We start from the raw sequence: 57,671 nt of genomic DNA on the forward strand, positions 1-57,671 counted from the left end.
ACCAAAGAATCATCCCTACCTACGGAAAGCATGAAGGTGTTAAACTCTTAGGGACTCTCAACTATGAAACTGGTGAGATTTACTGTGAAGAACATGAAAAATATGATGCTGAGGTATTCCAAGGCTTTCTTAAAAACGTGCTTAAGATACATCTTGATGGGAAAATAGTTATGATTCTCGATAATTCAAGAGTTCATCATGCAAAATTATTGGAAGCATTTTTAAATGAAAATAATGAACGACTTACACTTGTGTTTCTTCCACCATATAGTCCTCAAATGAACATCATAGAAGGATTATGGGGATGGATGAAAGATGAGGTTATTAATAATGCTTTCTTTTCAAATGTACAGGAAATTAGACAAGCGGTACAATGGTTTATCAATTGGGCAAATCAAATACCAAAAACTGTAATCAATAGATTGTGCGTCCGCATGTAGTTTCATTTATACGATATATATAGTAAGTAAAAAAAGCTGAGGTAAAATACCTCAGCTTTCTTTATAATGCTTGATAATTTTTCTTACAATGCTGTAAACCTTCCTAGCACACTGATTAAGGTATTAATATAAATCAGCCCTAATGGATATTAAAAGTTGTTATTTTAAAAGATCATTCATAGTATAGAATCCATTTTTTTTATCAACAAGGAATTTGGCAGCTTTTATAGCGCCTAAGGCGAAAATATCCTTTGAGAGGGCTTTATGGGTTATTTCTACTACTTCATCTGCACCTGCAAATAATATGGTGTGTTCTCCCATGAATGTACCGCCACGAACGGAATGAATACCAATATCTGTATCTTTTCTGTCATCATTATTGCCATGTCTACCAAAAATAAAATGTGTTTGTTCTTTAAAGGTATCTTTTATGCCATTAGCAAGCATGAGTGTTGTGCCACTGGGAGAATCAACTTTTTTATTGTGATATTTTTCTACAATCTCTATATCAAAGGAATGTCCTAATGTTTCTGTAGCTTTTTTTACTAAATCTATTATAACATTCACCCCTAGGGACATATTAGGTGATTGGAGAATAGGAATAGCATGAGAGGCTGTTAGTAGCTGTTCCTTTTGGTCAGAAGCTATACCAGAAGTTGCTAAAACTAAAGGGGTCTTTGTGTGCACACAGTAGTTTAAAACATCTGAAATAAGGCTATGATGGGAAAAATCTATTAATACATCACCCTTTTCTAAGCATTTAGAGGGATGAGAATAGACAGGGAATGGATGATTTTGTTTATTTATATTCCGATCAATTCCTGCAACCACAATAACCTCTTCATCGTTGTTGACTGATTTTACTAAAATATTCCCCATTTTTCCATTACATCCATTTACAATTACTTTAATCAAAAAAACGCCTCCTTGTTTAATCAAGTTTTTTATTATAGTATAGCTGTTTATCCTAATAAAAAGATAATTATTCAACGGGTGTGTAAAATTTTATGTTACAGAAGAACTATGATTAATGATAATGGGCATATAAACTTTGAACGGTCTGGGTAATGTGATCTAATGGAAGAAGAATAGCTAGACGATCATCAGACCAAAATATATCTTGGGTAGCTAAGTTTGCATGAATGAGAAAATCCTGCAAATTTTTTTTTGTTTCATCCTCAGGGTTTTCATGAAAGATTATAGATATTTGTCCAATATGATCTTTTTTTTCAAAGTAGCTATTTTCTTCTATATCTAGTGGATAATCAATATGATCTTTATGATAATAGGCTTCTAAAAAATTTTCTGATTTCTTTAATAATATATCTGGATTTTTCAAAAAATCACTTTGTGATAAAACTTCTTTTTCAACTTTAATATATGAAAAATCTTTTTCTAGAGCTAGACCTACAATGTTATCATTGTAAGGTACATCTTTATCAGAAATAAGTGTTCCTAAATCATTGGAAAAAGTTGAACGTACACGCACGGGAATATTAAACTGTTTTGCTGTCATAACTGCCCTAGGATGTATAACCTTGGCGCCATGATAGGCAAGTTTATATATATCATCGTATGAAATAGATGATATATAAGGGGCTATAGAAACAACTCTTGGGTCTACCTTTGCAATTCCGGGAACATCCGTAAAAATATCTACCCTTTCGGCTTTTATATATCCACCTATGGCAACAGCGGCAGTATCACTACCCCCACGACCAAGTGTAGTGATTTGTCCACTAGCAGTGATTCCTTGAAAGCCAGCAATTACAACAACCTTTCCTTTTGCCAAGTTGTTTTTAATGGTAGTGGTGTCTATATGAATAATTTCACTATTATTAAAGTTATCATTGGTAATAATCCCTGCTTGAAATCCTGTTAGGGCTTCCGATGGAATATTGTTTGTATCAAGGAAGTGGGAAATCAATGTACAAGATATAATTTCTCCACAACTCATAAGTAAATCTTTCTTTTGGGGAATAATAGTAGGATTAATTTGCTCTAAAAGATTGATTAATGTATCCGTAGCATAAGGAGCGCCATTTCTTCCTATAGCGGAAACAACAACAATGACATCATTACCTTCATCTTTACATTTTTTCACATGATTTAAGAGTGCATGACGTGCTTCTGGAGTTGCTACAGAAGTGCCTCCAAATTTCTGAACGATAATACCCACTTTGTTATCCTCCTATAATAAATTTCGTTGAACTAGGGTTTCAGCAATTTGTACAGCGTTTAGCGCCGCACCTTTTCTAAGATTATCTGATACAACCCACATGTTTAAGCCATTTTCGATTGAAAAATCCTTCCTAATTCTTCCAATGAAAACGTCATCTTTTCCAGCTACATCAATAGCTAACGGGTAGGTATTCGTCTTAGGACAATCCTGCACTGTTATTCCAGCAGCGGAAGTCAATAATTTTATAACATTGTCTATGTCTATTTTCTTTTCTACTTCAATATTGATAGATTCAGAATGGCAACGAAAAACGGGTACACGTACAGTGGTAGCAGAAATTTTTATGTCTTCACAAAGTATTTTCTTCGTTTCATTGACCATTTTCATTTCTTCTTTTGTATATCCATTATCCATAAATATGTCTATATGCGGAAGGGCATTAAATGCAATCTGATATGGATAGACAGTGTGAACCATTTTTTTAGCAGAAGCATAATCCTTTGCTTGTTGATTAAGTTCATTAATGGCTTTTTGACCTGATCCAGATACTGCTTGATATGTAGAAACAACAATTCTTTTGATCGTATAGGCATCGTGTATAGGCTTTAGGGCTACCATCATTTGAATGGTCGAGCAGTTTGGATTAGAAATTAGGCCTTTATGACTATCTAAATCTTCAGGATTTACTTCAGGAACTACCAATGGAACAGTAGGGTCCATCCTCCAAGCGCTACTGTTATCAATGACAATGGTATTTTCTTCTACTGCAATAGGAGCAAGTAAGGTGCTTGCATCACCACCAGCTGAAAAAAGTGCAATATCTACATCTTCAAAAGCTCCTTTTTCTGCAGTTTCTACATAGACTTTCTCACCATTAAAAAACACTTCTTTTCCTTTGTTTGATGCAATATCCAATGGCTTCAGACGATGAACTGGAAAATTTCTTTGTTCAAGTGTTTTTATCATTTCTTGACCAACAGCACCTAAAGCACCAACTACTGCAACATTGTATTTTTTCATAAATGATCCCCCTTATAATTAATAGTATAGTTAATAACGTGGTTACTCATCTAGTGATGAGTAGTATGGTTTTATTATAATACCTCTAATTTGAAAATGTCAACCAAAATAAGAAAATTCAAAAAAATAATATAGAAAGTCTATTGTTTATATGAGTATAATACATTTAAATAAATAGTGATGAAAAAACATAATTGGATTTATGTTAATGCTTAAAAGGATTGTTAGTATATGCATACTAAATGATGTGTTTGATTATTATCCACTACAATATATTGTGCATCACTAACAAAACAACTGTCAAATTAGAGTTGGGAAATGGATTGTTTCTATAGAGGAACACAACAGCTAACATTCTCGTAATGAATAAATAGGTTGTAATATATTGCAAATAACTTAATAATCTAAAAATGATAAATTTTCTAATAATATTCAGAAAAGTAGTTGACAGACTTTGGGAAAAAGGAGTAATATAAAAAAAAGCTACTCATCAAATGATAAGGAACTATATATGAAGATGCAAAAGGGGGCGCACATACTATGAAAAAGATATATGATGTTGCAGTTATTGGAGGCGGAATCATTGGATTATCTACAGCTTATTATTTAGCAAAAGAAGGAAAAAAAGTTGTTTTAATAGAAAAAAATGAGATCGGCAGTGGTGCATCGGGTTCGTGTGATGATATGATCTTATTTCAGTCTAAAAAACCAGGAATTTTACTAGAACTTGCTTTTGAAAGCCTAGAGATGTATAAGCGTTTATCAAAGGAACTAGATGTAGATATACATTTTGAAAACCGTGGGGGCATGATACTGATAGAAGATCAGAGACATCTTGAAGTAATGGAAGAGTTTGTTCAAAAACAAAGAAATTGTGGATTAGAAGTAGAAATTATTGATAAAAAGGATGTATTGAAAAAGCAACCATATATAAAAAAAGGCGTTATTGCATCTACATACAGCTCTAAGGATGCTCAAGTAAATCCGCTGAATGTGATGCGTGGCTTTGTTTCTAGTGGTGTTTCATTGGGGTTAGAAATTAAGAAGCATGTTGTGATAAAAGATATTAAACAAAAAAAAGATTATTGGAAAATATTATTTGATGATGGCAGATGGATTGAATCTGAGAAAATTGTTAATGCTGCTGGCGCTTGGGCTTCGGACATTGGAAAAATGATTGGAATTGATATTCCGATTAAACCTAAAAAAGGGCAAATTGCTGTGACAGAACAAATACCTCGAATCGGAGAAACAAATGTATGGAGTGCTGAATATATCGTTGCAAAGCTGAGACCGGAATTAGCTAAAAATAAAGATGACTTACATAATAAATTAGGTATTGGATTTGCATTTTCACAGTGTTCAGATGGGAACTATCTGATTGGCAGTACAAGAGAGTATGTAGGGTTCGACAAAACAACGAATTATGAAGCATTAAAGATTATGATTAATCAAGCAATAAAATTTTTCCCCATTTTAAAACATGCGCACATAATTCGTTCATTTGGAGGGCTCAGACCTGCATCAGCTGATGGAAAGGCTATTATCAGTGAAGTCAAAAACAGGAAAGGTTTTTATATTGCTGCAGGACATGAAGGCGATGGAATTGCTTTAGCGCCTATTACAGGTAAATTAATTGCAGATATGATCAGTAATAGAAACATCTATTATGATATGAATGCGTTAAGTCTAAGGAGATTCGAGCAAAAAGAGGGGGCGAAAAATGCAAGTGCTTAGAATTTCAAATAAAAATAATAAGGGGGGGTTTAAATGAGTTTAGGTTCATTATTATGGATACTTACAATTCTAATGTGTGGTGCTTTCTTATTTATTTCATTGAAAGTAAAGGATCAGGCTCAATCAAGTTTCTCGAATTATGCAATTGGTGGTAAAAGTTTTCCTATGTATCTTATATTTTTTACTCAATTTGCGACAATCATGGGGGTGGGAAACTTTGTAGGTCATGCTGGTAAAGGGTATTCAATAGGATTACCTTGGATGGCATTTATTTTAGGGGAGCAAGGATCAAAAGTTATTTTCGCTCTAGTGTTTGCTGGGTTGGCAGGCAGATTCACTTATAATACTTTCCCAGAGATGATTGATGACTTAATTGCAAGGGATAAGGTTACACGGGCCCTTGGAGGAATATTGGCTTCAATGATTATGATTGCTTGGGTGGGTGGACAAGGAAAAGCATTTGGAAATATATTCAATATTGTTACTGGTGCAAACCCTATTCCAATTATTTTAATGTTCTCAGCCGTATTTATTGTGTATACTGCCCTTGGAGGAATATATTCAGTTGTATGGACCGACCTTTTACAAGGGATCATGGTGGTAATCTTCGGTACAGCATTTTATATTTATGCATTTTCTCCTGTAAGCTGGAGTATGGCAGAATTGGGATCCAGGCTAGCTGAAGTTGGAAAGGCTGAAATGTGGTCAATGGGAGATAATGATATTATTGCCCTTGCAACAAAATTTGTGACAGGTTGTGTGGGAATCTTAGCAGCGCAGATCTATTGGCAAAGATGTTTTTCAGCTAAGAATAGCAAAACGGCAAGAAATGGTATGCTGTATAGTGGTATCATTGCCATTTTTATGGTAATGCTGACAGCTTTAGTGGGAATGGTTATATTAACATTGAATCAAGGATTAAAGCCTGATGATGCTATGCCATGGTTTATGATGAATTATGTGCCAATCGGAATATCAGCCATGATTTTCGTATTGATTTTAGCAGCAGGTATGTCATCGGCTGATTCAAACTTAAACTCAGCATCTATTTTGATTGTAAATGACTTAATTAAACCTTTTAACAAAGAAGCTACAGATGCGCAACTTGTTAAGTATGCTAAGAGTCTGACAGTGCTCATTGGAATATTTTCAGCCGTAGCAGCAATTTATGCAAGCTCTATATTAGGTCTATTCTCTAAAGCCTATGCAATGGCAGGGGGTGGATTGGTACCTTTATTATTGGTTGGACTTTTATGGAAAGAGAGATCAGGGGAAGAATTTGAAATGGGTAAAAAGAACAGCAAAGTTACCCCTTGGGGTGCTAGGGTAGGGATTGTTGCTGGATCAGTTCTGACTCAGATCACTGCATTAGGTCCAAACCGAGTACTTACAGCCCTTGTTGTATCAGCCATCTTAATTGTCGTGGTATCCACTATGACACGGAATAAAAATGTAGAAAATGAAGGGAAAATGGTTTAAATAGATAATACTATAAAGTAGGGTATGGTTTCTTAATGAAATCATACCCATCACTAAAGAAATTAAGTAATTGGAGGGTATTATATGAAAAGAATTCTAGACGAGAAAGAACTAATAACTTTAGAATGTATAGCAGATTCCCAAGAACCCATTGGAGCATGGCTTTTAGGAGAGAGATTAGAAATTAATGGAATTACTATTAGTTCTGCTACCATCGGTAGAATTCTAAACCGTTTAGAAAAATTGGCATTTGTGGAAAAGGAAAGCTCTAAAGGACGAGTAATTACCGACAAGGGACTTGAAGCAATAGATAAAGCTAGAATGATAGATCATATTAATTTTCATAAAGATGAGTTAGATAAAATGGTTAATACAAAAGTGCTGGAAGATTATATTATGGTAATACAGGCTAGAAATGCAATTGAGCGAGAAACTGTAAGGCTAGCAGCTCGAAATATTACGGATGAAGAAATTGAAAATATTAAAGAAATATTAAAAAGGCAAGAAGAAAATCGCATAAAAAACCAAAGTATTGCAGAGGAGGATATTAATTTTCATAAAGCAATTGCTAGAGCGTCTAGGAATACTGTTTTAGAATCAATCTATACAATAATATCTACTTTCGGTCAACAAACAGAGCTATTCGAATATATAAGAGACCGTGTTAAATCTCCTTATAGAACTGCCCATAAAGAGATTTTCGAAGCTATAAAAAAACATGATGAAGAAGAGGCGGAGCAATGTATGATTCATCATTTTGAAAATCTAACAAAGGATGTTACTAAGTATTGGAATAAATATTATGACAATGGATGTAAAGACAAAAATGGAGGGGTTTGAAATGAGTGATGAAATTATTTGCAGGTGTGAAGAAATTACTGAAAGCGAAATCGTTGAGGCGATTCGTAATGGTGCAACTACTGTAAATGAAATTAAAAAATGGACTAGAGCGGGAATGGGTTTATGTCAAGGGAGAACATGTCGAAGGATGATAGAGCGCATATTAGCGCGAGAAACTGGGATTGAATTAAAGGATATAAAGCCATCTACATATAGGCAGCCGGTTAGACCCATCAAAATGGGTGCATTGGGAGAATGATATTTAAATTATAATATAAGGGATGGGGGAGAACATATATGAAAAATTGGGGAAGATTTATTACGGCTATGGTGACACCTTTTGACGATACACTGCATGTAGATTATGACAAAGCAGTAGAACTTGCTAATAAACTGATTAATGAGGGAAATACAGCGTTGGTAATATGTGGAACTACGGGGGAAGCACCTACTCTTACAAGGAAAGAGAAAATGGATCTTTATAAGATATTGAAAGAAAAGGTGAATGTTCCTATTATTGCGGGTATTGGAACAAACGCTACATCAGATACAATTGAGAATGGAAAGGATGCTATTTCCTGCGGGGTAGACGGGTTATTGGTTGTGGTACCTTATTATAATAAGCCAGATCAGGAATCTATGTATGAACATTTTAAAACGGTTGCAGAAGCACTGGATGGGGATATTATGCTGTATAATGTGCCTGGAAGAACGGGAATCAATATGCTGCCTAGTACGGTGGAAAAACTAGCACAGATAGATAATATAGTGGCTTTAAAAGAAGCCAGCGGAAATATTGTTCAGTTTTCAGAAATGGTCAAAAAAACACCAAAGGATTTTATGGTTTATACAGGAGATGATGTACTAACCCTACCAAGTATGGCAGTGGGAGGATATGGTGTGGTGAGTGTAGCAGCACATATTGTTAGCAGTAAAATGAAAGAAATGATAGATAGCTTTTTAGAAGGAAATGTTAAAAAGGCAGCAGAAATACACTTAGAATTACTTGATATCAATCAAAATCTCTTTATAGTGACAAATCCTATACCTGTTAAGGCAGCATTAAACATGATGGGATTAAATGTAGGCGGTTTAAGATTACCATTAACAACAGCTAAACCAGCTGTGAAAGCTGAAATTCAAAAAGACATGAGAAAACTTGGTTTAGTATAAAGAGGGTATGGAAGGAAGGCTGAAAAGTATGACGAGAATATTAAAACATCCGATATTGGGAGATATTTCGGAACAAAAAAAAGTAACAATCACTGTGGATGGAAAATCCTACCTTGCCTATGAAGGAGAAATGATTGCTGCAGCTTTGTTTAACAATGATATAAAGACTTTTAGATATACAAAGCATCATCACAAACCTCGTGGCATTTACTGTGGTATTGGAAGATGTACAGATTGTGTTATGATTGTAGATGGCATTCCAAATGTTCGTACTTGCGTTACGCCTGTAAAAGATGGCATGATCATTGAAACGCAACATGGGACAGGGGAATGGAAAAGAGGTGGGCAAGATGAATAAAGCATCTATTGTCATAATAGGAGGAGGTCCTGCAGGATTGTCAGCTGCCATTGAAGGGGCAAAAGCTGGGGCCAAAGTGTTAGTGATTGATGAAAACGGAAAACCTGGTGGACAACTTTTTAAGCAAATCCATAAGTTTTTTGGTTCAAAGGAACATAAGGCAGGTACCCGTGGTATAAATATTGGTGATCAGTTATTAGAAGAAGCTAAAAGATTAGATATTGAAGTATGGTTAAATACAGAGGTTTGTGGAATTGATAAAAATAAAAAAATATGGGGTATTCGGGACAAAAAACAATCTTTTAGCATAGTAGCTGATAAGATTATCTTGGCTACTGGAGCGATTGAAAATGCAGTGAAGTTTTCAGGATGGACATTGCCTGGGGTAATGGGTGCAGGAGCAGCCCAAACAATGATTAATTTAAATAGAACATTGCCTGGAAAGAAGATTTTAATGTTAGGATCAGGAAATGTTGGCGTTATTGTATCATATCAGCTTATGCAAGCAGGAGCTGAAGTGGTTGGAATTGTTGAAGCAGCGCCAAGACTAGGAGGATATGGTGTACATACTGCTAAGGTTCGCCGTGCTGGAGTAAATTTTTATACTTCGCATACAATTTCTAGAGCAATAGGAGAGAATTGTGTAGAAGCTGTTGAAATTGTTCAATTAGATTCCAATTGGAAACCTATAGAAGGAACAGAGAAGATTTTAGAGGTAGATACGATATGTATTGCTGCTGGATTAACACCTCTAACAGAGTTGGCTTGGATTGCAGGATCTAAATTTGTTTACATACAAGAGATGGGGGGACATGTGCCAGCGCACAATAAAACTATGGAAACTACGGTAGAGGGTATTTATGTTGCTGGAGATGTTTCAGGGATTGAAGAAGCGAGTACGGCTATGGAAGAAGGTCGGCTGGCTGGAATTAATGCCGCTGCCTCATTGGGATTTTATATTGAAAAGGAACAGGAAGAAAGAACAAAAATTGTGTGGAATGGGTTGAATGCACTAAGATGTGGTCCTTTTGGACATAAAAGAAAGAATGCAAAAGATAAGATTTTAGCTTCTAGGGAGGGATAATTTGAATGGATAATAAAAGTTTAAAAACAGTAGGATCACCTTCATTGGAAGAATTGAAAAATTCACCATCATTTCCTAGAGAAGAGGATTTTTTAAGAGGACCTATTGCAGTGATAGAGTGCATAGAAGAAATTCCATGTAACCCATGTCAAACGGCTTGTCCTAAAGGTGCTATTTTTGTGGGTAAGCCTATTACGAACTTGCCTAAAATTGATTTTAAAAAATGTATGGGCTGTGGTATCTGTGTAGCTGCTTGCCCAGGGTTGGCAATTTATATAAAGGATTTAACTTATTCAGAACAAGAAGTACGCATTTCTTTTCCTTTTGAGTATTTACCATTACCCAATATTGGGGATGTAGTGGATATGGTAGGGAGAAAAGGAGAAGAAATCTGTAAGGGTAGAGTGACGAGAATTAATAACGGAAAAGCCAATCATAATACAGTGGTGATTAGTGCCACTTATCCTAAAGAATATTTTCAAGAAGTAATATCTATGAAGCGATTATAGATAAAAGCCAATAGAACGGATCTATTGGCTTTTAAATTATCCTCTAAGATCATCCAATAATTGTGTCTTTTTAGCAGTTTTTTCATCTTTTTCTTTTATAATTTTTGCAGGTGAACCAGCAACCACACAGCCTGCAGGAACATCTTTTGTAACAATCGCTCCAGCAGCAACGACTGCGCCTTTGCCTACTCTAACACCTTCTAAAACAACAGCATTTGCACCAATTAATACTTCATCTTCTATGATTACAGGGGTTGCACTAGGTGGTTCTAATACGCCTGCAATTACAGCACCTGCACCTACGTGTGCATTTTTTCCGATGGTAGCACGCGCACCAAGAACAGCATTCATATCAATCATTGTGCCTTCGCCGATTTCAGAACCTATATTGATTACGGCACCCATCATGATGACAGCATTTTTTCCGATTGCTACCCGATCTCTTATGATGGCACCTGGTTCAATTCTTGCAGGGATATTTTTCATATCTAGCATAGGGATTGCTGAATTTCTACGATCGTTTTCAATAAAATAATCGGAAATTATGGCCTCGTGCGTTGATAAGTAATCTGAAATGTGTTCATGTTCTCCTACAAGTACCCAAAAATTTTCATGACCAAATTTTTTAATCGTGTCAGAAGGTGCATTTTCAAGATTTCCATCAACATATACTTTTACAGGTGTAGATTTTTTTGCCTCTTTAATAAATCGGGCAATAGCATAAGGATCTGTGAAATCTACATTTTCATTGGTTACTTTTCTTTCTGTAGTCATTAGTATAATCAATCCTTTCTTTTCTATTATTATATGATTGAACCACAAAGGGGAATCATTCATTTCCATTATACCCTTTGTGGTTGCAAGATTATAGGATGTTTATCAGAATATTTTTAAAATGCATAGGATATCATTCTTATTTTAGCATGTCATTCATATTATAGAAACCATTTGTTTGCTTCAATAAGAATTTTGAAGCTTCTATTGCACCTAAAGCAAATATATCTTTAGAAATAGCTGTGTGCTTAATTTCTATGATTTCATCAGGTCCTGCAAAGATAACCGTATGTTCCCCAACAATCGTACCGCCACGAATAGCATGTATACCAATATCTGTAGTTTTTCTTTTTTCAGCCCGACCGTATCTACCATACACAAAATCTTTTTTATTTTCTAAACCTTCATTGATACCATTCGCAATCAAATAAGCAGTACCGCTAGGGGAATCTACCTTTTGATTATGATGTTTTTCTATGATTTCAATGTCAAAGGGATCTCCCAGTACCTGTGCAGCTTTTTTTGCTAAATCGGTAATCACATTAACACCTAAAGACATATTTCCTGTTTGAAATATAGGTATTATTTTGGAAGCATCCATAAGACTTTCTGAATCTTTATCACTTAATCCTGTAGTTGCTGTAACTAAAGGAGTTTTTGTATCTACGCAGTATTTTAATATAGCATCAAGTGTGCTGTGATGGGAAAAGTCAATGACTACATCTGACGATTCCATACAGTCACAAGCGTTTTTATATACAGGGAATGGATTTTCATATCTATCTACATATCTATCGATTCCTGCTATAACTTCCATTTCTCTATTATTAGCAATGAACCTTGATAAAATCCTCCCCATTGTTCCATTACAGCCACTTATAATTACTGTTACCAAAAAAACCCCTCCTTATTTGAGTAAACCGTATACTGTCATTTCTGTTTTTAGTACATTTAGATTTTCTTCATTCATATCTACAAGCGGTAATCTTAAATTACCCATATCAAAGTTCATAAGATTCATGGCTGTTTTTACTGGAATAGGGTTTACCTCAATGAATAAGGAATCTATTAATGATTTCATGCCAAGCTGAAGATCACAAGAACCTTTTACGTCGCCATCGATGAATTTTTGCACCATTTCATGTGTATCTTTAGGAATAATATTTGCTACTACAGAGATTACCCCAGAGCCCCCTAAAGACATAAGGGGTACAACCATATCATCATTACCAGAATATATATAAAAATCTTTTGGCACAAGACGGGCAATTTCTGCAACTTGTGAAATGTCCCCACTTGCTTCTTTTATGCCTTGAATATTTGGGTGTTTACTTATTTTTTCTAAAGTGGCAGGGAGAATATTTACACCCGTTCTACCAGGAACATTATATACAATCATTGGAATATTCACGGCGTCAGCGATGGCATTAAAATGTGCAATTAATCCCTTTTGTGTCGTTTTATTATAGTAGGGCGTAATAATTAATAAACCATCTGCACCTATCTTTTGCGCATATTGACTCATCTCTATGGCATGAACGGTACAATTACTTCCAGTTCCTGCGATTACTGGAATTCTTCCGTTGATTATATCTACCGTGAATTTAATGGTTTTCTTTTGTTCTTCCTCTGTCATTGTAGAGGCTTCTCCAGTAGTACCACAAACTACAATGGCATCAGTTCCTTGTTCAACGTGCCAATTAAGCATTTCCTCTAGTTTTTTGAAGTTAACCTTACCTTCTTTAAAAGGAGTCACAATTGCAACGCCGGAACCTGTAAATAAACTCATAAAAAACCATCCTTTCATTATAATTTAACAGATCATAAAAAATAACTTACTAGAATTATTCTATGTGAATTAAGCGAGCGTAGGAACTAAAAGTTCTGCGATTTGAATTGCATTTGTTGCAGCACCTTTTCGAATATTATCTGCTACTACCCATAAATTTAGTCCATTTTCAACACTAAAGTCGCGTCTGATTCTTCCAACATAAACTTCATCTTTTCCAGCTATATCTCTAGCTAAAGGATATACATTGTTAGAAAGATAATCTTGAACAATGATGCCAGGTGCATTTTCTAAAACATTTCTTACTTGGTCTAATTCAAAGGAATTTTCAAATTCCAAATTGATCGATTCACTGTGACTATCCTTTACAGGAACTCTTACAGTCGTTGCCGTAATCTTTAAGTCATAATCATTGAATATCTTTTTGGTCTCTTCAATCATTTTCATTTCTTCTTTTGTATAACCATTTTCTAAAAATACATCAATATGAGGGATGCAATTTCCTGCAATCGGGTGAGGATAAGCAGTCAAAAGGTCATTGCCCTTCATTCCTTCTTCTAAATCACGAACCCCTTTTACACCAGAGCCTGATACAGCTTGGTAAGTAGAGTATACGATTCTTTTTATTTTATATGCCGTGTGTAGTGGTTTTAAAGCCACTACAGCTTGAATGGTAGAACAGTTTGGGTTTGCAATAATACCTTTGTTCCACTTAATATCATCAGGGTTTACTTCTGGAACAACCAAAGGAATGCTTTTATCCATTCTAAAGGCACTACTATTGTCTACAACAATGACACCTTTTGAAGCAGCAATCGGTGCAAAGTGTTTGCTTGTATCGCCACCTGCTGAGAATAGGGCAATATCAATATCCCTATCAAAAGAGTTTTCAGTTAATTCCTCTACTGTAAATTCCTTGCCTTTACAAGTTACGGTTTGACCCGCTGATTTTTTAGATGCAAATACATATAGGTTTTCAAATGGAAAATCTCTTTCCTCTAATACTTTTAAAAATGTTCTACCAACCATTCCTGTTGCACCTACTACTGCAATGTTTATTTTTTTCATGTGATTCCCTCCTGAATTCAATATGATTTATGATTCTATATTTAAATAGTACAAATTTCTACCTGAATGCCTCTTTTTTCTATTTTTGCCAGTTCTGATTTGTTGGCTTGATCATCAGTAATGAGTATATGGATTTGATCTAATGTACATACATTTGAAAAAGTGATTCTTCCAATTTTTCTGTAGTCAGTAATGACAATATTTTGTCTACTACACCCAATAAGGGTTTTTAAAAAATCGCTGCTATCAATTGTTGAAGTACTAATACCAAACTTTTCTTTAATGCCAGCACAAGGGATAAAGGCTTTGTCAAAATGATACGTTTTCAAATCATTGATCGCTCTAGAACCCAGTATATTACCTTTATAGTTTTTGATGCGACCACCAATTAAAATGGTTTCAATATTAGAAAATTGTGCTAATTCTTTTGCTACATCTAGAGAATTTGTAACGACTGTAATGGTTTTATCCTTGATTAACTGGATCATCAATAGACTGATCATACTACCCATAAGCATGATGGTATCTCCATCGTCAATAAATTGTGCTGCCCTTTGTGCGATCTTTCTTTTTGCATCAAGTGCTTCTGTTTTTCCTTGTTCAATAGATGGAATCCACTTTGATTTTTCCACTTTAACAGCGCCACCGTGTATTTTTTTAAGAAGACTTTTTTCTTCTAATGCTGAAAGATCTCTTCTTATCGTATAGATGGATACATTGAAAACTTCAGTTAATTGTTGTAGGTTTACGATGTCTTCTCTTTCGATGAGTTCTACTATTTTTTTCCTTCGGACTTCTGTAATCAATAGACCATCCTCCTAAGATTAACTCTTGCTAATATTATTATAATATATTTATTAATATTTGGTTACATTTATAATATAATATTATAAAAAGTATGTAAATCGTTTTTTGAAATATTTATGAAAATAATAGGAATTAGAAGGTATGAAAAAAATAGAATAAGGTGAGATACTTCAGAGAGATAAAGATGCGCCATTTTTTTAAAATAAAAAACGGCAAAAGAGTAAAAGGTTCTTTTAGCCGTTTATAAACGCTAGATAGAATACAACTTTCACCCCGTGTGAAGTAGCGCACCATTGATAGCTTGGGTAATCTACCAATGACAGTAAGATGCTTATTTAACATCATACCAGCAGTATATCCAAAGGGTTGGATATACGCTTCGGCGACGACACCTTTCATTTAAACATAAGAGCTCCCTTTGCCTAGTTTAAAATACTCATTGTCTATCGCAACCTCTAAAACACAACGCTTATTTCTAAATATTCATTTTAAGGTATCGTAACATAGGATTATATACATGTCAACCCAAAACTTTCTCTTTTCTAAGATGAAAAAAAAGGATACAATAACTTTATATATGATTTTTATTAATAACTTAAGAGGTGAACAGAATGATTCATATTGAGAAAGAAATATTAGATGTAAAAGAAGAAGTTGTGCTTATAAGGAGGACGCTACATCAGATTCCTGAAATTGGATTTGAAGAAGAAAAAACAAGTGCTTTTATCATACAAAAACTCGAGGCGTATGGGATTGAGGTTTATAAGCATATTGCTAAAACCGGTGTTGTAGGATATCTAAAAGGGACTATAGGAGATCGAACGATTGCTTTTCGTGCAGATATGGATGCCCTTAGTATGGAGGAAAAAACAGACGTTGATTATGCGTCAAAGCACAAAGGAATGATGCATGCCTGTGGACATGATGCACATATGAGCATTGTTTTAGGTCTTGCGAAGCTTTTATCTATGCATAAAGATAAAGTGAAAGATAATATTGTTTTTTTATTTCAGCCTGCTGAAGAAGGGCCTGGTGGAGCAGAACCAATGATTGAAGAGAGGGTCATTGAAAAATTTCATATTGATAAAATTATGGGACTCCATGTATTTCCAGAAGTAAAGGAAGGGAAAATTGGGTGTAAAAAGGGTCCTTTAATGGCTCAAACAGGTGAATTTGATATTAAAGTGTATGGTCAAAGCGGTCATGGTGCCATGCCACAAAAGGCAAATGATGCGATTATTATTGCATCAAATCTACTTTCTATCTATCAGACCATTATCAGTAGAAATATTAACCCGACGGAAGGCGCTGTACTTACAATTGGAAAGATGTGGGGAGGCGAGCGAAGAAATATTATTGCTGCAGAAGTTTGTTTAGAAGGAACATTAAGAGCTTTTAGTGAAGAAGTATATAAAAAGATGAAAAAAAGAATGATAGAAATAGCTAATGGGATTGAAAAAATGTATGATTGTAGGGTAGAGGTTATCTTTAGAGATATGTATCCTGCTGTAAACAATGATGAGAATATGGTAGAGGATCTGGTTGATGCGATTGGAGGGGAAAATATTGATCTTATTGAACCACAGATGATTGCTGAAGACTTTTCTTATTTTCAAAGAAAAATTCCCGGAATCTTCTTCTTCCTTGGCGTTAAAAATGAAGAAAAAGGGCATATATATCCGCTACATAATAGTCGATTTACCTTTAATGAAGAGGTGCTTCTTACAGGAATTCAAGTATATGTAACCTTTCTAAGGCATATAAAAGGGGTAGCGCAATAAAAAAGGCTTTATAAGGAGTGGATTTTTTGGAAAAAAGAAAAGAAATAGATATTTTAGGGGTAAATATACTATATTTTGTTACCGCGATGCTACTTTTAACAGTCGGTTATTATGTGCAAAATAAAGATTTGAAAATGGGACTTGTCATAACGGAATATGTTTTGGTTTTATTACCACCCCTTATCTATATCAAATTAAAAGGATATGGTTTTAAAAGGGTATTAAGATTAAATCCATTAAGCATAAAACATAGCCTTATTGTGATTGCCATTACGATACTCGTTTATCCAATCGCTTTATTCTTTAATCTGATTGTGATGACGTTTATTAGTACGATAGGAAAAATACAATCTCCGCCTATTCCAACTGCTAATAATATAACAGAATATTTTATTTTGATGGTGATTATTGCTATGTCCGCAGGAATCTGTGAAGAAATATTTTTTAGGGGATTGGTTTTACGGGGCTATGAAGAACTTGGTAGCATTCATGCGGTTGTGATATCGTCTCTTTTATTTGGTTTGTTTCATTTTAATATTCAAAATTTTGCAGGACCTGTAGTACTAGGACTTGTTTTTGGATACCTTGTATATAGAACAGGTTCTTTGTTTGCAGGTATGATTGGGCATATGACCAACAATGGGATTGCTGTAACCCTTGGGTTTCTTATGAATTTGGTAAAGGATCAATTGCCTCAATCAAATATGGATACAATGTCTCAGATACCAAACACGCTATCTTTAAGTGTAGCGACTATTTTCGTGGGCGTTATTGCAACAATTACAGGAATAGGGGCATATTTTTTACTAAGGATCATCATAAAAGATACAAAAAATAGGAAAGAGAATAGAGATATAGAGGACATAAGGTTAGAAAAAGAGGATGAAAGCATAGAAATATCTAACAAAACATCCATTTATGTATTTACACCTATACTGTTAACGGTTATTATATTTATATATGTTGCGTATTCACAACTAAAATATATGATGCTTCAATAAGGGATAAAAATAGAAGTTGGGGGTTTTTAAATGAAAAAAATTGCGATTGTCACAGACTCGACTTGTGATTTGCCGGATGCGTTATTGGAAAAATATGAAATTAAAATACTTCCCCTTAGAATTATTTATTCAAATAAAGAATTTAGAGATAGAATAGAAATATCTGGAAAAGAAGTTTATGAAAAATTAGATCATGAAATTCCTAAAACTTCACTTCCTTCACCAGAAGATGTGCATAATCTGTTTAAAAAATTACAAGAACAAAGATATACACATGTACTAGCAATACTTATTTCCGGGGCATTGAGTGGTACTTATAATATGGTCAAAAACTTTTCTGATAAATTTAATGAATTAAAAATTGAATTATTAGATTCTAAATCTTTAACCATGGGATTAGGATTTCCTGTACTTGAAGCAGCGCGTGAACTAAGAAAAACAAATGATTTTTCAAAAATTTGTGAAAGAGCCAAAGAAGCAATGAGCAAATCAAAAGTTTTTTATGTATTAAAGACGTTAGACTATTTGCGTAGGGGTGGAAGAATAGGTGTTCTTGAAGGTACGGTAGGAGAAATTTTAGGAATCAAGCCAATTATTTCTATAGACCAAGAAGGAAAATATTATGCTTACGCGAAAGTAAGAGGTCGAAAAAAATCCATAGAACAGTTGTACGAAATTATAAAAGAAAAATCAAAAGATAAAAAAGTAAATGTTGCAGTGATGCATGGAGATGCTGAAGAGGAAGCAAGAGATCTTTTAAAAAGGATTAAGGAATTTAGAAATGTAGATGAAACTTTCTTTGGTCCAATCAGTCCAGTTTTAGGCATACATACAGGACCTGGTTTGATTGGTCTAATAACGTATGAAGTGATAGAGGAATAAAAAAATTTAAACGAAAAAGGGGAGCTAAATAAATTTGGCTGAGAGGGAATGTGTTTGTTCCGACCCATAACCTGATCTGGATAATGCCAGCGGAGGGAAATGATTTAATCCGATGCTGCATTTTTGAGTGCAGTATTTTTTTATATACAAAAAAGGAGGAATGATCGTGAGAAAAATATCTACAAAAATGTTAGTGGAAGCGGGAATTATGATTGCAGTAGCCCAAATATTAAGCTATGTGAGAGTTTTTGAGTTGCCAAACGGAGGATCGGTTACAGCTGGAAGTATGGTGCCCATTCTATTTTATGCTATAAGATGGGGGGTAAAACCTGGTATGTTTGTAGGGGGGGTATATGGTATATTACAATTAATATTAGGAACGGTTTATTCTACCCATATTGTATCACTATTATTTGATTATAGCATGGCTTTTGGGTTGTTAGGATTAGCAGGGTTATTTAGAAAAAGTTTGGCAGGTGTATTTTTAGGGGTGTTTATAGGGATCTTTGGAAGGTTTGTATCCCATGTGATTTCCGGAGCGATTGTATTTGCATCTTATGCACCAGAAGGAACAAATCCATGGATTTACTCAGGTATGTATAATGCTTCTTATTTAGTACCAGAGTGTATTATATCTGTTGTTGTTGTTGGACTGTTATATAAAAGTTTTAAAAGATTACCAAATTTATAAAGAGCGTGTGAATCAAAAAATATTTTGCAAAATCATATAGAAACCTATTGATGATGGTATAAAATATATACCCCTTACCCATAATACTAAATAGGGGAGGGATATATATGTCAAAGAAAAATAGTGAGAAAAATAAGAAGAAAAAAATAGAGACGATTGAAGATCAGTGGAAGTATGAAATTGCGAAAGATTTAGGACTGCTAGAAAAAGTAGAAATATTGGGATGGGGCGGTCTTACTGCAAAAGAGACAGGAAGAATTGGTGGACTTATTACCGTCAAAAAAAAGCAATTAAAAAATAACAAAACAGTTGAGGGATAGAAGAATCTATCTCTTTTTCTTTTCTAAAGAACAAAAATTCATTATAATAGAATAAGGGATGCAAAATAAATAATGCACCTAAGTCACGAAGAAATTCGAATTATTTTTTAGAACATTCCTAAGTGAGGGATTTAGAAATAGATAAGGGAGAGATAAAATGGAGAGTTATAGTGCTTTTGCCTATGTATATGATCAGTTGATGGAAGATGTAGATTACAAAGGATGGGTTTTATATATTGAAGAAATATTTGAAAGATGCGGTATAAAACCCAAAAATATAGCAGAACTGGCTTGTGGTACTGGAAATGTTACGAACATTTTGGCAAAGCGGGGATATAATCTAATTGGTGTGGATATTTCTGCGGATATGCTCTTTATTGCGCAAGAAAAATCAAGGGCTATGGGTGTTGAGGTAATCTACTTAAACCATGATATGAGAGAATTATCCTTGCCTACTGAATTAGATGGAATTTTATGTGTTTGTGATGGGGTAAATTATATTGCAGATGAAAAAGATCTACGAAAAGTATTCAAGTCTGTCTACCATCATTTAAAGGATGGGGGATTATTTATATTTGATATTAGTACCTATTATAAACTAGCGAATATACTGGGCAACAATACTTATGCAGAAAATTTTGAAGAAGTATCGTATATATGGGAAAATTATTTTGAAGAAGCGCAAAAAATGTGTGATTTTGATTTGACTATTTTCGTAAAAGAAGAGGATACCTATAGAAAATATGAGGAAACACACAGCCAAAGAGCCTACGAAGAAAAGGAAATATTAGATCAACTAAAGGGGATTGGATTTAAGAAAATAGAGTGTTTTGAAGCCTTTACATTTTCTGACCCAAAAGAAGAAAGTGAACGTATTTATTTTGTGTGCCAAAAATAGTTGGAGGTAATGATTTTAATTGACACAAAAGAATACCTATGATAAAATCGATATGTAGTAAAAGATATTATTATACATATAATGTAAGTATGTATGAAATTGGTTAGGAGGATTATTTAAATGGAAAAAGGTACTGTAAAATGGTTTAATTCAGAAAAAGGTTTTGGATTTATTTCAAGAGAAGATGGAGACGATGTTTTCGTACATTTCTCAGCGATTACTATGGATGGATACAAAACTTTAGAAGAAGGTCAAGCTGTTGAATTCGAAGTAGTTCAAGGTGAAAAAGGACCTCAAGCTACAAATGTTTCTAGAGCTTAATAAACAAATTTAATGAACATGTAGCAAGTGATAGCCCTGATGATTAATGGTAATCGGGGCTTTTGTTGTGTTTATACATATAAATTTAGCGTATAATATAGATATATAAGTAGCAATATATCGTTTATATTTAAGATAATTGTACATAGGTAGATCAAAGTAGTTTTAATCTTATCTCAAAATACTTATGTAAAATAATTATTGCTTTATATATAAGAAGAATGGTAGGAGGAAAATACAATGAAAAATTATGTGATCCGTGCAATCGCAGCGGATAAAAGTATAAGCATTTTTTTTGCAATTACAACGGATTTAGTAGAAGAAGCAAGAAAAAAACACAATACCACACCTGTTGCAACAGCAGCATTGGGAAGAACACTTACAGGCGCTGTAATCATGGGGCTGATGCTAAAAGGAGAACAGAATAAATTATCTGTACAAATCAAGGGAGATGGTCCATTAAAGGAAATTTTAGCAGTAGCAGACAATCTAGGAAATGTAAAGGGGTATGTAGCAAATCCTTCTGTAGATTTGCCGCTAAGACAAGATGGAAAGCTAGATGTTAGTAGTGCGGTAGGGAATGGTAAAATGATCGTCATTAAAGATTTGGGGTTAAAAGAACCTTATAGTGGACAATCTGATTTAGTATCAGGAGAAATCGCAGAAGATTTCACAGCTTATTTTGCTTATTCAGAGCAACAGCCTTCAGCTGTAGGTCTAGGTGTATTAGTTGATCGGGACGAGACTGTTAAATCTGCAGGAGGCTTCATTATTCAGGTGTTACCAGATGTTCAAGAAGAAGTACTTACTAGGCTTGAAGAACGATTGAAATGGATGCCACCTATTACGCAGCTTATGGAAATAACAACAGATGGAGAAGAAATGCTAAGAATGGTTTTAGATGAATTTGATGTGGAAATACTAGACAAAAAAGAAGTGAACTTTGTGTGCGATTGTTCCGTTCGAAAGCTTGAAAAGGCATTAATTAGTGTGGGTGCAAAAGACTTAAAAGAAATTATTGAAGAAGATGGACAAGCAGAGCTTACATGTCATTTTTGCAATACAAAATACCATTTTGATAAGGAACATTTAGAAAGATTGTATGAAGAAGCACAGTAGTTATTTTCAACTATTATATTTTTCATTTATTTCGTTGGTGAAACATCTCCACAAATGGTGTGCTAGAGGTATTAATAGTATCATTCAATCTGTTAAGCGCAGAGCACGAGGTTACGGAACTACCAAACATTTTATAAATATAGTTTATTTAATTTGTAGTGATTTAGAATTTAATCTACCAACAGCTTTCGAATAATTACAATTCCAATTTACATAATTGGAAAAAATATAAAGCGATTAAATCCACACAATATAAGAAAGAACCAAGGATATAGTAATGTAGCATTAGAAGAGTTAGACATATTTAAAGATACTAAAAATATTGATTCTTGGGCAAAAGACGGTGTAAGTCTTTGTGTGAAATAAACTGAAAGTCTGAGGGTGTTTTATCAGCAGGTTTTACTTTGAATAGATGGTAAATGAGGAAAAATGTGAAAAAGGTATTGATATTATTTGGAAAGTAAGATAAAATTTACTATGTCGAAGTTTATACATATATTTGTTCATTTTTTAATGGAAGACTGCTAGTATAATGCTGGCAGTTTTTCACTTTAGAATAAAAACATAGAAAAATGTGACAAATAATGTTGAAATAAATAACTTAGAATGATAAAATTTATCTAATAAAATAAAACAATATTGCTTTTGCTTAGGGAAAAAGGTGAAGAACCTTTGCTGTAGTCGCAGCTGTAACCGGAGATGAGGATCAGAAGATGTCACTGTTTAGTATAAAACTAGATGGGAAGGCCTGATCTAAAGATGACCTGGGAGCCAGAAGACCTAATATGGCATTCTTCAATTAACCTCCGGCTTTGAGGGATTGGAGATATATGTATGCCTCAGACTCTTTCTTATACTATCATCAATCAGATAATTTTTACATTCTATACAGTATATAGGATAACAGAAATACATATATCTTTAATCCTTTCCAGTTTATGGGAAGGATTGTTTATTTTAGAAGATATGGAGGTGTTTTTATGAAAAAAGGTTTATTTATTTTTCTATGCATAATTTTTATCTGTACATGTGTAGGGTGTACTGAAAAATCAACTTTAGAAAATGGCAAGATAGAAGTGATTGTTTCAAGAGATTTTGGCAATGAAATAGTATCTGAGAAAGCTGTTGACTTTTCAGAAGATTCAAATGCTATAGAAGTAATGGAAGAAAACTTTGATATAGAGACGGCTTATGGAGGAGGTTTCATCAATGCAATTGGTGGTCTTAAATCAGGGTTTACAGGTGTGGAAGATAAGAAGAAAGTAGATTGGTTTTATTATGTAAATGGGATTTTACCAGAAGTAGGGGCGCAAGATTATTATTTGAAATCAGGCGATGTAGTGGTATGGGATTATCATGATTGGAGTAATAATAGATATGGATCAAGTATTATCGGCGCTTATCCTATAAATTTTATCAATGCGCATGATGAAAATGTTTTAAAAACAGAAATAACATATGAAAAAAATTATGAAAAAGAGAGTCAAGGGTTTGCAAGTTTTTTAAAGGAACAAGGGGTAAAAAATATAGTGTTTAAAAATATGGATGAACAAGTATTAGAGAATGGAGAAATAAATTCTATACTGATTGGTTCATGGGATGCATTATCTAAATCAGATACAATAAAAGGTTTTTATGAAAATGGTAAAAAAACTGGATTGTATTTTAAGATGGATAAAAATATAAAGGCACTCAATGAAAAAGGAGAAATTGCAAAGGAATATAAAAAAGGCGCTGTGATTACTTCGATTGTTAAAGAATATGGATTATCAGGCACAATATGGTTGATTACTGGAAATGATGAAGCGTGTATTAAAAAAGCTATAAAGCTTCTTTATGAAAATCCAGAAAAATTGAAAGGCAAATTTTCTATAATTGTAACAGAAGATGAAATGGTCAATATTCCAATAAAGAATTAGGTGATGATATGGCAAAGTTACACCCGTTTACAATGATATTATTCTCTATGATCTTATTTTTTATGGCATTAATCTATAATCATCCACTCTATATATGCTCTATTTTAATTTTTATAGTAGTGAGTATATTGCTTTTAGGAGAAGGAAAACAGTTGAAAACAACCATGAAATATGGGGTATATACAGCTGCATTGATTTTGATTATAAATCCTTTAGCAAATCAGAATGGGCGCCATATACTCTATAAAAGTGGTAAAATTCCTATCATAGGTAAAATTAAGATTACACAAGAAGCGCTAGCTTATGGAGGAAATATGGCATTAAAGCTATTTTGTATTTTATTGATTTTCTTGTTTTATGGATTGATGACAGATAGAGATGAAACATTTAGCTTTTTTTCAAAATATGCGCATAAGCTTACCCTTACTTTATCGATGACGATAAACATTATTCATCGATTAAGATTAGAAATCATGCGGGTAAAGGATGTGATGATTTTAAGAGGTGTAAACTTTCAAGAGAAGAATTTACGGAAAAGAATGAAAGCATACTATCCCATTTTAAAGGTAATTTTTATAGCCTCTTTAGAAGGATCATTAGATCAAGCTGAAAGCTTATATGCTAGAGGATATGGAAAAGGAGTTAGAACCTCTTATTCTCAAGTTAAAATAAAAAATATAGATTATTTATTTCATGGGATCAATTTCATTTTGTTATGTTTTGTTGTATATGGCTTTTTTTTAAATGTTGGATTTGTACAATTTTATCCAACCTTTCACGGGTTTGATTTGAAAGAAAATATTTTTCTTATTTATATAGATATTATCCTAGTGGTAGCCATCTTGCTGATTTGGGGGTGTAAGAGATGGAAATTCTTAAGATACAAGATTTAACCTATTATTATCCCAGAAAAGAAGAACCCGCTTTAAAATGTGTTAATTTATCTGTAACAGAAGGAGAATTTATATTACTCTTTGGGAAATCAGGTTGTGGAAAATCTACTTTAGGGAGGGTATTTAACAAAATTGTTCCAGAGTTTTACGGTGGGAAAATAAAAGGAAATGTAGAAAGTAAAGTAGATATTGGGATGGTTTTTCAAGATCCAGAAAAGCAATTGGTGATGGAGCAAGTTGAGCGAGAAATTGCTTTTGGTCTTGAAAATATTGGTATAAATTATGAAGTGATGCGAAAAAAAGTAATGGAGACCCTAAGCTTTCTAAATATATGGGACATCCGATATAAAAAAACTTATGAGCTTTCAGGAGGACAAAAACAGAAGCTGGCAATTGGTGCTACAATTGCTATGGGTTATAAGTTTTTAGTTTTTGATGAACCAACTTCTCAGCTTGATCCTGTAGCAGCAGAAGAAATATTACATATTTTAAAAAGGTTAAATGAAGAATTGGGATATACTATTGTTTTGATTGAACAAAGGATAGATAAATGTTTTCATTTAGCGGATCGCGTATTATTTATGGAGGAGAGTCAAATTATTTTTGATGGTGCGCCTAAAGATTTTGTAGCCTGGAGCTATAAGCATGAGAAAAATTTCTCTCCGTCTGTTTCTAATTACTTTGTAAAATTAGGAGAAAAAAATATCCCGCTTACGGTAAAAGAGGGAAGAAAGAAATTAAGAAAAAATTTATTTCTTAAAAAACCAGTAGTGATTCAACACGAAACAAAGGAAGAATATGGGAATCGAGAAGCGATATCCATAAAGAAGCTGTATTTTACATATGAAAATGGAAAAGAAGCACTAAATGGTGTGGATTTGAAGGTTTTTAAAGGAGAAGTATTAGGTATTATGGGTGAAAATGGTGGGGGAAAGTCTACTTTACTAAAAAATATTTCAGGACTATTAAAACCTGATAAAGGAAATCTTTCCGTATGTGGAGAAGTAGGATATCTTTCTCAGAATCCAAATGATTATCTTTTTAATGATACAGTTTATGAGGAACTCAAATATACACTCGATCAAAAAGGAATAAAAGATTTATCAAGAATAGAAAAGGTATTAAAGAATTTAGAACTTTTAAGATACAAAGATAAAAACCCTAGAGATTTAAGCGGAGGGGAAAAGCAGAGAGTTGCACTAGGATCTATCCTTGTTATGGAGCCTGAAATATTGATTTTGGATGAACCTACAAGAGGATTAGACAGAGATTTAAAAGAAAGATTAGGAGAAATTATATTAAACTTGAAAAATAAAGGAAAGACCGTTATTTTGGTGACACATGATGTTGAATTTGTAGGGAAGTTCTGTGAGCGGGTTTGTTTGATGTTTGACGGAAGTGTAGCACAAGTGGGTTCAAAATATGATGTTTTAACAGAGGGAATTTATTATGCGACACAAATGAATAAATTGTTTAGTGGATATGTTGATAAAATTATTACTTTAGAAGATGCATGCTATATAACAGATCATCTAAAAGAGGGAGTTATTTAATATGAATTATGGTGTAATTTCAGTAAGTATTTTACTTATTTCTTTTATTTGTATTTTTGTATCTTATGAGAGACAAAGTATTTCTGTAAAAGAAATTTCTTTGATTGCCACATTATCAGCATTAGCAGGAGTTTCTAGAGTACCCTTTGCAGCCATTCCCAATGTACAGCCTACTACATTTTTGGTAATCATATCGGGCTATGTATTTGGACCGGGATTTGGATTTATGGTAGGAGGAATTGCTACTTTAGCTTCTAATGTTTTTTTAGGGCAAGGCCCTTGGACGCCATGGCAGATGTTAGCTTGGGGACTAGCGGGCTTTAGTGGAGGGATATTAAGAAAATTTTTCAAAAATCCTTCTAGATTGCTTTTAGGTATTTTTGCATTTTGCTGGGGATTTTTATTTGATTATATTATGAATTTGTGGCATTGGTTAGCTTTTGTATATCCGCTTACGGTGCAAAGTTTTATTGTCACATATATCAATTCATTTTATTTTGATTTGATGCATGCTGTAGGAAACTTTACTTTTGCTTATTTGTTTGGAAAGGATTTTATTAATATATTATCACGATTTAAAGACAGGATTCACTATACTGAGATTCCTAACCAAAAAATAGATTGAGAAAAAACTTTGGAAATTAAGATTTTTAAGAAATGGTGAATCATTTTTTAAAAAATTAAGTGGAAAGAGGGAGGTAATAACGTGAAAAAAATAACGGCTTTAACAATTGCAATTTTAATGGTTTTTACAAGCTTTGCATTTGCTTTGGATTTTAATGCTACTGTAAAATACTTAGAAAAGCAAGAACTTGATGAATGGGGGATTTTGGCGTTATATTCATCTGGGACGGATGTAAAGAATAAGACACTAAAAAGAGTAGATGATTCTACTGCTACAACAGATTATGAAGCATATATGATGGGGGCAATACCAAAAGGAGAAGATGTTTCTGATTATGCAGGAAAGATTGTAAAGACACAAAGAGAGAATGGAAAATTTGCTGATTATATTGATGGTACTGGAGAAGATTTAATCAATGCCCATATTTGGGGAATTATTTCGTTATATGCAGCGAATAAAGAAAATTATGATAAACAAAAAGCATTAATATGGCTTAAGGAAAATCAAAATGAAGATGGAGGCTTTGGCGTTTTTACAGGATATAACCATTCAGATATTGACATGACAGGTATGGGCGTTATTGCTTATAGCATATTAGGACTGAATAAAGATAGCAAGGAAGTAAAGAAGGCTTTGAGCTTTATTGAAAAAAACTTAGACAAGAAAGAAAGTTGTGAAGGGGTAGCTTACTATATATTAGCAAAAGTGAAATTAGGATTAGCAGTAGATAAAAGTTTATATAACAAGCTTTTGCAGTATAAAATAAAGGATGGTTCCTTTAAGCATCTTAAAAAACTTTCAAGGGGAAATTATATGGCTAGTTGGCACGCGCTATTAGCTATGATAGATTATAAGAATAAGATTTCTGTATTTGATAGATTGCATGATTTTAATAAGCTAAAGGATGAGAAAAAGAAGGCTGTAGTTAAGAAAACATCAGCAAAATAAAATTGTAGGAGGGAATAAGGCGTGAAAAAAAGAATTTTTAGTTTGATCTTAGCATTAACATTGATCTTAGGATGTATTCCATTTGTAGAAATGGGTGCTTATGCAGCAACACCACAGGAAGTTAGGGTAAGGGTAGAAGGAAAAGATAAAACATTGTATGATAGAAAGGTTACTGTAACAGATGATGTGTATTGTAATGAGTATTTAAATATGATAGATAATAAAGCGAATATTAAAGGATTTATAAATACATTGCTTGGAGAAACTCCAGATTATGAAAAAAATAAAGATTCATGGATGAATTATTATGTAAAAGATGATGTAATTGATACTTCAAAGCCTGTTAATGAGTATAAATTAAATGATGCTGATGGAATTGTTGTATATGTTGCAAATTTCAATGTCAATGACGGAGATGGGACACTTATACCAGTTGTTGATCTAGAGAAAGATGGAAATACCGTAGAAATGGCTGTGTATGGGAAAAGTTGGAAAGTCACAACTCCTTATGATGGAGCAGAATTAAAAATCAGCTATGTAGGGAATAAAAAGACAGATAAAGATGGAAAATATTCTTTCAATATGAAGGGCATTCAAAAGATTCAAGTAGGAGATTATCCAGAATTAGTAAGAAAGACCATATATGTAGGAGAAGAAGAAGTTTTACAAAAAGTAAAAAGTACGATAGAAGATTTAAAAGATTACTATAATAAGCAAGATACGCTTGATCATTGGGTAGCGCCTGCTTATTTTATGGTTAGTGAAACAGATAATGAATTCAAACAAATTAACTATAAATATATATTTCCTGAAGTAATAACAGAAAAATCTAGTGCAGTCAAATATGCAGGGAATATTATAGGTCTTTTATCAGCAGGAAAAAATCCAAAAGATATAAAGATTCAGTGTGGAGATAGTGAAAAGGATATCATTACTATCTTAAAGGAATCTCAACGTAAAGAAGATGGAAAGTTTATTATTGATCAATATGATAATTGGACATCAACACAAGCATTTGCGATTTTAGCATTGGATTTAGTTGATGAAAATTATGATAAAGAAAAGGCAGTTAAAGCGTTATTATCATATCAAAACAAAGATGGAGATTTTAGTGGAAGTGTCGATATGACAGCTATGACATTATTTGCATTAGCTAATCATAGAGATGTTGAAGGAGTTGAAAGTGCAATTCAATGTGCTTTAGAAAATATTAAAGACCAGCAATTGAATACAGGTGGATTCCTTAATTTTGGTGGGAAAGACTCTCCAGAGACAAATGCAATGGTGATAAAAGCATTAGTAGCTTTAGATATAAACCCTTTAGCAGATGAGTGGAAGAAAGATGGTAATAGTGTACTAGATGCTTTACTTGCATTTAAACAAGGTGGTCAGTTTAAATCAGCAGATGGACAAGTTAGCGCAACGTCAACAAAGCAAGCATTTAGTGCTTTAGCAGATTTATATAAAGCTGAATCAATGTATCATAGTCAAAGTTTAAAGGATCATTATAAGTTTAGTTCATTTGATGAAACCGATAAATATGAATTTACATTAACAAGAGATGGTTCTTCAAACTTTGAAAAAGGACAAGAAGCACAGTTAAATATAGATGTAAAAAACAATTCTAAAAATAATAAGACAGTAACCTTTGCTGTTACATTATATAAATTGAATGGATATAATAAAGAATTGTATACATATACTTTCATGAAAAAAGAGATCAATGCAGGTGATACAGAAGAAGTAGCAGGTGGATTTTTAATCCCATCCGAAGGAGATTATCAGATAAAAGGAATTTTATGGGATGATTTTGAAAATAAAAATCCAATTGCTGAGCCAATTACAGTAGAAGTTCAATAAAAAGGAGGAAAACCATGAAAAAGATTTTTGTAGCGTTGATATTGGTAATGTCTTTGGTTTTTCCTTCTCTTGCAGCAACGAGTGTGGATTGTACGGTTAATAATAATGTTGCAAAGATTACTGTACAGGGAGAGCAAAATAAATCAGTTACCATTACCATTAGTGATAGTAAGAGAAAATATTATATTGATCAAGGAATTACAGATGATCAAGGAAGTGCTCAATTTAATGTAGTTTTGAAAGAAGGAAATACATATGATTGCTCTGCAAATATTGAGGGCGATAAAGCTTTAGAGACATTTTCTGTAGGGGATTCTGGAAACACTACAGACCCAGAACAAAAAGATAGTATTAATATTTCTATTAAGGGATATAAGGGTAAGACGATTCTTTCTAAAACAGAAGGAGAATTTAGAGAAGGAGATACTGTTTTATCAGTTACAAAGAGGATACTGGAAGAAAAAAATATAGCGTATGATATTGGAAGTGGCTATATTAAAATGATTTATAATGAAGATAATAGAGAAAAAAAAGATAACTATCCATTGAGTGGTTGGATGTATAGGGTTAATGGTGATTATGATCGTTATAGTTCAACAGGAGCTTCTGATGTAGATATAAATAAAAATGATTATATTGAATGGAGATATTCTCTTGATGGAGGATATGATATTGGATGGGAAAAAGATCCGAATAAATATGGTGGCTTAGGCAATAAGCAAACAGATATAGAAAAAGCTATTGAAGATGCAAAAAGTATTCTAACTAATCAAAATGCTAGTGAATATGCAATTTCAAAAGCAGTAAAAGCTATAACAGATAAAATAAATGAAAAAGCAGATAAAATAACTTCTCAAGCGGATGCAAAGGATTTTGTTAACGATTTGAAAAAAGTTGCTTCTATAATGGGAGAAGCTGTAGAAAAAATAAAAACAGAACAAGGCGTAAAAGATTTAGCAAATGAAAGTGTAAATATTGTAAAAGCCTTATTAAAAGCTTCTGAAAAACTAAATAACGACAGTGATAAAAAAGATATAGACAAAGCTACAGCAGAAAATATGAAAACTACATTAAAGGTAATGGATAAGGTAAAAGATATCAAAGATGTTCGTAAGATAGCAGGAGATATGATAGAAGCCACTGAGCAGATCATGGATAAAATAGGAGAAACAAACAGCGAAGAAATAAAGGCAAAAATTGTAGAAATTGCAGAAAAAGCAGTAGCTTTGGCTGGAAAACAAAAAATAGAGAAGGATGGATTAAAAACTGAAGGTGAAAAGACAATAGCCAAAATAGACGGAAACAAAATAAAAGATTTAGCGAAAGAAAGTGCAAAAACAATAAAAGAGATGAAAGAAAAACTTGAAAAAAATCATATAGAAAATTTAAAAGGGTTAGAAAAGAAATTGACAATAGAAATAATGCATACAGGAAAAGAAGAAGTAGAAACAAATCTTCCAGAAAATTTAATGAAAGATCTAAAAGAAAATGGTATAGAAAAAATAGATATTGAAACAGAAATAGCATCATTTTCTATAACACCAAAGACTTTTGGAGAACAAGGAGCAGAGAAAGAAATTGCTCTTAGTGCAAAAAAAGTAGATAGAAATGATTTAATGCCACTTATAAGAAATAAAATACCAGAAGGTAGTCCCATTGTAGATTTAAATGCAAAATTGGGGCAAGAAAAGACATCAAATTTTGAAGAAGCAATGGAAATAGCTATTCCTTATACAGGAAAAGTAGAAGAAGGAAAAAAGGTAAAAGTATTTTTCTTATCGGATAATGGAACGATTGAGGAAATGCGTGGAGAATATGATGCAATAACTAAAACGATAACTTTTAAAACCAATCACTTTAGTAAATATTTTGCAAAACAAGTAGATAAAGAAATAAAAAATACATTTACAGACCTTGAAGGTTATGACTGGGCAGAAGAAGCAATCGAAGCTATGGCTGCTAAAGACATCATTAGTGGAAGAAGTAAAGGAATATTTGATCCATCAGCAAATATTACAAGAGCAGAATTTGCAACATTGATCACAAAGATGTTAAATTATGAAGGAACAGGAGAAATACCATTTAACGATGTAGAAAAAGAGAAATGGTATTATAATGCTGTAGCGGCTGCTTATAAAAACGGATTAATAAGTGGAAGAGGCAATACGAAATTTGATCCAGAAGGAAACATCACAAGACAAGAAATGGCAGTAATGATCGCGAAAGTGTTAGAGAAAAAAGGATATGATAAAGGAAATTTAAGTGAACTAGATATCTTTAAAGATCAATCAGATATTGAACAGTGGGCAAAGAGTGGGGTAAGCTTTTGCGTAAAAGAAAAAATAATTAGTGGTATAGGTGAAGGCAATTTTGCACCAAAAGAAAATGCAAATCGTGCACAAGCTGCTATAATGCTTTATAAGCTACATTAGTTCCGATTCGATATGTTTTAGAGTATTTATTCCTAAAAAATTAGTTAAAGGAGCGCATTTGAGAAATTATCTGACTTGGGTTAGATTTTTGGAAGAATGATCAAACTGCTCTTTTAAAACAATTTAAAAGTATGGATATGGTGGGAAAATATTATGGAGGGATACATACAAAAACCTGCTAGATTTATTAGCAGGTTTTTGTAAGATATTAGGCTTCTGCAACCTCTGCAACAGGGACTAGTAAAGATTCCCCAGTTATTTCATCAGGCTTTTCTAAATTCATCATTTGTAGCAATGTAGGGGCAATATCTGCAAGTTTTCCTTCTGTAATACCATACTCTTCAGGAGCATTAATGAGTATAATAGGAACAGGATTTGTAGAGTGCGCAGTGATGGTATTGCCGTCTTTATCGAGCATTTCATCCGCATTACCATGATCAGCGGTAAGGAGAATTTGACCACCAACGGCTATGGCAGTTTCAACGATTTTACCTACACATGCATCTACCGTTTCAACAGCTTTCTTTGCTGCATCTATAGATCCTGTATGACCAACCATATCACAATTTGCATAGTTTACAATGATTAAATCATATTTTTCTTCATTGATTGCAGCTACCAATTTTTCTGTTACTTCATAAGCACTCATCTCTGGTTTTGAATCATAAGTTGCTACTTTAGGGGAAGGAACTAATATGCGATCTTCACCCAAATAAGGATCTTCCACACCACCACTTAAGAAGAATGTAACGTGTGCATACTTTTCTGTTTCTGCAATACGAAGCTGTTTTAAACCTTGATTAGAGACATATTGACCTAAAGTATTTACAAGTTTTTCTGGTGGATAGGCAATAGAAACATTTGGCATAGCTGCATCATATTGTGTCATACAAACATAATGAACAGGGAAGCATGCATGTTTTCTTTCAAAACCTGTGAAATTTTCATCCACAAAAGTTCTCGTGATTTCACGGGCACGATCAGGTCTGAAGTTAAACATAATAATCGAGTCATTTTCAGAAACTGTAGCAGTAGGGGTATCTTCTTCCATGATTACTGTAGGCTTTACAAACTCATCTACTTCATTTTTATCATAAGATTGTAAAACAGCTTCTTTAGAAGAATTTGCTGTTACACCTTCACCAAAGGCGATAGCATTATAAGCCTGTTCCACTCTTTCCCATCTATTATCTCGATCCATTGCGTAATATCTACCAGAGATTGTAGCAATTTTTCCTATACCTATTTCAGCCATTTTATTTTCTAATATTTCAACATATGAAGCTGCACTAGAAGGGGGTACATCTCTACCATCTAAGAAAGCATGAATATATACCTTGGTTAAACCTTGATCTTTTGCAAGTTTTAGTAGACCAAATAGATGATGAATATGACTGTGAACACCGCCATCTGATAATAATCCACATAAATGAAGGGCACTATCATGTTTTTTTGCATTTTCTATGGCACAAAGTAAAGCCTCATTATCAAAGAAATCTCCATCTTCAATCGCTTTTGTAATCTTTGTTAAAGATTGATAAACAATTCTTCCAGCACCAATGTTTAAGTGCCCTACTTCAGAGTTACCCATTTGACCATCTGGAAGACCTACATCCAGTCCACTAGCATAGATTTGACTACTTGGATATTTTTCGAAATATTTATCTAAGTTTGGTTTTTCTGCAAGTGCGATGGCATTGCCGTAACTACTTGTATTGATACCGAAACCATCTAATATCATTAATATTGTTGGATTATTCAATTTAATTCCTCCTTTGACAAAAGTCTATCAATTATTACATTGATTCTATTATACCAAATTAAACGAAAGGATGCATCTTTGATATAATACGACATTTACAAAAAAATTCATAGCCTATAAACAGACCATGAATTTTTTTTATATAAATGAATTTATTTTGTCCACAGGGGCAATAAAGTTATATAGCCGCTCCCAATACTTCTTCAATTTGATCTAAATCTAAATGCATAATGTATCGATCTTGGTCTTTGCCATATTCATCCTTACTAAAGGATACGATTTTAAATCCTAATTTATCTTGGTATAGCTTTATAGCTGGTTTATTTTCCACATCTACAGTTAAACAAATTTCTTCAAATCCTTGTTTTTGTAGTTCTTTACAGATGATTAGTAAAAATTCATACCCAAGACCTCTTCCTTGTAAATCCTGTGCAATCGCATAATCAAAAAGATAACATTTTTTTTCATCTTCCCAATCTCGCATAAGGATTGCTAACCCGATAATCTTGTTTTCTCGCTTTAATAAGAATACATTCCCATGCCGGATTTGTGGAACCAATCCCCATTCATCCATGCCTAATTCTCCAAATATATTTAGTCCAAAATTAACTATCTGATTCAATAACGGAGGATTAAAATCTTGGACTAAATATACTTTGAGATTTCTAGTGTCTTTTACCGATTGGTTAATTGATTTTGCAGGTATTCTTTTTACTTCTTTCAAATACAAAAAATCACACTCCTTTTTATTTACTATTCAATTATAACACATTTTATGTATTTTTCAAAATTTTCTGTTTTTTAAACTAAGAATTATAGAATATCCGTTAGGGGATGAACCCAAAAAAAAGACCCCAAAGGGGTCGTCTTGTTTATATTAACTCTTCTCTTTTTAGTATTTCTACAAAAGCATTTGTTAAATGATTTGTATTATTTTTCTTACTAAAGAACACGTCGTTCTCTACAACTTGTAGCATAGCCTTTTCTTCAGGGAAATTAAATCCGTTTGTATATAGGATTCTTTCTTTATCAATAGGCCAGAACACATCATTTCCTGTTTGTTTTGCTACTTTAAAATATTCTAGGATGTTTTGTGAAATTTCACTTAAGATTTCATCTGTATTATTGTAATGAATGCTCGTACTTAATACATTAATAAGCTTCATGATTACTTCCCAGTTTTCGAAACCACCAAGAGCTGGAATCGCTTGACGAATCTTTTGAATTCTTCTCTCTGTATTTGTAAATGTACCATTTGATTCAGCAAAGCTTACGGCAGGTAATACAACATCTGCGCGTTTTGCAGTTTCAGTTAAGTGTGTATCTTGAACCATTAAGAATTCAAGTCCACTCAAGTTAACATCAGGCACATCTTCACCGAATACAAGTAAGGCTTTAATCGATTTATTTTCAATACCTTTAACAATTTCTGTAGCATCTTTTTCGATACCCATATCAACAAGACCTTGACTGTTATTGTTAGGTTTTAATTGAATAATACCGTTATAGGCACGACCAATATGGCCGCTGATTACAGCAATATTTGCAATCAATTTTGCGCCGTTAGGCGTAATATCATTTTGAGCAAATACGATCATTGCTTTTTTAGATTTTCCGTAGATTTCAGCTACTTCTTTTGCCATCGCACTTACAGATAGATCTTTTAAGCTTTCTTTTAATGCCTCGAAGCCTTCAGCATTTTTAGGTGTACATCCATTGTCTATTAATGCTTTTGTTACTTCTTTTAAGAAGCTTAAGTTGTTTTCAGGTGTTACTGTTTTATATGCCCATTCATCAGCAGTTGTTTTAGATGGGTTGATTGTAATTAATTTTGCACCGTTATTGATTGCTTTTCTGATTTTAAGACCTGCAACCGTATGGTCGTTCATAATATCAGAACCAATCAAAAGAATCGTTTCTGTTGAAAGTAATTCCTCGAAAGTATTCGTTGAAGCATCATAGCCTAATACATCCACAATGCCTCCTGATAATTTATTGAAGGAGAATACATTGTCTGTACCAAGTACTGCTTTCGCAAATTTATTGGTTAGATAAATTTCTTCATTTGTAGATCGATCTGAAACAGATACTGCTAAAGCATCCGTTCCATATAAAGCACCAAAACTTTGTGCTTTTTTTGCTGCATAAAGGATGGCTTCTTCAAAGGATACTTCAACAAGTTCGCCGTTCTTTCTAATAAGTGGCTTTGTAATACGGCTACCTTCTTTAGAAATATCAAATCCAAATCTACCTTTTACACAAAGAAGGCCATTGTCTACAGTACTTTCTTTATCGGGTACAGATCTTACAAGCATGTCACCTTTTGTATTTAAGTTTAGATGACAGCCAACACTACAATGTGAACAAACTGTATGAGTTTCGTCTGTTTTTAAAGGAATAGATTTTGGCGTGTGTAATCTTTCTCCAAGAGCGCCAGTCGGACATACACTAATACATTGACCACAAGAAATACAGCTTGTATTTTTAAGCGGTTGATTGAGTGCTGGTTTTACAATGGTGTCAAATCCTCTGTCAATAAGTCCTAAAGCAGTATTGCCCATTACTTCATCACAAACTCTTACACAAAGTCCACAAAGGATACATTTGTCAGGGTTTCTATGAATAAATGGATGGTTATCTGCTATTTCTTCTTGACGTTTGTGGACTTCACCAGAAAGGCGTGCTGGTTTTACATCATATTCATTTGCTAATTTAATTAATTCACATTCGAAGAAATCATGACATCCACATTCAAGACAACGCATCGCTTCTGCTTTTGCTTGTTCTTCTGTGAAACCATTTGCAATCTCTTCAAAGTTTATTTTTCTTGCTTCAGGAGATAAATGAGACATTTTTGCTCTGCTACATTTTTCTCGATCTTTAAAGTCTTCTTCTGTTAAATCATCTCTTTCTACAACAAAAGGTTTGTTATAAGGGATGACTTCTCCTTCGAGATAGCTACAGATGACTGTTGCAGATTTTTTAGCTTCGCCAATTGCTGCAATTGCAATGCTAGCACCTTTATTTGTTGCATCTCCGCCAGCAAATACACCTGGAAGATTTGTTTGATAAGTATGCTCATCTGCTATAATTGTACCTTTTTTTGTAAGTTCAATGCCTTCGAAACCAGTAGCATCAATACCTTGACCAATTGCAGCGATCACAGAATCAACTTCTAAAATTTCTTCTTCACCTTCAATTGGGATTGGTCTTCTTCTGCCACTTACATCCGGTTCACCTTGTTTCATTTTTTGAAGTCTAATCTTTACAGCTTTACCATCTTCACCTATGATTTCAATAGGATTTGTAAGGGTTTTAAAGATTACACCTTCTTCTTCAGCTTCTACAATTTCTATTTCTTCAGCAGGCATTTCTGCTTGTGTTCTACGATAAACATTGTAAACCTCTTTTGCGCCAAGTCTTACAGCTGTTCTACAAGCATCCATTGCCGTGTTACCACCACCAACGATTGCTACACGATTACCAATTTGAATCGGTTCATTGGTAGCAACCTTTCTTAAGAAGTGGATCCCTCCATATACACCATCTAATTCTTCTCCAGGACAGTTTAATGCTGTACTTGTCCATGCACCGATAGAAACATAAACAGCGTCATAGGATTTTCTGATATGATTAAAAGAAATATCTTTACCGATTTTCATGTTCGGAATCATTTTTACGCCCATTTTTTCAATAATCGCAATCTCTTTGTCAAGAATCTCTTTAGGAAGACGATATTGAGGAATACCATATCTTAGCATTCCACCCAATTTTGGCATCGTTTCATAAATCGTAACGCTATGACCTTCCTTAGCAAGATAATATGCTGAAGTAAGTCCTCCAGGACCGCCACCGATTACACCGACACTTTTACCTGTTTTAGGTTTGATCTCTGGCATAAAAGAATTTGCATGATTTAAGTCTATATCTGCTGCAAAGCTTTTTAATGATGCAATAGATATAGGTTCTTCTACAAGTTGTCTTCTACATGCATCTTCACATGGATGAGGACAAACTCTACCAATACTAGCAGGAAGAGGAAGCTGTTCTTTGATTAATGCAACGGCTTCTTCATATTGTCCATTTGCAATTAATCCTACATATCCTTGACAATCTGTGTTTGCTGGACATTCTAATACACAAGGAGGACGACAGTCTCCAACATGGTCGGATAGAAGAAGTTCTAGGGCCATTCTTCTTGAACCGCGAACTTTTTGTGTGTTTGTTTTTATAACCATACCCTCACTTATTTTTGTTGCACAAGCGCGAAGAAGTTTTGGAATCCCTTCAACTTCTACGACACAAAGTCCACAGGCACCATATATTTCAACTCTTTCATCGTAACAAAGCGTAGGAATTTCAATACCATTTTCTTTTGCTACTTCTAGAATCGTTTGATCATTATAACCTGTCACTTCTTTTCCATTTATATTTAATCTCATTTTAGACATCATTTTCACCCCTATCTTATTCAACTATAACTGCACTGAATCGACAAGATTGCGTGCATTTTCCGCATTTTATACATTTTTCAGGATCAATCGTGTAAGGTTTTTTTACTTCTCCAGAAATTGCATCAACTGGACAGTTTCTAGCACAAAGTCCACATCCAATACATTTTTCTTGATCAATAGAATAAGTTAATAGATTTGTACATTGTTTTGCAGGACATTTTTTGTCATAGATATGCTTTTCATACTCATCTCTGAAGTATCTGATTGTACTAAGAACTGGATTTGGCGCAGTTTGACCAAGTCCACAAAGAGATCCTTCTTTAATTTTTACTGCTAATTCTTCTAATAATTCAATATCACCATCACGTCCGTCACCTTCGCATATACGTGTTAAGATTTCTAACATTCTTTTTGTACCAATACGGCAATGGATACATTTACCACAGGATTCTTTACGCGTAAAATCTAAGAAGAAACGTGCCATATCTACCATACAAGTTGTTTCATCCATAACAACCATACCACCAGAACCCATGATGGCACCTGTTTTGTTGATAGATTCATAATCAACCGTTGTATCTACAATACTTGCAGGAATACATCCACCAGATGGGCCACCCATTTGAACAGCTTTGAAACTTTTTCCATCTTTGATTCCGCCACCGATATCAAAAATGATTTCTTTCAAAGGCATACCCATTGGCACTTCCACAAGGCCACCATTTTGAATTTTTCCAGTAAGGGCAAAAACTTTTGTACCTTTGCTTTGTTCTGTACCCATATCCGCAAAAGCTTGACCACCATTTTCAAGAATCCAAGCAACGTTTGCAAATGTTTCAACATTATTGATGTTTGTAGGTTTTCTCCAATAGCCACTTTGAGCAGGGAATGGAGGTTTAAGTCTTGGCATGCCGCGTTCGCCTTCTAATGATTCAATAAGGGCTGTTTCTTCTCCACAGACAAAAGCACCTGCACCTGCTTTGATACGCATATCAAAATCAAAGCCACAACCTAAAATGTTTTTACCTAATAAGCCTTTTTCTCTCGCGTGTTTAATTGCTTTTTCAAGACGTACAATTGCTAAAGGATACTCAGCCCGAACATATACAATTCCTTCATGCGCGCCCATCGCATAGCCACCGATCATCATACCCTCAATAAGCGTATGTGGATCTCCTTCTAAAACACTTCGATCCATAAAAGCGCCTGGATCCCCTTCATCTGCATTACATACTAAATATTTTGGAGAACCGTTCGCGTTCTTTGCAGCATTCCATTTAAACCAAGTAGGAAAACCTGCACCACCACGACCTCTAAGACCTGAAACTTTTATTTGTTCAATAACTTCTTCTGGACTCATTTCTTTGATACATTTTCCGATGGATTGATATCCACCTGTTTTGATATATTCATCGATAGATTCTGGATCTATATAGCCACAATTTCTTAGCGCAATTCTTTTTTGTTTCATTAAACCTTGTAAATCATTTTCTGGAATAACATGCTCTTTGAGAACGTTTTTTTCAGAAATATGTTTTTCAATGATTTCATTGGCTATTTCAGGTGTTACCTTTACATAGGTTGTCTTTTCTCCATTGTCAGCATAAACATCTACAATCGGTTCTAGATAACACATACCAATGCAACCAGTAATTTCAAGATCTATTTGAAGACCTTGATTCTTTATTGCTTCTTCAAAAGTATCATATGCCTTATTTGCGCCAGCTGCCAATCCACAGCTTCCTTGACCTACGACTATCTTCATGGTTTAGACCTCCTTGCTACTTTGTTCTTTTTTACGAATATCTTTTAAGATTTTTTTTGTACTTTCAGGGGTAAGCTTTGCATAAGTTTCTCCGTTAATCATCATAACCGGAGATAAACTACAACATCCAAGACAAGCAACATTATTGAGCGTAAACAATCCATCCTCAGTTGTTTCGCCTTCTTTGATCTTTAGTTCATCACAGATGGCTTCTTCGATAAACTTAGAACCATTAACATGACAAGCAGTTCCTTGACAAAGCATAATTAAATATTTGCCAACAGGATTTAGTCTAAACTGGGTATAGAAAGTCGCTACACCATGAATCTTTGCGGGTTTTATTCCAGTTTTTTCTGCAATATGATTCAGTACTTCTAAAGGTAAATATCCGAAAATTTCTTGTGCTCCTTGAAGAATGCTAATTAAGCTACCTGATACATCTTTATATTTTGCTAGAACAGGCTCTAATTGGCTTAAGTCCACATTCGGATCACTTAATTTTACTGTAAGGTCATTGTTTCCTCCACAGCATCCCATTACGATCACTCCTTCCATTTCGCTTTCAAATCGATAAGAATTCTAAAAAGTTAGAAAGCATAATAATGATTACAATATAAAACATGTCAAAATACTATTTAAAAATCAACATTCTGAAGCATGAAATCATTGTAAAAAATCATCTCTTAAATACATGTATTTACAAAGTAGCTTCACTATGTATTGTACTCCATTTTTGTAGGTATTTCTATAAATAATTATGATAGAATATTGTAGTGTGCGTATATTTTGTGGTTCAATATAACAATTAAGTAAGCATACATATGAACCGTAGAGAGAAGTTTTGTTTTAAATTACAGCTAATTCATGATTTTTTATATCTGTAATAAACATATGTCCAGGTGCATGGGTAATCATAATTTCAGGTTTAACATTCATAGCAACAGCTTGAGGGGTAACTCCACATGCCCAAAATACAGGGATTTCTCCTTTTTTAATATCTATTGAATCACCAAAGTCAGGCTTATGTATATCGTTTATACCTATTGAACTAGGGTCACCAATATGAATAGGTGCGCCATGGATACTAGGATATCTAGAAGTAATTTGAACTGCTTTGATCACTTGATGAGGGGACATTGGTCTCATACTAACAACTGTTGGACCAGAAAATATACCTGCTTCCTTACATGGAATAGTTGTAATATACATAGGAACATTTTTTCCATAAGTAATATGTCTCACTTCGATACCTTCTTCTATTAAAGCAGATTCAAAAGTAAAACTACACCCTAATATAAAGGAAACAAAATCATCTCTCCAAAAAGATTTTATATCTGTGGATTCTTCTTCAAGCTTACCGTTTTTATAGACTCTGTACTTTGGAATATCTGTAGTAATATCAGAACCTGGTGCGATAGATTTAAACTCTTTACATCCTAAATCTGTAATTTCTAGTACTGGGCATGGTTTTGGATTTCTTTGAGTAAATAGTAGAAAATCATAAGCTAAATTTTTTGGTAAAACAACTAAATTCCCTTGTGCATAACCATCGCACATACCAGAGGTATGTGTTTGTAATTTTCCTTCTCGAATCATTTGACGAATATGAGAAGGATCAGCAAATCTTAAATTCTCCATTGTGTTCTCCCCTTTTTGCATTTGTTAGAATAAAATATTTATTCTAAATATAGCATATATTTTATTAACTGTAGTAAAATATTTTTATGATTTAGATAGATTTTATAGTATATGGTATAATAAGGGTATCATATAAGGGAAGTAGGCGACAAAAATATGACTGAACAGGATAACAGTATTAATCAAAGCTTAGATAAGGCATTGGGTCTTTTGGAATATTTTACTGCAGAAAATCATGTAAGAGGATTAAGTGAAATTGCAAGAATTTCATCTATTCCAAAGGCTACCGTGTACAGGCTCTTTAATACATTTAAAAAAAATGGATATCTGACGCGTGTAGACATAAGTGGAAAACAAAATCAATATAAACTGGGAATAAAATTTCTTGAATTAGGAGCAATTGCTTCTGAATCTATAAAGATTAAGGAATTTGCACTACCTTTTATGGAAAAGTTACGAGATGAATTGAATGAAGATGTGCAATTGGTTATGAGAGAAAAAAATTACGCAATCTATGTTGAAAAACTGATTTGCACACATCCTGTAAGATTATTTACAAAAACAGGTAGAACCGCATCATTAGCGGCAGGGGCTTGTCCAAGAGCCATTCTATCTTTCTTAGAGGATGGTGAGATCGCAGATTTATTAGAACGTGAACCACTAATAAAATATACAGAAAATACGGTAATGGAAAAGCGAAAATTATGGGAAATGATTCGAGAAAGTAGAAAAAATGGATATACTATCAGTTTTGGAGAAATGGAGCCTCAAACAATTGGTGTAGGCGCACCCATATTTGATTATACAAAAAAAGTTATTGCTGCGATTAGTACCGCAGGGCCAGATCAACGGTTTGGACAAGAAAAATTTGATGAAATCATACAAAAAACTAAAAAGACAGCGATGGATATTTCAAAAGCATTGGGATATATGGAATAATGAAGGTTTTGTATCTTCATTATTTTTTTTGCAAGAAGCTATCAAAAGTGTCTAAAAAATAACGGAATAATATGTTATAAATTGTAAAAAAATGAAAATGATTTATAATATTAGCAGTTTGTTTTTTCAACTATAAATATAGTAATAAGAAGAGAAAATTTTAGAAAAAGATGAAGGTTATAGTAGGGGTTTATAGCTATAGTCAAAATAATAAAAAAAATAAGACGAATGATGTTGATAATAGAGTATCAATATTTTTTTAGAATTATCAAAACAATCGAAAAATTATTATGGACATTCAAAATATTATATGGTACCATAAGATTACAAATATAAACCGATGGTCCATATAATGAAACGAAATTACAAATAAAATGGAGGTGTGAATATGTACAAAGTTGATCTAAATAGTGATTTAGGAGAAAGTTTTGGAAGTTATAAAATAGGATTAGATGAAGAAGTAATAAAATATGTTACTTCTGCAAATGTTGCCTGTGGATGGCATGCAGGAGATCCTTTAGTAATGGAAAAAACGATAAATTTGGCAAAAGAGAGAGGCGTAGGAATTGGAGCGCATCCAGGATATTTGGATTTAATGGGTTTTGGAAGAAGAAATGTTGCTGTAACACCTAAAGAAGTAAAAGTATACATACAATATCAACTTGGAGCACTTATGGCATTTGCAAAAGCTAACGGAGAGAAAGTTAAGCATGTAAAGCCTCACGGTGCTATGTATAATATGGCAGCAAAAGATAAATCATTAGCAAAGGCAATTGCTGAAGCTGTTTATGAAGTAGATCAAGAAATTATTCTCATGGGACTTGCAAACAGCGAAATGATTAAAGCTGGAAAAGAAGTTGGACTTAAGGTAGCGAACGAGGTATTTGCAGATAGAGCGTATAATCCAGATGCAACGTTAGTAGCAAGAAAATTAGAAGGTGCAGTGATCCATGATGCTGATTTAGCCATAGCAAGAGTTGTAAAAATGGTGAAAGAAGGAACCGTTACAGCGATAAATGGGGAAGAGATTAAAATAAAGGCCGATTCAATCTGTGTACATGGAGACAATCCAGAAGCTGTTGAATTTGTGCGAAAGATTAGATTGAAGCTTGAAGAAGAAGGTGTAGAAGTAACAGCTCTTTCAAATTTTATTGAATAGGAGGATAAAATAAATGAAACAAGAAATAAAAGAAAATGTAAAGAATGGACTTAAGCATAATACAGGGAATATGGGTGCGCTTTTAGGAGCTGCATTTATTATGGCAACATCAGCGATTGGACCTGGGTTTTTGACACAAACGGCAACATTTACATCCCAATTTGCAGCAAGTTTTGGATTTGTTATACTTGTTTCTGTGATTTTGGATATTGGTGCACAAGTAAATGTATGGAGAATTATTGGTGTATCAGGTATGCGTGGACAAGATATTGCGAATAAAGTTATACCAGGACTTGGTTATATTGTAGCAATACTTGTAGCGCTAGGAGGATTGGCATTTAATATAGGGAATATTGGTGGCGCTGCTTTAGGATTGAACGTTATTTTTGGATTAGATGTTAAGATTGCGGGAGTTATTTGCGGTATTGCAGGTAGTGCTATTTTCTTATCAAAAGATGCGGGACCCGTAGTAGATAAATTTACAAAAATATTAGGCGGACTTATGATTCTTATTGTAGGATATGTGGCAATTGTAACAAAACCACCTGTAGGAGAAGCGATTTTCAGAAGTGTAGCACCAGAAAATTTCAAATCATTAATTTTTCCAACGATCACACTATTAGGAGGAACTGTAGGTGGATATATTACATTTGCAGGTGGACATAGATTGATTGATGCAGGGATTACAGGAGAAAAGAATATAAAAGAAATTACAAAAGGTGCTGTAATGGGAATTACCATCGCATCTATCATGCGTGTACTTTTATTCTTAGCAATTCTAGGTGTTGTATCAAAAGGAATAGCGTTAGATCCTTCTAATCCAGCAGCTTCAGCATTTAAACATGGCGCAGGTATGATCGGATATAAATTCTTTGGTATTGTATTATTATCAGCAGGGATTACATCTGTTGTGGGTGCTGCCTATACATCTGTATCATTTTTAAAAACATTGCATCCAATGATTGAAAAAAATGAAAAACAGTGGATTATAGGATTCATTGCAGCGTCTACAGCAATTATGGCGATTGTAGGGAAACCAGCAAAATTATTAATCTTAGCAGGTTCATTAAATGGATTGATCTTACCACTTACGATTGGTGTAATATTATTAGCAGCGAGAAGAAAAGATATTGTAGGAGACTATAAGCATCCTACATGGTTACTCATATTTGGATTACTGATTGTAATTATAGCTGGATACGCAGGATTTGGGGCACTTAAAAATATGCAAATGCTTGTGCATTAATAAATCGGCATCTAGAGAAAATCTCTAGGTGCCATCAATCTTTAACGAGGAGGGGCCAATATGTATGAAGAAATGAAATATTTAACAGCAGGAGAGCAGGCAATCGTAATTGAGTTTGGAAATGAAATTTCTGAAGCCATTAATAGTAAAGTAAGAGCCATGATGATTGCAATAGATAAAAAAAATATAGATGGGATTGTAGAGATGACACCTACTTATCGTTCTTTGATGGTACATTATAATCCCCTAAAAATAGATTATGATAGTATATTAAAGCAGTTGAAAGATTTAGAAAACCAATTAGATTATATAGAGATTCCAAGACCTACAGTGATAGAAATACCTACTGCGTATGGCAACGAATTTGGACCCGATATTGAAAATGTAGCAAAGCACAATGGCCTAACAGTAGAAGAAGTAATAAAAATCCATACAGCTAAAGAGTATTTGATCTATATGCTTGGATTTACACCAGGATTTCCTTATTTAGGAGGAATGGATGAAAAAATTGCGACGCCTAGGCTTAAAACACCAAGAACGAAAATAAGTGGGGGTTCAGTAGGGATTGCAGGAAGTCAGACGGGAATTTATCCAATAGATAGTCCAGGAGGATGGCAATTAATAGGAAAAACGCCACTAAAATTATATGATGCATATAGAGATACACCCATTTTACTACAGGCAGGGAATTATATTAAGTTTGTTGCGATTGAAGAGAAAGAATATGTAAAGATAGAAGAAGCAATAAAAAATAATCATTACAAATATAATACATATCCAAAAGAAATGGAGGTGAAATAAATGAATCAAATAAAAATTTTAAATCACGGACTTCTAACATTAGTACAAGATGGAGGAAGATATGGCTATCAACAATTTGGGGTTCCTGTTTCAGGGGTTATGGATAGCTTTGCACACAGAATTGCAAATATTTTGGTAGGGAATGACGAAAATGAAGCCGTTTTGGAAATGACTATTGTAGGCCCACATATAGAATTTGAAAATGATTGTGTCATTGCTATTACAGGAGGAGACTTATTGCCTATTGTGAATGAAGCACCTATTCCTATGTGGGAAAGTATATATATAAAAGAAGGAGATCGATTGTCCTTTAGATATATGAAAAGTGGATGCAGAAGTTATATTGCCTTCTCTGGAGGTATTGACGTAGAAGTAGTTATGAGAAGTAAATCGACCTATATAAAAGGAAAAATCGGAGGACATGAGGGAAGACCTCTCAAGATAGGAGATGTACTTAAAATAGGAAAACCAAAAGAGAATTTGCATAAATTAAAAGGAAGGATTGTTCCCCCTAAATATATTCCTAAATTTACAAATACGATTGATGTACGTATAGTCTTAGGGCCTCAGAATGAATATTTTACAGAAAAAGGAATTAAAACTTTCCTTTCTAGCCCCTATGCTGTCACTAATGAATGTGATCGAATGGGTTTTCGACTTGAGGGAGAAACTATTGAGCATGTAAGCGGTGGAGATATTATTTCTGATGGAATTGCTTTGGGTGCTATTCAGATTCCAGGGCATGGAAAACCTATTATTATGATGGCGGACAGGCAAGCTACAGGGGGATATACAAAAATAGGTAATGTTATTCGCTCAGATTTATATAAAATAGCACAAGCAAAACCAGGAGATCAAATAAGGTTTAGCGAAATAAGTGTAAAAGAAGCGCAACAGATATTAAAGGAAGTAGAAGCAAAAATTATTGCTATTAAACAAGAATGTGTTGCCCGGGAAATTGTGTCTACAAAACAATTTCATTTAAAGATTAATGGAAAATCTTATGAAGTGAAAGTTGAAGAGGTGAAATAAAAAAGCTTTTGGAAATATTTCCAAAAGCTTTTTTAGTGGTGCGTTAGAATTTTTTGCGCTATACATACGGGTAAGGATAGTCCACGTATACCTAATCCGTTGAAGTCAATTTGCGCAATATCCCCATCAATAGATTTTATGATGCCTTTTCCAAATTTCTTATGTTCTACAAAAGAATCAATAGAAAATTCATGTGGAATGGATTCATGAACGGATTTACTAGGTGCAAATGTTCTTTTTATATGGGGAGAAGATTTCATACAAGTATTCACTTCTTCCACAAAAGGAGAAGGACGCATATATGAACCATCTTGGAAACTAGGGATTAAGAGTGATAATGATTTTCTAGCACGGGTCATGCCGACATAAAAAAGTCGTCTTTCTTCTTCTAAGTAGATAGATTTTTCTTCAGTAGAAGCATCTAGTTTAGATTTAGGAGGAAATTGGCCGTCTACTAAATCCATTAAATAGACACGATCAAACTCAAGCCCTTTTGAAGAATGGACAGTAGAAAGAATTATGGGTGTCATTTCTTTTGTATTTTTTGCATGAAGAATAATTTTTTTTAGTGTACTTAATCTTTCCATAAAATCAATGATTGAATCGGTTTTTGAAGCAATCATTTTTAATTGTGTAAAGAGAAACAGAACATTATCATAAGAATATTTGTGCCTTTGACAATTAGATTTTAAATATTTTTTATAAGCTAAGTTTTCTTCGATAAAACAGAGGGCATCTATAGGTTTCATAAGAGAAAGAGCATGAAAGTCTTTCTCTAGACGTTTTAGATTTTTCCTTTGAAAATCTTTTAAACCTGGAAAAAAGATTAAAGATTTGAATACAGAAATAGACTTTCCATGCTCTTTGATATAAGAAACGGCTATTTTTGAAATGTAACCATTCATTTTATAATAAATTCTTTCGAATGAATCTATATCATAAGGATTTAAAGATACATCTAAAAAAGCTAATAAATCTCTTGTTAGCCAATGATTGAAAAAAGATAGATTAAAAGCTTGTATAGAAAAAGGAATTTGATTTCTTTGTAATCGATCAATCAATGGAATAGCAGATAGATTATTTCTATACAATACAGCAGAAGTTGTCTTTGAACATGTGGATAATTCTTCTATTAGATAGTTTGTTTGATCTTCTTTATTTTGTGCTTTTAGAATATGAATAGGGGTATGTTCTTTATTGTCTGTATACATGTTTTTTACATATCTTTTTGTATTTGATTGAATAAATGTATTGCTAAGGGTGACTATTTCTTGAGAAGATCTGTAATTTTGTTCTAAAAAAAATGTTTTTGATTGTTTATAAGTTTTTGGGAAATGGAGTAAAGCTTCAGGATATGCTCCACGAAAACCATAAATACTTTGATCATCATCTGCTACCATAAATAAATTATTTCTAGGATAAGCTAACAACTCAATGAGCGCATGCTGTACTTTAGAGGTATCTTGTGCTTCGTCTACTTGTATATAGGGGTATTGATTTCTGTATTGATTCAATAGCGGTGCATTATTTTTTAGTATATTCAGTGCAAGGCTTAGCATATCATCAAAATCAATGAGTAAATGTTGCTTTTTATAATTTTCATAGTGCGTATAAATTTCCCTAAAGTTGTTGATTTCAAAGTCATATTGATGAAAATCTTCTGTAGCAATCATCATATTTTTTACAAAGCTAATACGACTTAAAAGTTCTTCGAGATTGTCTTCATTTAGAAAATCATGATTTACTTCTTGATAAATGTCTCTTAATAATGTATTTTTATGAATAGTAGCATGTTCTCCTTCAATAATGGTATATGCAAAGCCATTCATTTTTGCATAGCGACCAACAATGCGTAAGGCTAAACGATGGATTGTTGAAAAATACACATTTTGATGAATAATTTTTCCAAATACATCATAAAAACGTTTTTTCATATCTTTTGCAGCGAATCTGCTAAATGTTACAGATAATATATTGCTAGGATGAATTTTATGATGCAAAATTAAGTGGGCTGTTCTACAGATGAGGGTAGTTGTTTTTCCAGATCCAGGAACAGCTAATAAAAGAACAGGTCCATCTTTATGTAAAACAGCCTGTTTCTGTTGCGAATTTAGTTGAATGTTTTGTTGATTTTTTAGTATATGAAAAAATGAATCGTGCAAGATGAATGCCTCCCGTTAGCAAATATATAAAGATAAAAGCAATAGGTAAAGTATAGCATAGAAAAGGGTGGTTTTATAGCTTTAATAGATAATGAAATATTGAATGATATAGCTAGATTGTTTGATATATTCTTTTTTTATCATAAGGAATCTTCATTTTTTTAGTATGGCTAAGATGACAGCAAATATCATAGGATATTTGCTACTTTTACAAATATTTATTTTTAGAAAAGAATATAGGGTATTAAGAAGCATTTTTCACATAGATAAAATCGTATAAACAAGTACAAGGAGGTAGTGACAACGTTATGAAGAACGAAAAACAAGATTTTATGAAAGATATGGAATATATTGATGGCATTACGATTATTGATAGAAATGGAATTATACTATTTTCTGTGAAATTTAATCCATGGTTTCATCCAGAAATTATTTGTGGAGAAAAAGTACTTGGGAAAAAGCTGTGTAGTGTATTTACAAATATTGATGAAGATACGAGTACATTATTCAAAGCCATGGAGTTAGGAAGACCTATTAATAAAAAGAGGCAAAGGGTTGCAAACGTAGAAGGAGAAAAGATCGTTACGATGAACACATCTCTTCCAATAAAAGGGGATGGGAGAATTATTGGAGCAATTGAACTTTCAAAAGATATTACAAAATATAAAGATAAGAATATGCATGTAATTCAAATGAATTCGGAACTTCTTTCTCAAACAGATGAAATGGCAAAACATTTAGGACCTGATCGAGCGAGATATTGTCTTGAAAATATTATTTCTAGTAATACAAAGATGAACGAATTAAAATATTTTGTGAAAAAGATTGCAAATGGAAAGGCTTCTGTTTTTATTTATGGAGAAACTGGAACTGGAAAAGAATTGTTTGCACATGCCATCCATAATGAGAGTAATCGAAAAAAAGGGACCTTTATTACTCAAAATTGTGCGGCAATTCCTGAAAATTTACTTGAAAGTATTTTATTTGGTACAACAAAAGGCAGTTTTACAGGAGCGTATGATCAACCCGGTCTATTTGAATTAGCAGAAGGAGGAACGCTGTTTTTAGATGAAATAAATTCTATGCCGGTTAAATTACAAGCGAAATTATTAAGAGTACTACAGGATGGATATGTTAGAAGATTAGGAGATAGGAAAGAACGAAAAGTAGATGTAAGAATTATTTCTGCATCCAATATGAGCCCTAAGAAATCTATGAAAGAAGGATATCTGAGGCAAGATATTTATTACCGATTAGGGGTATTATCTATGCGTATTCCTCCTCTTAGGGAGCGAAAAGAAGATATTGAAATTCTATTAAACTTTTTTATACATAAATATAATAAATTACTGAACAAAACCATTAAAAAAGTATCCAAAGAAGTTTATGATACGTTAACCAATTATAATTGGCCAGGAAATGTAAGAGAACTTGAGCATATCACAGAATATGCTATGAACATGGTGGAACCAGTAGATGATAAAATAGAAATGGAACACATTGAGAATGTGATGAAACAAATGGAAGAAGAAGAAGAGATGGAGATTACAATAAAACCATTGAAAGAGGTTGTGTCTCAAATAGAAAGAAAGCTTATAACAATAACGATACAAAAAACAAAAGGAAATGTTTCAGAAGCAGCAAGATTATTAGAAATACCAAGACAGACCCTTCAAAAGAAGATAAACAATTATCATATAATTTAGACATGTAAGTAAGCTAGAATGGGTAAATTCTTTTGTGAGATAGGACATTGCATGAAGATTAGTATTTATTCGTGAATTTATGCTCAAAAAATAACAAATACTGCCCTAAAAATAACGAAAAAGCTATGTAAAATAAAAATTTTGCAGGCTTTTTTTACATATCATTCAAAAATATAGTGTCATTTGTATAATAAAACGATATTTTATATAGAAAATATATTGATTTTACTTGGATTCTAAAAGAAAAAAATGATTTGTAGTGGCATGGATATTGCAATAAATATAACAGTCAGGCATAGATCGTTCATCTCAAAAGGAGGAAATAAAAATGATTATTGGTGTATTAAAAGAAATTAAAAATGGAGAATCTCGTGTTATTATGACACCAACAGAGGTTGGAGAAATTATTGCAGAGGGTCACAAGGTGTTTATTCAGAAACAAGCAGGAGCAAATGCTGGTTTTGAGGATGAAGAATATATAGAAGCTGGCGCAGAAATTAAAAAAGATATTCAAGAAATTTATACAGAGAGTGATATGATCGTGAAAGTAAAAGAAATTGAGCCTATAGAATATGGATTGATTAAAGAAGGACAAATGATCTTTACTTGCATACATCCAGCTGCAAATAGAGAAGAGGTGGATGCTTTAATTGAAAGAAAAGCAATCGCATTTACAGCAGAAGATACCCATCGGTTTGGATCGCCAAACTGTGAAGTAGCAGGAAAATTAGGTGTATTAATGGGCGTATATCATTTACTTAGCATTAATGGTGGAAGGGGACAATTGATCTGTGGCATTGGTGGAGCACCGAGTGCAAATGTATTGATTTTAGGTGCTGGAATTGTAGGAAAAGGAGCAACCCAAATAGCAGCATCCTTAGGTGCTGGCGTAATATTAATGGATATCAACATTGGTGTTTTAAGACAATGTGAAGAAATTTTTCCTAAGAATGTACGAACGATGTTTTCAAATCAACAAAATATCAAGAAAATATTATCAGATGTTGATTTGGTTATCAACTGTGTAAAATGGCCAAAGCATAGAAAAGATTCTTTAATTACAAAAGACATGTTAAAACTTATGAAAAAAGGTTCTGTTATTGTAGATGTTAGTGCGGATGTTGGAGGAGCCATTGAAACATATAAGCCAACAACACATGAAAATCCTACTTATGTAGTAAATGATGTGGTTCACTATGGCGTAGATAATATACCAGGGGCCGCACCACACACAACTTCTATTGCTTATGCAGCATCAGTTTTTTCACATATAAGATCTATTGCCAATAATGGAATTATAGAAGCTTGCAGAAGAGATGGCTATTTAAGAAGAAGTTTAACTGTATACAAAGGGGTGCTTACCCATGAAGAAACAAGTGTAATTCAAGATAGAGCATGGACAACGCCTGAAGAAGTATTGGGACTAATAGATTGTGATGATTTAGATTATGTAGCAAAAGCAACAAATACAGTTGCAAAGAAAAAATAGTATAAAAAAATATTTTTGCTATAAAATAGAAAAAATATAAAGGAGAGATGTGAAAATGGAAGTAGGCGCGACAATGGGAATTATTTCTTTATTACCGGCTACAATTGCTATTATACTTGCTTTTAGAACTAGAAATACGGTGTTTTCATTAGCTGTAGCGATTTTTATTGGTGTTTTAGTTGCTGGAAAAGGTTTAATGGGCTTTCCTACAATCCTTAAAACTTCACTTGGAACTACAAGTTTTTCTTGGATCTTATTACTTGAATTATTTATTGGAATTGTGATTGCATTCTTTCAAAGAACAGGTGCGATTCAAGGATTTACAAAAATTATGGAAGATAAAAAATTAAGTAGAAAAAATGTGCAATTGACTGCATGGGTTATGGGAATGTTTGTTTTCTTTAGTGACTATTTTAGTCCATTATTTGTAGGTTCTACTATGAGAAGTTTATCAGATAAGGCAAGAATTTCTAGAGAAAAACTTGCATATATTGCAGATTCTACGTCAGCACCAGTGAGTGTTTTAGCACCTATTACTGGATGGGCAGTGTTTATTTCTGGATTATTAGTAGGTATGGGACCTGTAGAAAATGCTGAACAGGCAATGATGGTCTTTACAAGGGCAGTACCATTTAACTTTTATGCAATTATTGCAGTAATATTAGTGGGGTTATTTGCAGTAGGCGTTATTCCAGATTTTGGACCTATGAAAAAAGCAGAAAAGAGAGCATTAGAGGAAGGGAAGGTTTTAAGAGATGGAGCAGAACCTCTTATCGGAGAAGAATTAACAGATACACCTTCATATGAAGGCATTAAAACACATATATTTTTCGATTTTATATTTCCTGTATTAATCGTTGTTACCATTGCGATTGGAACATTTATCACATTAAAATCTGCAAAAACAATGGAAGCATTCTTAACAGCAGCAGTAGTATTAGGAATCATTATGAGAATACAAGGGGTTCCATTTAATGATATTATGAAAACAGCTATGTCAGGAATGAAAGGTGTTATGCCAGCAATTATTATATTAGCACTTTCTTATACAATCAATGCATTGAGTAAAGAGATGGGAACTGCAAATTATATCATTTCTGTAACAGAAAGTTGGTTAACACCCAATTTATTACCATTGATTACTTTTTTAATTGCAGCGACGATATCATTCTCAACAGGAACGTCTTGGGGAACATTCGCGATTGTTATGCCAATTGCAGCGCCACTAGCATTTAATTTTAGTGGAAATGAAGTGACAGTATTGGTACTTGCTACTGTTTCAGCTGTTGCAGGTGGAGGGGTATTTGGGGATCACTGTTCGCCTCTTTCAGATACAACAATCCTTGCCTCAACAGGAGCAGCAGCTGACCATATTGACCATGTAAAGACACAAATTCCATATGCACTCGTGGCAGCAGGTGTCGCTGCTGTTGTATACTTGATTATAGGATTTGTAGCTGTTTAAGATAAAAAATAAAGTTTTATGAATTGCAATAGATGAATGGGATGATTTAGTAAAAGAGAAATAAATATTTATCTTAAAAAATACATTTATATAGAATATATTAGTAAACCCTCTATGTGTCTCCACATAGAGGGTTTATTATGTGATAAGGGTGTCATCGTGAGGCAGAATCTGAAGGAAGTCGGATGGGTTTGCACGACAAATGATAGTATAGTCAAAGATTAAGATTCATAGTGCGTAGTATGTAGGATAGTACTTCTATACTATGTTACTTTATAAATCAAATTGGTATAATTTGTTTATAATTGATATTTTTAGAAAGAATGCGACAAAATAAGTTCTTGCGAATATGAATGATGGGTAAATTGTGATAGGGTGTGCGCGTATTTTGTTCATTTTTGTGTTGTGAGCATATGTGAAAGGAAGGATTGTTAGTATGAATAAATTTTGTAAGTGTATATGTTTAATAATTTGCTTTATGGTAAGTACAACAAATATTTCATTAGCAGAAGAAATTATCTATAAACCTAAAAATGTGGATATCATGTTTGTCATAGACTCAAGTTATTCTATGAATATAAATGATAAAAATAAAATAGCTACAAATATGATGAAGATGTTTATTGATACGCTTCCATCAAAGAACATCAATGTAGGATATGTAGCATATAATGATTCTGTTACAAATTTTTTAGAACCTATGCCTATAGAAACTTATAATCAAAGAAGTACTATGAAAAATAGAATTGAAAGCATAAGAAAAGCAGGATATTCAGATATGGGTCTAGGGTTGAAAAAGGGTTTTGAACTTATTACAGCTCATTTGAAAAACGATACGCAGCCTATTATGATTTTAATATCTGATGGTGAAACGTCATTATCTAGAAATAGTAATCGTACGATAAATCATTCTAATTTGGATATAAATGATGTTATTCATCAATCGAATCAAATCAATATGCCTATCTATACAATTGCACTCGAAGATGAATCTGAAAGAACGGATATTCTTACTGATATTTCAAAAAAAACAGGTGCTAAGACTTATATTGCTCCAACTTCTAATGATTTGATTGAAATATTTACTGGAATTTTAAAAACACACTTAATCTCTACGACCAAGCCTATTGTAGAAACTATTGGGACTGGAAAAAAGCAAGAAATAACGATCCCGATATTTGATTCACTAATTACTGAATCAAATATTTTATTGATATCATCTTCACCTATTAAGGACTATAAAATTTTGAATGCACAGGATTCTGTGTCTTTTGCAAAATCAGAATATTATTTTTCTGCTAAAATAGTAAATCCTTTGCAACAAGAAGTGAAACTAGAATTTATTGGGGATAAAAATGATACGATCAAGGGGTATTTATTGTCGAATTATGATATTAGTTTAAATTTAGATGTTCCTGATGTCATTTATAAAAATAGGCCGTTTACAATAGATGCATCCTTCATCAACAATACCAATAATGAATTTATTAAAGATACTACATTTTATAATAAAATAACACCTGTAATAACTTTAATAAATAATGATAATAAAATCAGCCTCCCTATAAATAGATTAAATGACAAAATACAAATCAATAATACTATCGGAAATAGTGGTAAATATATTCTTGATACTAATTTTAAGCATGAAAATTTTAATATTAAATTTAATGAATTAACCTTTGACGTTAGAAATAATCCTCCTAGCAGTGAATTTTTTGAAACTATTAAACTACCTATAATGTCTAAGAATAAGGTTTATCAATTAGATCAATATTTTCATGATCCTGATGGAGATATATTAACATATGAAATCATAAATACTGATACGGATAAATCAAATTTGAATATTAAAAATTCGGAACTGATAATAAATCATTCTAAACAAGGAGCGTATGAATTTACGATAAAAGCCAGTGATAACGAAGGCTTAAGCTTTACAACAAAACCAATTATGCTATCTATTATACCAAAACTACAGTATTATTATCGTATTGCTGTTATGATAACGTGCTTATTAATTGGAAGTATTTTATTTTTTAGCATATACAGAAAAATGAAGGCACCAAAACGCACATTTACAGGAAAAATAAATGGATATTTTATTAATTTAAAAGATAAAGAAGAGGTTCCACCTCTTACTATTTCTTTGTATAAATTTGAAAATAAAAAAAGAATTAGTTTGGAAGAAATGATTGTTTGCGCTCGGGTAGATAAACCTTTTTTAAATGCTAGTCAAATTTATTTTGAACCAGGATTTGATAAATCTATAGTTTTTTACAATAGCTCAGCTGCTACAGCTATGATAAACTCAGAAATTGCATGTAAAAATGTAAAATATACACTTAGATATAAGACTAAAATTTATATTACTTTTGAAGATGGCATATCCGAAATAGAGTTGCACTACAATAAAGCTAACCCTACTACTTGAACATAGACAGATTACTGAAAAGACCACAATTTATTATGGATTTTTGTACACTAATGCTGTTGAAAATCAAATGATAATTAAAAAAATCAAAAATTGGAACTTTACACCTATTTTTAAAAATGTAAAAACGTGTTAGAATTTGTTAAAAAATATATTAAAATACATTTAATCAATAATATTACTTATTAAGTATAAAATTAGAAATATTACTGAGTAAATACATTTTTAAAACAATTAATAATCTTATCAGGAGGTATAAAATGGAAATTATTGAGCAAACCAATAGAACCATATTGTTTGAAGAAATCAACCCTGAAAAGTTAGACTTATTAACGATGATAGGGGATACGAAGGGGATTGATAGTTTAGATGATGACAAAATAAAAGAAATTAATGAACAGCTTTTGGTAAAAAGCTTTGATGAATTTTTAGATAAGTTTAATCCCGTCGTATATTCTTTTTATAATGCGAGCAATCAAAAGGTTATGTATACACTAAAAAAACCTGAAAACTTATCAGATGAATATATTACTGAAATACCAGTAAATATGTCAAATGACTTTTTAAAGATGTTGTTTACGCTTATTGAAACAAAAACAGCCCAAGGACTTGCAAATGTTGATTTTAAATTTGAAAACTTACTCGATATGCTTTCACCTAAAAAAGTTATGGATGATATTAGGCAATCAAGAAAGGAAATTCAGTATATACATAGTAAGTATGATGATCTAGATGAAGAAGACCCTAAAAAATTAGATTTTGGAGATAAACTAAACGGTATGTTTGAAGAGGCAAGTCAGAATTATAATAACGTTATGGCAATGCTTCCTCTTGCTATAGAAGATATAAAGACTCGACTATTATTAGGACAGAGAGATAATGAAGAAAATAATGAACAATTAAAAATTGGTGTATTAAGTATGGGAGAGAGTGGAGAACTTAAAATTTTAGAAGCACCAAAACCAGAAGAAAATGCTTTAGTTGCACTTGATGATCATGCAAATACAGGTTTGATAGAAGCTTTCAAAGATGACTATGATGCGATTAATGACGTTAAATCAGATTATGTAAGAGATTTGGTAGTTCGTACATTCTGTCCATTGACATCTACGTTAG

The 57,671-nt window shown here is 33.1% G+C and carries 49 protein-coding genes and 3 riboswitches (1 of these 52 running past the window's edge); of the genes, 34 read left to right on the forward strand and 15 right to left on the reverse strand.

Going from position 1 to position 57,671, the window contains the following annotated elements:
• A partial coding sequence (locus tag EV214_RS13100; RefSeq protein WP_132246505.1) for an IS630 family transposase occupies window positions 1–440 on the forward strand: 440 nt, incomplete at its 5' end.
• 159 nt (window positions 441–599) lie between these two features.
• On the opposite strand, the gene dapB (EV214_RS13105) is transcribed toward EV214_RS13100, so the two are convergent.
• From dapB (EV214_RS13105) to EV214_RS13115, 3 genes are all read right to left on the reverse strand, one after another.
• The gene (gene dapB, locus EV214_RS13105; RefSeq protein WP_132246507.1) at window positions 600–1,355 is read right to left on the reverse strand and encodes a 4-hydroxy-tetrahydrodipicolinate reductase; all 756 of its coding nucleotides are present in this window, start codon (window positions 1,353–1,355) and stop codon (window positions 600–602) included.
• 112 nt (window positions 1,356–1,467) lie between these two features.
• The gene (locus EV214_RS13110; RefSeq protein ID WP_132246509.1) at window positions 1,468–2,619 is read right to left on the reverse strand and encodes an aspartate kinase; all 1,152 of its coding nucleotides are present in this window, start codon (window positions 2,617–2,619) and stop codon (window positions 1,468–1,470) included.
• Window positions 2,620–2,631: 12 nt separating this feature from the next.
• The gene (locus EV214_RS13115; RefSeq protein ID WP_132246511.1) at window positions 2,632–3,642 is read right to left on the reverse strand and encodes an aspartate-semialdehyde dehydrogenase; all 1,011 of its coding nucleotides are present in this window, start codon (window positions 3,640–3,642) and stop codon (window positions 2,632–2,634) included.
• Between the two features lie 540 nt (window positions 3,643–4,182).
• Here EV214_RS13115 and EV214_RS13120 point away from each other — a divergent pair.
• The 8 genes from EV214_RS13120 to EV214_RS13155 all read left to right on the forward strand — a co-directional run bounded on the left by EV214_RS13120 (window position 4,183) and on the right by EV214_RS13155 (window position 10,822).
• Window positions 4,183–5,379, forward strand: coding sequence for an NAD(P)/FAD-dependent oxidoreductase (locus EV214_RS13120; RefSeq protein WP_132246513.1), 1,197 nt, complete (start codon window positions 4,183–4,185; stop codon window positions 5,377–5,379).
• 33 nt (window positions 5,380–5,412) lie between these two features.
• Entirely contained in the window at window positions 5,413–6,858 is a 1,446-nt protein-coding gene (locus EV214_RS13125) for a sodium:solute symporter family protein (protein ID WP_132246515.1), read from the forward strand.
• A gap of 84 nt (window positions 6,859–6,942) precedes the next feature.
• Entirely contained in the window at window positions 6,943–7,698 is a 756-nt protein-coding gene (locus EV214_RS13130; RefSeq protein WP_132246517.1) for an FCD domain-containing protein, read from the forward strand.
• 1 nt (window position 7,699) lies between these two features.
• On the forward strand, window positions 7,700–7,957 hold the full coding sequence (locus EV214_RS13135) for a (2Fe-2S)-binding protein (protein ID WP_132246519.1): 258 nt from the start codon (window positions 7,700–7,702) through the stop codon (window positions 7,955–7,957).
• Window positions 7,958–7,995: 38 nt separating this feature from the next.
• A complete protein-coding gene (dapA, locus tag EV214_RS13140) occupies window positions 7,996–8,871 on the forward strand; it encodes a 4-hydroxy-tetrahydrodipicolinate synthase (protein ID WP_132246521.1) in 876 nt (291 codons plus the stop codon).
• Between the two features lie 28 nt (window positions 8,872–8,899).
• Entirely contained in the window at window positions 8,900–9,229 is a 330-nt protein-coding gene (locus EV214_RS13145) for a (2Fe-2S)-binding protein (RefSeq protein WP_132246523.1), read from the forward strand.
• Window positions 9,222–10,313 (forward strand): NAD(P)/FAD-dependent oxidoreductase, encoded by a 1,092-nt coding sequence (locus EV214_RS13150; protein WP_243116666.1) that lies wholly within the window; start codon window positions 9,222–9,224, stop codon window positions 10,311–10,313. Before EV214_RS13145 ends, EV214_RS13150 begins: the two co-directional genes overlap by 8 nt.
• Window positions 10,314–10,318: 5 nt before the next feature.
• A complete protein-coding gene (locus EV214_RS13155) occupies window positions 10,319–10,822 on the forward strand; it encodes an NADH-quinone oxidoreductase subunit I (RefSeq protein WP_132246527.1) in 504 nt (167 codons plus the stop codon).
• Window positions 10,823–10,858: 36 nt separating this feature from the next.
• Here the strand turns inward: EV214_RS13155 and dapD are convergent, their stop codons facing one another.
• From dapD to EV214_RS13180, 5 genes are all read right to left on the reverse strand, one after another.
• Window positions 10,859–11,596, reverse strand: a complete 738-nt coding sequence (gene dapD, locus EV214_RS13160; protein ID WP_132246623.1) for a 2,3,4,5-tetrahydropyridine-2,6-dicarboxylate N-acetyltransferase — start codon at window positions 11,594–11,596, stop codon at window positions 10,859–10,861.
• A 139-nt stretch (window positions 11,597–11,735) separates the two neighbouring features.
• On the reverse strand, window positions 11,736–12,491 hold the full coding sequence (dapB, locus tag EV214_RS13165) for a 4-hydroxy-tetrahydrodipicolinate reductase (RefSeq protein ID WP_132246529.1): 756 nt from the start codon (window positions 12,489–12,491) through the stop codon (window positions 11,736–11,738).
• A 12-nt stretch (window positions 12,492–12,503) separates the two neighbouring features.
• Window positions 12,504–13,385, reverse strand: coding sequence for a 4-hydroxy-tetrahydrodipicolinate synthase (gene dapA / locus EV214_RS13170; protein ID WP_132246531.1), 882 nt, complete (start codon window positions 13,383–13,385; stop codon window positions 12,504–12,506).
• A gap of 69 nt (window positions 13,386–13,454) precedes the next feature.
• Window positions 13,455–14,453 carry an aspartate-semialdehyde dehydrogenase gene (locus EV214_RS13175; RefSeq protein ID WP_132246533.1) on the reverse strand — a complete coding sequence of 333 codons (999 nt, stop codon included), beginning with the start codon at window positions 14,451–14,453 and terminating at the stop codon, window positions 13,455–13,457.
• A 41-nt stretch (window positions 14,454–14,494) separates the two neighbouring features.
• A complete protein-coding gene (locus EV214_RS13180) occupies window positions 14,495–15,259 on the reverse strand; it encodes a DeoR/GlpR family DNA-binding transcription regulator (protein ID WP_132246535.1) in 765 nt (254 codons plus the stop codon).
• A 276-nt stretch (window positions 15,260–15,535) separates the two neighbouring features.
• Window positions 15,536–15,726, reverse strand: a riboswitch (Lysine riboswitch).
• Window positions 15,727–15,871: 145 nt separating this feature from the next.
• Here EV214_RS13180 and EV214_RS13185 point away from each other — a divergent pair.
• The 15 genes from EV214_RS13185 to EV214_RS13255 all read left to right on the forward strand — a co-directional run bounded on the left by EV214_RS13185 (window position 15,872) and on the right by EV214_RS13255 (window position 32,503).
• Window positions 15,872–17,041 carry a M20 metallopeptidase family protein gene (locus EV214_RS13185; protein WP_132246537.1) on the forward strand — a complete coding sequence of 390 codons (1,170 nt, stop codon included), beginning with the start codon at window positions 15,872–15,874 and terminating at the stop codon, window positions 17,039–17,041.
• A 26-nt stretch (window positions 17,042–17,067) separates the two neighbouring features.
• Window positions 17,068–18,042, forward strand: a complete 975-nt coding sequence (locus EV214_RS13190; protein WP_132246539.1) for a type II CAAX endopeptidase family protein — start codon at window positions 17,068–17,070, stop codon at window positions 18,040–18,042.
• 30 nt (window positions 18,043–18,072) lie between these two features.
• Window positions 18,073–18,924: a DegV family protein gene (locus EV214_RS13195; protein ID WP_132246541.1), complete on the forward strand. Its 852-nt coding sequence runs from the start codon at window positions 18,073–18,075 to the stop codon at window positions 18,922–18,924.
• A gap of 7 nt (window positions 18,925–18,931) precedes the next feature.
• Window positions 18,932–19,039: riboswitch (TPP riboswitch) on the forward strand.
• Between the two features lie 51 nt (window positions 19,040–19,090).
• The gene (gene thiT / locus EV214_RS13200; RefSeq protein WP_132246543.1) at window positions 19,091–19,615 is read left to right on the forward strand and encodes an energy-coupled thiamine transporter ThiT; all 525 of its coding nucleotides are present in this window, start codon (window positions 19,091–19,093) and stop codon (window positions 19,613–19,615) included.
• A gap of 107 nt (window positions 19,616–19,722) precedes the next feature.
• A complete protein-coding gene (locus EV214_RS13205; RefSeq protein WP_132246545.1) occupies window positions 19,723–19,935 on the forward strand; it encodes a small, acid-soluble spore protein, alpha/beta type in 213 nt (70 codons plus the stop codon).
• Between the two features lie 157 nt (window positions 19,936–20,092).
• The gene (locus tag EV214_RS13210; RefSeq protein ID WP_132246547.1) at window positions 20,093–20,833 is read left to right on the forward strand and encodes a class I SAM-dependent DNA methyltransferase; all 741 of its coding nucleotides are present in this window, start codon (window positions 20,093–20,095) and stop codon (window positions 20,831–20,833) included.
• 120 nt (window positions 20,834–20,953) lie between these two features.
• Window positions 20,954–21,154, forward strand: coding sequence for a cold-shock protein (locus tag EV214_RS13215; RefSeq protein WP_132246549.1), 201 nt, complete (start codon window positions 20,954–20,956; stop codon window positions 21,152–21,154).
• Window positions 21,155–21,394: 240 nt separating this feature from the next.
• Complete coding sequence (gene hslO, locus EV214_RS13220; RefSeq protein ID WP_132246551.1) at window positions 21,395–22,273, forward strand: Hsp33 family molecular chaperone HslO; 879 nt, start codon at window positions 21,395–21,397, stop codon at window positions 22,271–22,273.
• 620 nt (window positions 22,274–22,893) lie between these two features.
• A riboswitch (cobalamin riboswitch) is annotated at window positions 22,894–23,075 on the forward strand.
• A 178-nt stretch (window positions 23,076–23,253) separates the two neighbouring features.
• Window positions 23,254–24,192 (forward strand): DUF4430 domain-containing protein, encoded by a 939-nt coding sequence (locus EV214_RS13225; RefSeq protein ID WP_165916367.1) that lies wholly within the window; start codon window positions 23,254–23,256, stop codon window positions 24,190–24,192.
• A gap of 8 nt (window positions 24,193–24,200) precedes the next feature.
• Window positions 24,201–25,085 carry an energy-coupling factor transporter transmembrane component T gene (locus EV214_RS13230; RefSeq protein ID WP_132246555.1) on the forward strand — a complete coding sequence of 295 codons (885 nt, stop codon included), beginning with the start codon at window positions 24,201–24,203 and terminating at the stop codon, window positions 25,083–25,085.
• On the forward strand, window positions 25,058–26,638 hold the full coding sequence (locus EV214_RS13235) for an ABC transporter ATP-binding protein (RefSeq protein ID WP_132246557.1): 1,581 nt from the start codon (window positions 25,058–25,060) through the stop codon (window positions 26,636–26,638). Before EV214_RS13230 ends, EV214_RS13235 begins: the two co-directional genes overlap by 28 nt.
• Before the next feature lies 1 nt (window position 26,639).
• The gene (locus tag EV214_RS13240; protein WP_132246559.1) at window positions 26,640–27,263 is read left to right on the forward strand and encodes an ECF transporter S component; all 624 of its coding nucleotides are present in this window, start codon (window positions 26,640–26,642) and stop codon (window positions 27,261–27,263) included.
• Between the two features lie 81 nt (window positions 27,264–27,344).
• Window positions 27,345–28,211 carry a prenyltransferase/squalene oxidase repeat-containing protein gene (locus EV214_RS13245; protein WP_132246561.1) on the forward strand — a complete coding sequence of 289 codons (867 nt, stop codon included), beginning with the start codon at window positions 27,345–27,347 and terminating at the stop codon, window positions 28,209–28,211.
• A gap of 21 nt (window positions 28,212–28,232) precedes the next feature.
• On the forward strand, window positions 28,233–30,071 hold the full coding sequence (locus EV214_RS13250) for a prenyltransferase/squalene oxidase repeat-containing protein (protein WP_132246563.1): 1,839 nt from the start codon (window positions 28,233–28,235) through the stop codon (window positions 30,069–30,071).
• Between the two features lie 14 nt (window positions 30,072–30,085).
• Window positions 30,086–32,503 (forward strand): S-layer homology domain-containing protein, encoded by a 2,418-nt coding sequence (locus tag EV214_RS13255; RefSeq protein ID WP_132246565.1) that lies wholly within the window; start codon window positions 30,086–30,088, stop codon window positions 32,501–32,503.
• A 208-nt stretch (window positions 32,504–32,711) separates the two neighbouring features.
• On the opposite strand, the gene gpmI is transcribed toward EV214_RS13255, so the two are convergent.
• From gpmI to EV214_RS13285, 6 genes are all read right to left on the reverse strand, one after another.
• Window positions 32,712–34,265: a 2,3-bisphosphoglycerate-independent phosphoglycerate mutase gene (gene gpmI / locus EV214_RS13260; RefSeq protein WP_132246567.1), complete on the reverse strand. Its 1,554-nt coding sequence runs from the start codon at window positions 34,263–34,265 to the stop codon at window positions 32,712–32,714.
• 178 nt (window positions 34,266–34,443) lie between these two features.
• Window positions 34,444–34,995: a GNAT family N-acetyltransferase gene (locus EV214_RS13265; protein ID WP_132246569.1), complete on the reverse strand. Its 552-nt coding sequence runs from the start codon at window positions 34,993–34,995 to the stop codon at window positions 34,444–34,446.
• Between the two features lie 142 nt (window positions 34,996–35,137).
• Entirely contained in the window at window positions 35,138–38,716 is a 3,579-nt protein-coding gene (locus tag EV214_RS13270; RefSeq protein ID WP_132246571.1) for a molybdopterin-dependent oxidoreductase, read from the reverse strand.
• Between the two features lie 16 nt (window positions 38,717–38,732).
• Window positions 38,733–40,484, reverse strand: a complete 1,752-nt coding sequence (nuoF, locus tag EV214_RS13275) for an NADH-quinone oxidoreductase subunit NuoF (protein ID WP_132246573.1) — start codon at window positions 40,482–40,484, stop codon at window positions 38,733–38,735.
• 3 nt (window positions 40,485–40,487) lie between these two features.
• Window positions 40,488–41,021 carry an NADH-quinone oxidoreductase subunit NuoE gene (gene nuoE, locus EV214_RS13280; protein ID WP_132246575.1) on the reverse strand — a complete coding sequence of 178 codons (534 nt, stop codon included), beginning with the start codon at window positions 41,019–41,021 and terminating at the stop codon, window positions 40,488–40,490.
• Between the two features lie 309 nt (window positions 41,022–41,330).
• Window positions 41,331–42,122 (reverse strand): putative hydro-lyase, encoded by a 792-nt coding sequence (locus EV214_RS13285; RefSeq protein ID WP_132246577.1) that lies wholly within the window; start codon window positions 42,120–42,122, stop codon window positions 41,331–41,333.
• Between the two features lie 156 nt (window positions 42,123–42,278).
• On the opposite strand from EV214_RS13285, the gene EV214_RS13290 reads away from it, so the two are divergent.
• The 5 genes from EV214_RS13290 to EV214_RS13310 all read left to right on the forward strand — a co-directional run bounded on the left by EV214_RS13290 (window position 42,279) and on the right by EV214_RS13310 (window position 47,299).
• Window positions 42,279–43,061, forward strand: coding sequence for an IclR family transcriptional regulator (locus tag EV214_RS13290; protein WP_132246579.1), 783 nt, complete (start codon window positions 42,279–42,281; stop codon window positions 43,059–43,061).
• Between the two features lie 388 nt (window positions 43,062–43,449).
• On the forward strand, window positions 43,450–44,220 hold the full coding sequence (locus EV214_RS13295) for a LamB/YcsF family protein (RefSeq protein ID WP_132246581.1): 771 nt from the start codon (window positions 43,450–43,452) through the stop codon (window positions 44,218–44,220).
• A gap of 13 nt (window positions 44,221–44,233) precedes the next feature.
• Window positions 44,234–45,466, forward strand: coding sequence for an NRAMP family divalent metal transporter (locus EV214_RS13300; RefSeq protein WP_132246583.1), 1,233 nt, complete (start codon window positions 44,234–44,236; stop codon window positions 45,464–45,466).
• Window positions 45,467–45,526: 60 nt separating this feature from the next.
• Window positions 45,527–46,267: a 5-oxoprolinase subunit PxpB gene (gene pxpB, locus EV214_RS13305; protein WP_132246585.1), complete on the forward strand. Its 741-nt coding sequence runs from the start codon at window positions 45,527–45,529 to the stop codon at window positions 46,265–46,267.
• The gene (locus EV214_RS13310) at window positions 46,268–47,299 is read left to right on the forward strand and encodes a 5-oxoprolinase subunit C family protein (protein WP_132246587.1); all 1,032 of its coding nucleotides are present in this window, start codon (window positions 46,268–46,270) and stop codon (window positions 47,297–47,299) included. It abuts the gene before it with no gap.
• 32 nt (window positions 47,300–47,331) lie between these two features.
• Here the strand turns inward: EV214_RS13310 and EV214_RS13315 are convergent, their stop codons facing one another.
• A complete protein-coding gene (locus EV214_RS13315; RefSeq protein WP_132246589.1) occupies window positions 47,332–49,461 on the reverse strand; it encodes an ATP-dependent helicase in 2,130 nt (709 codons plus the stop codon).
• Between the two features lie 308 nt (window positions 49,462–49,769).
• Here EV214_RS13315 and EV214_RS13320 point away from each other — a divergent pair, with 308 nt between their 5' ends.
• The 5 genes from EV214_RS13320 to EV214_RS13340 form a co-directional block, all read left to right on the forward strand.
• The gene (locus EV214_RS13320; RefSeq protein WP_132246591.1) at window positions 49,770–51,167 is read left to right on the forward strand and encodes a sigma-54 interaction domain-containing protein; all 1,398 of its coding nucleotides are present in this window, start codon (window positions 49,770–49,772) and stop codon (window positions 51,165–51,167) included.
• A gap of 328 nt (window positions 51,168–51,495) precedes the next feature.
• Window positions 51,496–52,656, forward strand: coding sequence for an alanine dehydrogenase (locus EV214_RS13325; protein ID WP_132246593.1), 1,161 nt, complete (start codon window positions 51,496–51,498; stop codon window positions 52,654–52,656).
• A 55-nt stretch (window positions 52,657–52,711) separates the two neighbouring features.
• Window positions 52,712–54,121, forward strand: a complete 1,410-nt coding sequence (locus EV214_RS13330) for a Na+/H+ antiporter NhaC family protein (RefSeq protein WP_132246595.1) — start codon at window positions 52,712–52,714, stop codon at window positions 54,119–54,121.
• A 436-nt stretch (window positions 54,122–54,557) separates the two neighbouring features.
• A complete protein-coding gene (locus EV214_RS13335; protein ID WP_132246597.1) occupies window positions 54,558–56,555 on the forward strand; it encodes a vWA domain-containing protein in 1,998 nt (665 codons plus the stop codon).
• Window positions 56,556–56,815: 260 nt separating this feature from the next.
• Window positions 56,816–57,671 carry the start of a transcriptional regulator gene (locus tag EV214_RS13340; RefSeq protein WP_132246599.1) on the forward strand. Its footprint extends 1,310 nt past the window's final position, so only the first 856 of its 2,166 coding nucleotides appear in the window; its start codon is at window positions 56,816–56,818; the stop codon falls past the right edge of the window.

The organism is Marinisporobacter balticus (assembly GCF_004345705.1).
Taxonomy (GTDB): domain Bacteria; phylum Bacillota; class Clostridia; order Peptostreptococcales; family Thermotaleaceae; genus Marinisporobacter; species Marinisporobacter balticus.

Excerpts from the sequence above, each read along its gene's own strand:
- EV214_RS13205 (WP_132246545.1), top strand. The coding sequence starts at position 19,723 with ATGTCAAAGAAAAATAGTGAGAAAAATAAGAAGAAAAAAATAGAGACG.
- EV214_RS13210 (WP_132246547.1), top strand. The coding sequence starts at position 20,093 with ATGGAGAGTTATAGTGCTTTTGCCTATGTATATGATCAGTTGATGGAA.
- EV214_RS13290 (WP_132246579.1), top strand. The coding sequence starts at position 42,279 with ATGACTGAACAGGATAACAGTATTAATCAAAGCTTAGATAAGGCATTG.
- EV214_RS13215 (WP_132246549.1), top strand. The coding sequence starts at position 20,954 with ATGGAAAAAGGTACTGTAAAATGGTTTAATTCAGAAAAAGGTTTTGGA.
- dapD (WP_132246623.1), bottom strand. The coding sequence starts at position 11,596 with ATGACTACAGAAAGAAAAGTAACCAATGAAAATGTAGATTTCACAGAT.
- EV214_RS13295 (WP_132246581.1), top strand. The coding sequence starts at position 43,450 with ATGTACAAAGTTGATCTAAATAGTGATTTAGGAGAAAGTTTTGGAAGT.
- hslO (WP_132246551.1), top strand. The coding sequence starts at position 21,395 with ATGAAAAATTATGTGATCCGTGCAATCGCAGCGGATAAAAGTATAAGC.
- EV214_RS13325 (WP_132246593.1), top strand. The coding sequence starts at position 51,496 with ATGATTATTGGTGTATTAAAAGAAATTAAAAATGGAGAATCTCGTGTT.
- EV214_RS13175 (WP_132246533.1), bottom strand. The coding sequence starts at position 14,453 with ATGAAAAAAATAAACATTGCAGTAGTAGGTGCAACAGGAATGGTTGGT.
- EV214_RS13330 (WP_132246595.1), top strand. The coding sequence starts at position 52,712 with ATGGAAGTAGGCGCGACAATGGGAATTATTTCTTTATTACCGGCTACA.
- EV214_RS13335 (WP_132246597.1), top strand. The coding sequence starts at position 54,558 with ATGAATAAATTTTGTAAGTGTATATGTTTAATAATTTGCTTTATGGTA.
- EV214_RS13185 (WP_132246537.1), top strand. The coding sequence starts at position 15,872 with ATGATTCATATTGAGAAAGAAATATTAGATGTAAAAGAAGAAGTTGTG.
- EV214_RS13320 (WP_132246591.1), top strand. The coding sequence starts at position 49,770 with ATGAAGAACGAAAAACAAGATTTTATGAAAGATATGGAATATATTGAT.
- EV214_RS13240 (WP_132246559.1), top strand. The coding sequence starts at position 26,640 with ATGAATTATGGTGTAATTTCAGTAAGTATTTTACTTATTTCTTTTATT.
- EV214_RS13125 (WP_132246515.1), top strand. The coding sequence starts at position 5,413 with ATGAGTTTAGGTTCATTATTATGGATACTTACAATTCTAATGTGTGGT.
- EV214_RS13230 (WP_132246555.1), top strand. The coding sequence starts at position 24,201 with ATGGCAAAGTTACACCCGTTTACAATGATATTATTCTCTATGATCTTA.
- dapA (WP_132246531.1), bottom strand. The coding sequence starts at position 13,385 with ATGAGTTTATTTACAGGTTCCGGCGTTGCAATTGTGACTCCTTTTAAA.
- EV214_RS13155 (WP_132246527.1), top strand. The coding sequence starts at position 10,319 with ATGGATAATAAAAGTTTAAAAACAGTAGGATCACCTTCATTGGAAGAA.
- EV214_RS13135 (WP_132246519.1), top strand. The coding sequence starts at position 7,700 with ATGAGTGATGAAATTATTTGCAGGTGTGAAGAAATTACTGAAAGCGAA.
- EV214_RS13130 (WP_132246517.1), top strand. The coding sequence starts at position 6,943 with ATGAAAAGAATTCTAGACGAGAAAGAACTAATAACTTTAGAATGTATA.
- nuoE (WP_132246575.1), bottom strand. The coding sequence starts at position 41,021 with ATGGGATGCTGTGGAGGAAACAATGACCTTACAGTAAAATTAAGTGAT.
- EV214_RS13235 (WP_132246557.1), top strand. The coding sequence starts at position 25,058 with ATGGAAATTCTTAAGATACAAGATTTAACCTATTATTATCCCAGAAAA.
- EV214_RS13145 (WP_132246523.1), top strand. The coding sequence starts at position 8,900 with ATGACGAGAATATTAAAACATCCGATATTGGGAGATATTTCGGAACAA.
- EV214_RS13285 (WP_132246577.1), bottom strand. The coding sequence starts at position 42,122 with ATGGAGAATTTAAGATTTGCTGATCCTTCTCATATTCGTCAAATGATT.
- EV214_RS13120 (WP_132246513.1), top strand. The coding sequence starts at position 4,183 with ATGAAAAAGATATATGATGTTGCAGTTATTGGAGGCGGAATCATTGGA.
- EV214_RS13225 (WP_165916367.1), top strand. The coding sequence starts at position 23,254 with ATGAAAAAAGGTTTATTTATTTTTCTATGCATAATTTTTATCTGTACA.
- pxpB (WP_132246585.1), top strand. The coding sequence starts at position 45,527 with ATGTATGAAGAAATGAAATATTTAACAGCAGGAGAGCAGGCAATCGTA.
- nuoF (WP_132246573.1), bottom strand. The coding sequence starts at position 40,484 with ATGAAGATAGTCGTAGGTCAAGGAAGCTGTGGATTGGCAGCTGGCGCA.
- EV214_RS13195 (WP_132246541.1), top strand. The coding sequence starts at position 18,073 with ATGAAAAAAATTGCGATTGTCACAGACTCGACTTGTGATTTGCCGGAT.
- EV214_RS13270 (WP_132246571.1), bottom strand. The coding sequence starts at position 38,716 with ATGTCTAAAATGAGATTAAATATAAATGGAAAAGAAGTGACAGGTTAT.
- EV214_RS13150 (WP_243116666.1), top strand. The coding sequence starts at position 9,222 with ATGAATAAAGCATCTATTGTCATAATAGGAGGAGGTCCTGCAGGATTG.
- EV214_RS13115 (WP_132246511.1), bottom strand. The coding sequence starts at position 3,642 with ATGAAAAAATACAATGTTGCAGTAGTTGGTGCTTTAGGTGCTGTTGGT.
- EV214_RS13255 (WP_132246565.1), top strand. The coding sequence starts at position 30,086 with ATGAAAAAGATTTTTGTAGCGTTGATATTGGTAATGTCTTTGGTTTTT.
- dapA (WP_132246521.1), top strand. The coding sequence starts at position 7,996 with ATGAAAAATTGGGGAAGATTTATTACGGCTATGGTGACACCTTTTGAC.
- EV214_RS13310 (WP_132246587.1), top strand. The coding sequence starts at position 46,268 with ATGAATCAAATAAAAATTTTAAATCACGGACTTCTAACATTAGTACAA.
- EV214_RS13300 (WP_132246583.1), top strand. The coding sequence starts at position 44,234 with ATGAAACAAGAAATAAAAGAAAATGTAAAGAATGGACTTAAGCATAAT.